This is a genomic window from Amycolatopsis sp. NPDC021455 (genome assembly GCF_040640995.1).
Classification (GTDB): domain Bacteria; phylum Actinomycetota; class Actinomycetes; order Mycobacteriales; family Pseudonocardiaceae; genus Amycolatopsis.
The window spans coordinates 1-57,671 of sequence record NZ_JBFACT010000025.1; the positions used below are offsets into that span (position 1 = coordinate 1).

The 57,671-nt window shown below is 71.6% G+C and carries 46 protein-coding genes and 1 tRNA gene (1 of these 47 running past the window's edge); 15 read left to right on the forward strand and 32 right to left on the reverse strand.

From position 1 onward, the window contains the following. Positions 1-182: 182 nt before the first annotated feature. Entirely contained in the window at positions 183-551 is a 369-nt protein-coding gene (locus AB0G28_RS25680) for a VOC family protein (RefSeq protein WP_361093840.1), read from the forward strand. Positions 552-606: 55 nt separating this feature from the next. Here AB0G28_RS25680 and AB0G28_RS25685 read toward each other — a convergent pair whose 3' ends face one another. Together AB0G28_RS25685 and AB0G28_RS25690 are read right to left on the reverse strand one after the other, a co-directional pair. Beyond that, positions 607-1,095 (reverse strand): DUF5130 family protein, encoded by a 489-nt coding sequence (locus AB0G28_RS25685; RefSeq protein WP_361093842.1) that lies wholly within the window; start codon positions 1,093-1,095, stop codon positions 607-609. Beyond that, positions 1,082-1,336 (reverse strand): hypothetical protein, encoded by a 255-nt coding sequence (locus tag AB0G28_RS25690; protein ID WP_361093845.1) that lies wholly within the window; start codon positions 1,334-1,336, stop codon positions 1,082-1,084. Before AB0G28_RS25690 ends, AB0G28_RS25685 begins: the two co-directional genes overlap by 14 nt. A gap of 278 nt (positions 1,337-1,614) precedes the next feature. Between AB0G28_RS25690 and AB0G28_RS25695 the strand changes: the two genes are divergently transcribed. Then, positions 1,615-1,986 carry a hypothetical protein gene (locus AB0G28_RS25695; protein WP_361093848.1) on the forward strand — a complete coding sequence of 124 codons (372 nt, stop codon included), beginning with the start codon at positions 1,615-1,617 and terminating at the stop codon, positions 1,984-1,986. Between the two features lie 121 nt (positions 1,987-2,107). Here AB0G28_RS25695 and AB0G28_RS25700 read toward each other — a convergent pair whose 3' ends face one another. Next, entirely contained in the window at positions 2,108-2,605 is a 498-nt protein-coding gene (locus tag AB0G28_RS25700) for an HNH endonuclease (protein WP_093951418.1), read from the reverse strand. A 358-nt stretch (positions 2,606-2,963) separates the two neighbouring features. Between AB0G28_RS25700 and AB0G28_RS25705 the strand changes: the two genes are divergently transcribed. From AB0G28_RS25705 to AB0G28_RS25715, 3 genes are all read left to right on the forward strand, one after another. Then, on the forward strand, positions 2,964-3,950 hold the full coding sequence (locus tag AB0G28_RS25705; protein ID WP_361093851.1) for a mechanosensitive ion channel family protein: 987 nt from the start codon (positions 2,964-2,966) through the stop codon (positions 3,948-3,950). Between the two features lie 91 nt (positions 3,951-4,041). After that, positions 4,042-4,443, forward strand: a complete 402-nt coding sequence (locus tag AB0G28_RS25710; RefSeq protein WP_361093854.1) for a globin — start codon at positions 4,042-4,044, stop codon at positions 4,441-4,443. Then, a complete protein-coding gene (locus AB0G28_RS25715; RefSeq protein WP_361093857.1) occupies positions 4,443-5,993 on the forward strand; it encodes a glycoside hydrolase family 13 protein in 1,551 nt (516 codons plus the stop codon). Before AB0G28_RS25710 ends, AB0G28_RS25715 begins: the two co-directional genes overlap by 1 nt. Here the strand turns inward: AB0G28_RS25715 and AB0G28_RS25720 are convergent. From AB0G28_RS25720 to AB0G28_RS25755, 8 genes are all read right to left on the reverse strand, one after another. Further along, a complete protein-coding gene (locus AB0G28_RS25720) occupies positions 5,987-6,433 on the reverse strand; it encodes a hypothetical protein (RefSeq protein ID WP_361093860.1) in 447 nt (148 codons plus the stop codon). The genes AB0G28_RS25715 and AB0G28_RS25720 overlap by 7 nt on opposite strands. 51 nt (positions 6,434-6,484) lie before the next feature. Beyond that, positions 6,485-6,733, reverse strand: a complete 249-nt coding sequence (locus AB0G28_RS25725) for a hypothetical protein (protein WP_361093863.1) — start codon at positions 6,731-6,733, stop codon at positions 6,485-6,487. A 53-nt stretch (positions 6,734-6,786) separates the two neighbouring features. Further along, a complete protein-coding gene (locus AB0G28_RS25730) occupies positions 6,787-7,422 on the reverse strand; it encodes a hypothetical protein (protein WP_361093866.1) in 636 nt (211 codons plus the stop codon). After that, positions 7,415-7,834, reverse strand: a complete 420-nt coding sequence (locus tag AB0G28_RS25735; RefSeq protein WP_361093869.1) for a thioesterase family protein — start codon at positions 7,832-7,834, stop codon at positions 7,415-7,417. Before AB0G28_RS25735 ends, AB0G28_RS25730 begins: the two co-directional genes overlap by 8 nt. Further along, positions 7,831-12,819, reverse strand: a complete 4,989-nt coding sequence (locus AB0G28_RS25740; RefSeq protein ID WP_361093872.1) for an NAD-glutamate dehydrogenase — start codon at positions 12,817-12,819, stop codon at positions 7,831-7,833. The genes AB0G28_RS25735 and AB0G28_RS25740 overlap by 4 nt, the downstream gene beginning before the upstream one ends. 528 nt (positions 12,820-13,347) lie before the next feature. After that, positions 13,348-15,702 carry a hypothetical protein gene (locus AB0G28_RS25745; protein ID WP_361094121.1) on the reverse strand — a complete coding sequence of 785 codons (2,355 nt, stop codon included), beginning with the start codon at positions 15,700-15,702 and terminating at the stop codon, positions 13,348-13,350. Positions 15,703-15,853: 151 nt separating this feature from the next. Continuing rightward, positions 15,854-17,530, reverse strand: coding sequence for an energy-dependent translational throttle protein EttA (ettA, locus tag AB0G28_RS25750; RefSeq protein WP_361093875.1), 1,677 nt, complete (start codon positions 17,528-17,530; stop codon positions 15,854-15,856). Between the two features lie 148 nt (positions 17,531-17,678). After that, complete coding sequence (locus tag AB0G28_RS25755) at positions 17,679-19,688, reverse strand: cytochrome c oxidase assembly protein (protein WP_361093878.1); 2,010 nt, start codon at positions 19,686-19,688, stop codon at positions 17,679-17,681. A gap of 56 nt (positions 19,689-19,744) precedes the next feature. Between AB0G28_RS25755 and AB0G28_RS25760 the strand changes: the two genes are divergently transcribed. Further along, complete coding sequence (locus AB0G28_RS25760) at positions 19,745-20,383, forward strand: phosphoglycerate mutase family protein (RefSeq protein WP_361093881.1); 639 nt, start codon at positions 19,745-19,747, stop codon at positions 20,381-20,383. Here the strand turns inward: AB0G28_RS25760 and AB0G28_RS25765 are convergent. Both AB0G28_RS25765 and AB0G28_RS25770 read right to left on the reverse strand, forming a co-directional pair. After that, positions 20,357-21,529: an ATP-binding protein gene (locus tag AB0G28_RS25765; protein WP_361093884.1), complete on the reverse strand. Its 1,173-nt coding sequence runs from the start codon at positions 21,527-21,529 to the stop codon at positions 20,357-20,359. The genes AB0G28_RS25760 and AB0G28_RS25765 overlap by 27 nt on opposite strands. Positions 21,530-21,681: 152 nt before the next feature. After that, positions 21,682-22,863, reverse strand: coding sequence for an MFS transporter (locus AB0G28_RS25770; RefSeq protein WP_361093887.1), 1,182 nt, complete (start codon positions 22,861-22,863; stop codon positions 21,682-21,684). A gap of 223 nt (positions 22,864-23,086) precedes the next feature. Between AB0G28_RS25770 and AB0G28_RS25775 the strand changes: the two genes are divergently transcribed. The 4 genes from AB0G28_RS25775 to AB0G28_RS25790 all read left to right on the forward strand — a co-directional run bounded on the left by AB0G28_RS25775 (position 23,087) and on the right by AB0G28_RS25790 (position 25,767). Further along, positions 23,087-23,470 carry a peptidase inhibitor family I36 protein gene (locus AB0G28_RS25775; RefSeq protein WP_361093890.1) on the forward strand — a complete coding sequence of 128 codons (384 nt, stop codon included), beginning with the start codon at positions 23,087-23,089 and terminating at the stop codon, positions 23,468-23,470. Positions 23,471-23,792: 322 nt separating this feature from the next. Continuing rightward, a tRNA-Arg gene (locus AB0G28_RS25780) sits at positions 23,793-23,869 on the forward strand. A 355-nt stretch (positions 23,870-24,224) separates the two neighbouring features. Continuing rightward, positions 24,225-24,500 (forward strand): hypothetical protein, encoded by a 276-nt coding sequence (locus AB0G28_RS25785; RefSeq protein ID WP_361093893.1) that lies wholly within the window; start codon positions 24,225-24,227, stop codon positions 24,498-24,500. Positions 24,501-24,657: 157 nt separating this feature from the next. Further along, positions 24,658-25,767: a nucleotide disphospho-sugar-binding domain-containing protein gene (locus tag AB0G28_RS25790; RefSeq protein ID WP_361093896.1), complete on the forward strand. Its 1,110-nt coding sequence runs from the start codon at positions 24,658-24,660 to the stop codon at positions 25,765-25,767. Positions 25,768-25,987: 220 nt separating this feature from the next. Here AB0G28_RS25790 and AB0G28_RS25795 read toward each other — a convergent pair whose 3' ends face one another. The 4 genes from AB0G28_RS25795 to AB0G28_RS25810 form a co-directional block, all read right to left on the reverse strand. Then, complete coding sequence (locus tag AB0G28_RS25795; RefSeq protein WP_361093899.1) at positions 25,988-26,407, reverse strand: VOC family protein; 420 nt, start codon at positions 26,405-26,407, stop codon at positions 25,988-25,990. Positions 26,408-26,434: 27 nt separating this feature from the next. Beyond that, positions 26,435-27,547, reverse strand: a complete 1,113-nt coding sequence (locus AB0G28_RS25800) for a nucleotide disphospho-sugar-binding domain-containing protein (RefSeq protein WP_361093902.1) — start codon at positions 27,545-27,547, stop codon at positions 26,435-26,437. Positions 27,548-27,609: 62 nt separating this feature from the next. Beyond that, positions 27,610-28,815 (reverse strand): cytochrome P450, encoded by a 1,206-nt coding sequence (locus tag AB0G28_RS25805; protein WP_361093905.1) that lies wholly within the window; start codon positions 28,813-28,815, stop codon positions 27,610-27,612. 114 nt (positions 28,816-28,929) lie between these two features. Next, positions 28,930-29,523, reverse strand: a complete 594-nt coding sequence (locus AB0G28_RS25810; protein ID WP_361093908.1) for a dihydrofolate reductase family protein — start codon at positions 29,521-29,523, stop codon at positions 28,930-28,932. A 339-nt stretch (positions 29,524-29,862) separates the two neighbouring features. On the opposite strand from AB0G28_RS25810, the gene AB0G28_RS25815 reads away from it, so the two are divergent. After that, a complete protein-coding gene (locus tag AB0G28_RS25815; protein WP_361093911.1) occupies positions 29,863-31,107 on the forward strand; it encodes a cytochrome P450 in 1,245 nt (414 codons plus the stop codon). Between the two features lie 67 nt (positions 31,108-31,174). On the opposite strand, the gene AB0G28_RS25820 is transcribed toward AB0G28_RS25815, so the two are convergent. Genes AB0G28_RS25820 through AB0G28_RS25830 form a run of 3 tightly spaced genes read right to left on the reverse strand, consistent with a single transcriptional unit; the run spans position 31,175 to position 35,465 of the window. Beyond that, on the reverse strand, positions 31,175-32,683 hold the full coding sequence (locus tag AB0G28_RS25820) for a long-chain fatty acid--CoA ligase (protein ID WP_361094124.1): 1,509 nt from the start codon (positions 32,681-32,683) through the stop codon (positions 31,175-31,177). Continuing rightward, entirely contained in the window at positions 32,683-33,903 is a 1,221-nt protein-coding gene (gene hemA, locus AB0G28_RS25825) for a 5-aminolevulinate synthase (protein WP_361093914.1), read from the reverse strand. The genes AB0G28_RS25820 and hemA overlap by 1 nt, the downstream gene beginning before the upstream one ends. 8 nt (positions 33,904-33,911) lie before the next feature. Then, entirely contained in the window at positions 33,912-35,465 is a 1,554-nt protein-coding gene (locus AB0G28_RS25830) for a fatty acid--CoA ligase family protein (RefSeq protein WP_361093917.1), read from the reverse strand. Positions 35,466-35,694: 229 nt separating this feature from the next. Here AB0G28_RS25830 and AB0G28_RS25835 point away from each other — a divergent pair, with 229 nt between their 5' ends. Further along, positions 35,695-36,567, forward strand: coding sequence for a class I SAM-dependent methyltransferase (locus tag AB0G28_RS25835; RefSeq protein ID WP_361093920.1), 873 nt, complete (start codon positions 35,695-35,697; stop codon positions 36,565-36,567). Between the two features lie 64 nt (positions 36,568-36,631). On the opposite strand, the gene AB0G28_RS25840 is transcribed toward AB0G28_RS25835, so the two are convergent. The 5 genes from AB0G28_RS25840 to AB0G28_RS25860 all read right to left on the reverse strand — a co-directional run bounded on the left by AB0G28_RS25840 (position 36,632) and on the right by AB0G28_RS25860 (position 44,819). Next, positions 36,632-38,935, reverse strand: coding sequence for an excinuclease ABC subunit UvrA (locus tag AB0G28_RS25840; RefSeq protein ID WP_361093923.1), 2,304 nt, complete (start codon positions 38,933-38,935; stop codon positions 36,632-36,634). Positions 38,936-39,031: 96 nt separating this feature from the next. Beyond that, a complete protein-coding gene (locus AB0G28_RS25845) occupies positions 39,032-40,492 on the reverse strand; it encodes a DHA2 family efflux MFS transporter permease subunit (RefSeq protein WP_361093926.1) in 1,461 nt (486 codons plus the stop codon). Between the two features lie 799 nt (positions 40,493-41,291). Then, positions 41,292-42,476, reverse strand: coding sequence for an acyl-CoA dehydrogenase family protein (locus AB0G28_RS25850; protein ID WP_361093929.1), 1,185 nt, complete (start codon positions 42,474-42,476; stop codon positions 41,292-41,294). A gap of 146 nt (positions 42,477-42,622) precedes the next feature. Further along, positions 42,623-44,599 (reverse strand): acyltransferase, encoded by a 1,977-nt coding sequence (locus tag AB0G28_RS25855; RefSeq protein WP_361093932.1) that lies wholly within the window; start codon positions 44,597-44,599, stop codon positions 42,623-42,625. Positions 44,600-44,639: 40 nt separating this feature from the next. Beyond that, entirely contained in the window at positions 44,640-44,819 is a 180-nt protein-coding gene (locus AB0G28_RS25860) for a hypothetical protein (RefSeq protein WP_361093935.1), read from the reverse strand. A 234-nt stretch (positions 44,820-45,053) separates the two neighbouring features. On the opposite strand from AB0G28_RS25860, the gene AB0G28_RS25865 reads away from it, so the two are divergent. Then, positions 45,054-46,292 (forward strand): class I SAM-dependent methyltransferase, encoded by a 1,239-nt coding sequence (locus tag AB0G28_RS25865; RefSeq protein WP_361093938.1) that lies wholly within the window; start codon positions 45,054-45,056, stop codon positions 46,290-46,292. Positions 46,293-46,366: 74 nt separating this feature from the next. On the opposite strand, the gene AB0G28_RS25870 is transcribed toward AB0G28_RS25865, so the two are convergent. The 4 genes from AB0G28_RS25870 to rfbD all read right to left on the reverse strand — a co-directional run bounded on the left by AB0G28_RS25870 (position 46,367) and on the right by rfbD (position 50,426). After that, positions 46,367-47,287, reverse strand: a complete 921-nt coding sequence (locus AB0G28_RS25870; RefSeq protein ID WP_361093941.1) for a putative sugar O-methyltransferase — start codon at positions 47,285-47,287, stop codon at positions 46,367-46,369. A 114-nt stretch (positions 47,288-47,401) separates the two neighbouring features. Continuing rightward, on the reverse strand, positions 47,402-48,529 hold the full coding sequence (locus tag AB0G28_RS25875; protein WP_361093944.1) for a serine hydrolase domain-containing protein: 1,128 nt from the start codon (positions 48,527-48,529) through the stop codon (positions 47,402-47,404). Positions 48,530-48,556: 27 nt separating this feature from the next. After that, positions 48,557-49,351 (reverse strand): DUF2306 domain-containing protein, encoded by a 795-nt coding sequence (locus AB0G28_RS25880; protein WP_361093947.1) that lies wholly within the window; start codon positions 49,349-49,351, stop codon positions 48,557-48,559. Between the two features lie 166 nt (positions 49,352-49,517). Further along, entirely contained in the window at positions 49,518-50,426 is a 909-nt protein-coding gene (rfbD, locus tag AB0G28_RS25885; RefSeq protein WP_361093950.1) for a dTDP-4-dehydrorhamnose reductase, read from the reverse strand. 168 nt (positions 50,427-50,594) lie between these two features. Here rfbD and AB0G28_RS25890 point away from each other — a divergent pair, with 168 nt between their 5' ends. Then, entirely contained in the window at positions 50,595-51,071 is a 477-nt protein-coding gene (locus tag AB0G28_RS25890; RefSeq protein WP_361093953.1) for a pyridoxamine 5'-phosphate oxidase family protein, read from the forward strand. Between the two features lie 51 nt (positions 51,072-51,122). On the opposite strand, the gene AB0G28_RS25895 is transcribed toward AB0G28_RS25890, so the two are convergent. Together AB0G28_RS25895 and AB0G28_RS25900 are read right to left on the reverse strand one after the other, a co-directional pair. Next, entirely contained in the window at positions 51,123-52,391 is a 1,269-nt protein-coding gene (locus AB0G28_RS25895) for a class I SAM-dependent methyltransferase (RefSeq protein WP_361093956.1), read from the reverse strand. 133 nt (positions 52,392-52,524) lie between these two features. Next, a complete protein-coding gene (locus AB0G28_RS25900; RefSeq protein ID WP_361093959.1) occupies positions 52,525-54,081 on the reverse strand; it encodes a GMC family oxidoreductase N-terminal domain-containing protein in 1,557 nt (518 codons plus the stop codon). 175 nt (positions 54,082-54,256) lie between these two features. On the opposite strand from AB0G28_RS25900, the gene AB0G28_RS25905 reads away from it, so the two are divergent. Continuing rightward, on the forward strand, positions 54,257-55,492 hold the full coding sequence (locus AB0G28_RS25905; protein WP_361093962.1) for a cytochrome P450: 1,236 nt from the start codon (positions 54,257-54,259) through the stop codon (positions 55,490-55,492). 189 nt (positions 55,493-55,681) lie between these two features. Here AB0G28_RS25905 and AB0G28_RS25910 read toward each other — a convergent pair whose 3' ends face one another. Then, a protein-coding gene (locus tag AB0G28_RS25910) for a beta-ketoacyl synthase N-terminal-like domain-containing protein (RefSeq protein WP_361093965.1) crosses the window boundary here: on the reverse strand, positions 55,682-57,671 show its 3' portion. Its footprint extends 3,326 nt past the window's final position; the window shows 1,990 of its 5,316 coding nt (coding positions 3,327-5,316); the start codon falls outside the window, past its right edge; its stop codon occupies positions 55,682-55,684.

The window sequence follows — 57,671 nt, forward strand, 5'->3', positions numbered from 1 at the left end:
ACCGCTTGCCCCCCGGGGGCGGGGGTGCGGTGCGTTGGACGCACCGAACGCCACATTGGGTGCGTCCAACGCAACCAACGCCACATTGGGGCGCTTTGGCGCGGTAGGCTCGGCCTCGAGCGGGTGCGGCGTCGGAACGCCCGCTCGGTGATCGTCCGTGGCGCACTCTTCGAGGAGTCGCCGTGATCACATTCGCCGGGATGAGCCTGCCGGTCACCAGTCTCGACCGCTCGGTCCCCTTCTACACCTCGCTCGGGTTCACCACCGAGGTCCGCACGGACCGGTTCGCACTGCTGCGCCTGGGCGAGAGCACCCTGGGTCTGCTGGAGCTGGGCGCGGTCGTGGCCCAGGAGGACGCGCGCGTGCGGCGGCTGCGCACCTTCGTGCAGGTCGAGCTGCTTGCCGACGACATCGACCAGCTGTACGCCGAGTTCGTGGCCCGTGGGGTCGCCGTGCACAGCCCGCCGCGTGACCGCGGGTTCGAGCGGCAGCTGCAGCTGCGGGACCCGGATGGGTTCACCGTCGAGTTCGCCGACCACAGCCCTCGCTGAACGACAAGAGCCCCGCACCTCACCCGAGGTGCGGGGCTCTTGCGATGCCCGAAGATCAGCGGGGCGCGGGGCCCGCCTGGTCGGACAGCATGCGCAGCGCGTTCACCAGGCCGTTGACCAGTCCGCGGACCAGGTCGCCCTCCTTGAACGACGCCACCATGCTGGCCACCGCCAGCTTGGCGCCGCGGTCGGGGAGGCGCACGTGCGCCGTCTTCCCCGTGACGATCTCGATCTTGCGCTCACCCGGGGAGACCGCGATCAGGACCGCGTTCGCCGGGGCGGCCGTCGTCGAGTGCAGCTTCTCCGCCGTCGACCGGCTGTCCTCGCCCAGCTCGCCGAGGTACAGGCTGAAGTCCAGGCCGGTCTCGCGGCTCGCGAACGTCAGCGCCTCGTCGAGGCGGGCCAGCTGCCGGGTGTTGAACGGCCCGGCCGGCGCCGCCGGCTCGTACATCTTCGCGGCCGACAGGCGGCCGCTGTTCGTGATGGCCTCGCCGTAGCCCAGCTCGGACTCGTCGACGCGCTTCGTCAGCTCACCAGTTGCCACGAGCGCCTCCCGCCGCGGTCGGGGCGCCCTCGGGCGCGTTGTTCTCAGCGCCGGCGTGCCGGTGCCCCTCGCCGACCCCTTCGGGGTTGGCGCTCCACCACATGGCCGGGTACTCCCAGGCCTGGCCGGACCGGTACCGCGGGGCGCCGCCGGACCTGCGCCGGAGCGTCAGGAGCCCGGCGAGACCGTAGATGGCCAGCGGGATCACGGCGAAGACCACGATCGTCTCGACAAGGTTCACGGCGCTGAGCGTATCGGATGACCTCCACGGCCACCGCGTGTGCCGCACTCGACCGTTCGTCGTAAGCCAAGTGCCGTCCGCCGCTTGGCTTGCGGGCACTGGAACGTTGGGGCGAAGACCGTCGGGCCGAAAGGTTGCAACTCAACGTACAGGCGGCCGCACCCGCCGCTGTCGTCTTGTCGGCGCCTTGAAATCCTCGTAGCTTTTTCACCTATACGGGCCTTGCGCCCCGCTCCTCAGCCCCAGCAGGTAACGCATCGGTCCCAGGAGGCCTTGCCATGAACAGCGTCCAGACCCCCGCACAGGCGATCACCGAGACCCTTTCGTCACCCAGCGACATCGAATTCGTGCCCGGAACGCGTGTGACGGCGGGCACAAGGGTTACCCGCGGTACACGCGTCACTCGCGGTACACGGGTCACGGCAGGCACGCGAGTCACGGCGGGCACCCGGGTGACGGCGGGGACGCGCGTCACGCGGGGTACGCGAGTCACCCGGGGAACGCGGGTCACGATGGGCACGCGGGTGACGGCCGGGACGCGGGTCACCTGCGGCACCCGCGTCACGCGAGGCACTCGTGTCACCCGCGGCACGCGAGTCACCATGGGCACCCGCGTCACCTGCCAGAGCGACTACACGCTCGCCGCCTGACCTCGCCCTCCCAGGGCCGCGCGCACTACCTGAGAACATCGCGCAAGCACCCGGCTCGCCCCGGCCGCCGCAAGGCAGCCGGGGCGCCGGCTTGTCCAGGGGGCTCCACCCCCGAAAGAAACTAGGCGGCGGAGCCGAGATACGGCCGCCAGAGCGGATCGGCCTCCTTGGAGTGCGCGAGCAGCCGCCAGTGCGGGCCGTGCGGGGCCCGCGGGACGACGCGCAGCCGCCAGCCGATCTCCGAGAGCAGCCGGTCCGCCTTGCGGTGGTTGCACTTGGCGCAGCAGGCGACGCAGTTCGTCCAGCTGTGGGGGCCGCCCCGGCTGCGCGGGACGACGTGGTCGATCGTCTCGGCCCGCCCTCCGCAGTAGGCGCAGCGGTACCGGTCGCGGTGCATGAGCCCGGCGCGCGTGAGCGGCACCTTGGCCCGGTAGGGTACCCGCACGTACGTGCTGAGGCGGATCACCGAAGGCACCGGCAGCGAAACCTTCGCCGAATGCAACTCGGTCCCGCCGGGGTCACCGTGCACCACTTCGGCCTTGCCGCACATCACGAGCACGACAGCGCGCCGCAGCGGCAGCGCGGTCAGCGGCTCGAAAGTGGCGTTGAGCAGGAGCACCCGGCGCCGGCCCCAGGCCGGGGCGGCCGGATCCCGGCCTCTACTACGCTGTCCGGGCGGGCGGGTCACTCCCCCTGGGCGGGTCCCCGGCCCGGCCGGGACGGTTCCGCCGGATGCGGAACCCCCCGGATAGGCACGCAGAACCACCTCTGGCGTCTCGTCGGCCATGGCTTGGCCGGAGACGCCGCGGGGGCTGGGTTGTCGGTCTGGCACTCGACCACCTCCAGGGGCGTAGGCATAGTCGACCACAGAACAGCCCCCCAGCGCACGTGTGTTACAAGACGTGTCACATCCGCGCGACCCAACATCCACTCGAAGTTGGGCTGGCCGACCTGATCGGAAGGATGATCGAACCCCTGTGCTCCCCCTGCTCACCACCGCCAAGACGCCGTGCACCGACGACGCCAGCACGTTCTGTTACCAGGTGTACAAGGTGACGAACAACGAGTGGCTGGCGGGCTCGGCGAACTGGCTGCTGACCAAGCCGCTGAAGATCCTGATGATCGTCGTGATCGCGTTCGCCGTGCGGTTGCTGGTGAGACGGCTGATCAACCGCGTCACGACGTTCCCGAAGACGGGTGGCAAGCTCCCCGCGCTGCTGCGCCCCCTGCGCGAGCGCGCCCCCGAGGTGCTCGGCTCGGCCGTCTTCGAACGGCGCCGCCAGCGCGCGCAGACCATCGGCTCGGTCCTGAAGTCGGTGGCGACCTTCCTCATCTACGGCCTCGCGTGCATCCTCGTCCTCGGTGAGCTGGGCATCGAGCTGGGCCCGATCATCGCGTCGGCGGGCATCATCGGCGTCGCGATCGGGTTCGGCGCGCAGAACCTCGTCAAGGACTTCCTGTCCGGCATCTTCATGATGGTCGAGGACCAGTACGGCGTGGGCGACGTCGTCGACGTCGGCTCGGCGACCGGCACCGTCGAGGCCGTCGGCCTGCGGATCACGACGCTGCGCGACCTCAAGGGCACGGTCTGGTACGTCCGCAACGGCGAGATCCTCCGGGTCGGCAACTCGAGCCAGGGCTTCGCGGTCGCGGTGGTCGACGTCCCGCTCGGCTACACGGCCGACGTCGAACGCGCGACGACGGTCCTCGGCGAGGCGGCCGCGGCTGCCACGGAAAGCGAGGCGCTGAAGGACAACGTCCTGGAGCCGCCCGAGATGCTGGGTGTGGAAAGCGTCACCCCGGAAGGCCTGGAGCTGCGCCTGACCGTGAAGGTGCGGCCGGGCAAGCAGTGGGCGGTCCAGCGGGCCCTGCGCGCCCAGCTGCTGGCGGCGCTGGAGGAGGCGGGCTTCGACCCGCCGCTCGGCAGGCTGTTCCCGAGCTCGGCCCCGGTGGTCGAGAAGTAACGCCAGGCGCCGCCGTTACGCTGGGAAGCGGGTTCGCGACGGTCCGGCAAGGACCGGACCGGGCATCGGGAACCCGCACCCCCAGGGCAAAATGGAAGGCGTGGCTGCAGTGAGCGAACCGGCGAACCTCTACGAAGCGATCGGCGGCGAACCGACGTTCCGCCGGATCGTCGGGCGGTTCTACGAAGAGGTCGCCCGCGACGAGATCCTCCGCCCGCTCTACCCGGAGGAAGACCTCGGCCCGGCCGAAGAGCGCTTCCGGCTGTTCCTCATGCAGTACTGGGGCGGCCCGCACACCTACTCCGACCGGCGCGGCCACCCGCGGCTGCGGATGCGGCACGCGCCGTTCAAGATCGGCCCGATCGAGCGGGACGCCTGGCTGCGCTGCATCCGGATCGCCGTCGACGAAGAGAACCTCGAAGAGCCGTACCGGCAGCAGCTGTGGGCGTACCTGGAGATGGCCGCGCACAGCATGATGAACAGCTTCGTCTGATGGGCGGGGCCTGGTGGCGCGATGCCGTCTTCTACCAGGTCTACGTACGCTCGTTCGCCGACTCGGACGGCGACGGCGTCGGAGACCTGGAAGGCATCCACTCCCGGCTCGGTTACCTGGAGCTGCTGGGCGTCGACGCGCTGTGGCTGACGCCGTTCTACCGCTCCCCCATGGCCGACCACGGCTACGACATCGCCGACCCGCGCGACGTCGATCCGATGTTCGGCACCCTCGGCGATTTCGACGTGCTGCTCACCGAAGCGCACAAGCGCGGCATCAAGGTCACCGTCGACGTGGTGCCGAACCACACCAGCAACCAGCACGCCTGGTTCAAGTCGGCGATGGCCGCCGCGCCGGGCAGCCCGGAACGTGACCGCTACATCTTCCGCGACGGCGTCGGGCCGAAGGGCGAGGACCCGCCGAACAACTGGGTCAGCGCGTTCGGCGGGCCGGCCTGGACGCGCGTGCCGGACGGGCAGTGGTACCTGCACCTGTTCGCGCCGCAGCAGCCGGACCTCAACTGGACCAACCCGGAGGTCGCCGCCGATCTGGAGCGGACGCTGCGGTTCTGGCTCGAGCGCGGTGTCGACGGCTTCCGCATCGACGTCGCGCACGGCATGGCGAAGCCGCCCGGCCTGCCGGACATGGATCCGCGCGCGGACCCGCTGGGGCCGAGCCTCTACTACGACCCGCGCTGGGACCACGACGGCGTCCACGAGATCCACCAGATGATCCGCAAGGTGCTCGACGAGTTCCCGGACGCGATGGCGGTCGGCGAGATCTGGGTGACCGACGAGGAACGGCTGTCGCGCTACCTGCGGCCCGACGAGCTGCACCTGGCGTTCAACTTCCGCCTGGTGCTGACCCACTTCGACGCCGACGCGATGCGCACGGCCATCGAGCGGTCCCTGACTGTGCCGGCCCGGGTGGGCGCGCCGGCGACGTGGACGCTGGGCAACCACGACGTCTGGCGGCAGGTCAGCCGGTACGGGGGCGGTGCTTCCGGGGTGCGCCGCGCGCGGGCGATGGCGCTCGTGGAGCTGGCGCTGCCGGGCGCGGTGTACCTGTACAACGGCGAGGAACTGGGCCTGGCCAACGTCGAGCTGGCACCCGCGGACATGGCCGACCCGCGCGCGAAGACGAGCGGCGCGGAGTTCGGGCGGGACGTTTCGCGGGTCCCGTTGCCGTGGGAGGGCGACCTGCCGCCGTTCGGGTTTTCGCGGAACCCGCGCACTTGGCTGCCGATGCCGCCGGAGTGGACCGGGCTGACGGTCGAGAAGCAGATCGAGGACCCGGAATCGACGCTCTCGCTGTACCGGCAGGCCATCGAGCTGCGGAAGACGCATCCGGCGTTCGACGGCGACGAACTGGAGTGGTACGGCGCGCCGGCGGGGTGTTTCGCCTTCCGGCGGCGTGGGGGCGGCCTGGTGTGCGCTCTCAACACGTCGGCTTCGCCCATCGCGCTGCCGCCGGGTGAGGTGCTCTTGTCCAGCAGCCCGCTGGTGGAGGGCAAGCTGCCGGCGGATTCGGCCGCCTGGCTGACTCAGTAGGGCACCCACCGGCCGGGTTTGACGACTTCGGACGCCTCGGGCACGGGGCGGTGCGCGAGCTGGTTGACCCGCTGGTGCGAGAGCCCGAGCAGGTCGGCGATCGCGCGCTGGGAGATCCGGGCGTTCAACGTGGCGACGAGCCGGGCACGCACCCCCTCACGCCACCCGGCCACCTCTTCGGCGATCCGGTGCGCTTCCTGGTATTCCTGCACCAGGCCGGTCACGTCGTCGCCACCGAACCGGTAACGCCACCGCACGTAGAACTGCGCGGGGTCGACGCCGGTGACACCGTGCAGGACCGCTCGCATCCCGGCATCGACTTCGGCGAAATGCTCGAACTCCCGGTTGACGACGGTCCCGGGTTCGAGGCCATCGGTGACCGTCGCGGTCCATCGGTTGGCTTCCCGGGCCACGACGACAGTGAACGTGGGGAAGTGCATCGCCCTTGTCTAGTCGACTAGACAGAGCCCTGTCAACGGCACTGGACGGGTTCAGCCGGACTGGTTGCCGGAACCGTCGTCGAAGGCGCCGCTCGCCAGCCACGCCACCAGCGCCGCGGCCTGGAGGTAGGGCGCCGCCTGGGCGGCCGCCCGGCCCGCCGCACGCGTGCGGCCCCACCTCTCAGGTCTTTCGGCGCGCTCCGGCGCCCGCTCGCCCGGCGGACGGTCTCGCCGCCACGGCGTCTCCTCGGCACGCACGGCGTCGAGGAAGTCCGCGGTCGGGTCTTCGTCCGGGGTCATCACTCCAGCGTGCCACCGCTTCCGGGAAAACGGTGGCCGCCGTAAGCACTTCGTCAGAACAGCAGCGGCAACAGCGCGTGGCGGCGCCGCACGATCGCGCCATACCGCGCGTCCAGGCGCAGCCACGAATCCGTCGCCGTCACGCGGACCACGTCGCCCTCGACGTCCGAGTCCACGAAACCCATGCCGGACATCGCGAACAGGCAGCGCATCTGGACCTTGACCTCGACCGAGCCGCCCGTCACCGTCAGCACCGCCTGGTCCATCAGCGACGCCGGTGGCGTGCCGTGCGGCCCCACGTTGTCCCTGGCCAGCGTCACGCCGCGGTCCGCCAGCTCGGACACCACCCGCGCCGGGAGCTCGTCGACCAGCGGCCAGCGGCCCGGCGGCGGCAGTTCGCCGTGCCAGAGCAGATCGCGGGCCGGCCCCGGGTCCATCCGGGGCCCGCCCGCCACGGTCAGCGCCGCCAGCAGCTCGTTGCCCGACACCGTGACGTCGCCGGGGGTGACGTCACCGGCCACCGCGCGCGTCGCGAGACACTCGAACGGCGTCGCCGTCCAGGCCTCGACCACGCCGTCGCCGCGCTGCCGCAGCCGGACGGCCGTCTGGCCGTCCAGCCGGACCGCGCGGGCGACGAACGCCCCGAGGGTCTCCCGGTCGGCCGCGTCCGGCACGAACAACTCAGGCATCCGCGAACCCCTGCTTCAGAAACTCCGACTCCGCCGGGGTGAGCCTACGCGGCCGCAACGCGGCCGTGTCGTACGGCGCCAGCACCGTCTCCGCCGTCACCGCCACCGGGTCGTCCGCGGACGGGCCGCGGTGGACCCGGTAGGCCAGCGTGAAGCTCGCGGCGCGCAGCTCCGTCAGGTCGATGCCGACGCGCAGCTGCTGCCCGGACACCACGATCGGCGCCTTGTAGGCCACTTCCAGCCGGACCACGACGATGCCTTTCGGCAGCTGGTCCAGCCCGGCCTCGACGGCCCCCTTGAACAACAGAGGGATGCGTGCCTCTTCGAGCAGCGTCACCATCTTCGCGTGGTTGATGTGGCCGTAGACGTCCATGTCCGTCCACCGTGGACGGACCAGCGAAACGTAGGTCACCGCACCGTGCTCCGGATCTGGCGGGCCGCCACCGAAAGCGTCGCCAGGTCGAGCCGGCCGGACTTGGTGATCTCGTCGAGCGCGACGCGCGCCCGCTGCAGCCGGGAGGCGTTCGTCTTCTCCCACTGGGCGATCTTGGCGTCGCCGGACGAGCCGGGATCGCTGTGCCGCAACGCGTCCAGCGTGATCGCGCGCAGCGAGCCGTAGACGTCGTCGCGCAGCGAAAGCCGGGCGAGCGCGTGCCAGCGGTTGCCGCGTTCGAGCTTGCTGATCTCGGTGAGCATCGAGTCGATGTCCAGGTGCTCCGAGAGCGCGTAGTACAGCTCCGCCGTCTCGGCCGGGCTGTGCACGGCGTCCACGCCGATCTGCTGCTCGGCGAGCTCGGCCACCTCGGTGACGTCGAGCAGGCCGTAGGTGTGCAGCAGCAGCGAGACCCGGCGCGCCAGGCTTGCCGGCACCCCGGCTTCGATCAGCTCCTCCGAGTGCGCCTGCACCGACTCGGCCTCGTGGCCGCGCAGCAGGTCGCCGATCTTCGGCACCAGGTCGTTCAGCACCTGGCCGAAGCGCTTGATCTCCGACAGCGGGGCGAGGGGCTGCGGCCGGTTGGTGAGGAACCAGCGCGCGGCCCGGTCGAGCAGCCGCCGCGTCTCCAGCACCATGGTGTCGGCGACCTCGGTGGACACGACGTTGTCCAGCGCGTCGATCTCCTTCCACAGCGCGGGGAGGTCGAACACCCGCGTCACCACGGCGTACGCGCGCACGGCGTCGGTCGCCGTCGCGTTCATCTCCTCCATCAGCCGGTAGACGAACGAGATGCCGCCGCCGTCGACCACCTCGTTGGCGATCAGCGTGGTGATGATCTGCCGCCGCAGCGGGTGTTCGCCGATCGCGGAGCCGAACCGCTCGCGCAGCGGCTTCGGGAAGTACTCGGGCAGCCGCGCGGCGAAGACCTTCGAATCGGGCAGGTCGCTGGCCAGCAGCTCGTCCTTCAGCTCCAGCTTGACGTGTGCGAGCAGCGTCGCCAGCTCCGGCGAGGTGAGGCCCTTGCCCGCCTTCTCCAGCTCGCGGAACTCCGAGTTGCTGGGCAGCGCTTCGAGCTTGCGGTCGAAGGCGCCCGCGGACACCAGCGCCTGCACCTGCCGCGCGTGCACCGAGACCATCGGCGCGGCGTGCGCCCGGCTGACGCCGAGGACGGCGTTCTGCCGGTAGTTGTCCTTGAGCACCAGCGCGCCGACCTCGTCGGTCATCTCTTCCAGCAGCTCGTTGCGCTGCTCGCGCTCCAGCTTGCCGGTCTGGACCAGGTGGTCGAGCAGGATCTTGATGTTGACCTCGTGGTCGGAGCAGTCGACGCCGGCGGAGTTGTCGAGGGCGTCGGTGTTGATCTTGCCGCCGTTGCGGGCGAACTCGATCCGGCCCAGCTGGGTCAGGCCGAGGTTGCCGCCCTCGCCGAAGACCTTGACGCGCAGCTGCTTGCCGTCGACGCGGATGGCGTCGTTGGCCTTGTCGCCCGCCGCGGCGTGGCTTTCGGTCTCCGCCTTGACGTAGGTGCCGATGCCGCCGTTCCACAGCAGCTCGACCGGGGCCAGCAGGATGGCCTGGATGAGGTCCATCGGCGCCAGCGCGGTGACGTTCTCGTCGAGGCCGAGAGCTTCGCGGACCTGCGGGCTGATCGGGACCGACTTCGCCGTGCGCGGGTAGATCCCGCCGCCTTCGCTGATCAGCGACCGGTCGTAGTCGTCCCACGACGAACGCGGCAGGTCGAACAGCCGGCGCCGCTCCGCGTACGACGTCGCCGCGTCCGGGTTCGGGTCGAGGAAGACGTGCATGTGGTTGAAGGCGGCGACCAGGCGGATGTGCTCGGACAGCAGCATGCCGTTGCCGAAGACGTCGCCCATCATGTCGCCGATGCCGACCACGGTGAAGTCCTCGGTCTGGGTGTCCTTGCCCAGCTCGCGGAAGTGCCGCTTGACGCTCTCCCAGGCACCCTTCGCCGTGATGCCCATGGCCTTGTGGTCGTAGCCGACCGAGCCGCCGGAGGCGAACGCGTCCCCGAGCCAGAAGCCGTACTGCGCCGAGACCTCGTTGGCGATGTCGGAGAACTTCGCGGTGCCCTTGTCGGCGGCGACGACCAGGTAGGAGTCGTCGCCGTCGTGCCGGACCACGCCGGGTGCGGGGACGGTCTTGCCCTCGATCCGGTTGTCGGTCAGGTCGAGCAGGCCGGAGATGAACATGCGGTAGCAGGCGATGCCCTCGTTGAGCTGGGCGTCGCGGTCGATGCTCGCGTCGCCGCTCGGGGCGGGCGGGCGCTTGACGACGAAGCCGCCCTTCGCGCCGACCGGCACGATCACCGCGTTCTTCACCGCCTGCGCCTTGACCAAGCCGAGGATTTCGGTGCGGAAGTCCTCGCGGCGGTCCGACCAGCGCAGGCCACCGCGCGCGACCTCGCCGAAGCGCAGGTGCACGCCTTCGACGCGCGGGGAGTACACGAAGATCTCGAACTTCGGCCGCGGCTCGGGCAGGTCGGGCACGCTGCCCGGGTCGAGCTTGATCGCCAGGTACGGCCGCGGCTTCCCGTCGGCGTCCGTCACGTGGTAGTTCGTGCGCAGCGTGGCCCGGATGACGGCCATCAGGCGGCGCAGGATGCGGTCCTCGTCGAGGCTGGTGACCTCGTCGATCATCGCGCTCAGCTCGCTCGTCAGCGCCTCGGTCGCGGACTCGCGGTCGGCGTCGGAGAGCTGCGGGTCGAACCGGGCTTCGAACAGCCGCAGGAGCTTGGTGGCGACCTGGGTGTGGTGCAGCAGCGTGTTCTGGATGTAGTCCTGGGAGAACGCGCTGCCGGCCTGGCGCAGGTACCGCGAGTACGCGCGCAGCACGGCGGCCTGCCGCCAGGTGAGGCCGGCCCGCAGGACGAGCCCGTTGAGGCCGTCGACCTCGGCGTCGCCCCGCCAGGCGGCTTCGAAGGCGTCCTGGAACCGGCCGCGCAGCTCGGCGACGGCGTGGTCGTCCGACTCGTCGAGCATCTTCTGGTCGACCCGCAGGCCGAAGTCGTAGATCCAGCAGGCACCGCCGTCTTCGCGGTGCAGCTCGTACGGCCGCTCGTCGACGACCTCGACGCCCATCGCCTGCAGCACGGGGAGCACCTTCGACAGGGTCACGCCCTCGCCGCGCAGGTAGAGCTTGAAGCGCCGCTCCGACGGCCCGGCGTCGGCGGGCTGGTAGAACGACAGGGCCAGGTCGCCTTCGTCGACCAGCGAGTCGAGCGAGCGGAGGTCGGCCAGCGCCTCTTCGGCGGTGAAGTCCTCCTTGTAGCCCTCGGGGAACACGCCCGCGTAGCGCTGGCCCTGCTCGGTGGCCGACTCCTCGCCGACGATCCCGACCGCGACGCCGCCGTCGGCGCGCTCCCGGCGTTCGTCGAGGACCGCCTCGACCATCCGGTCGTCCCAGGTGCGGACGGCGTCGTTCAGCCGGTCCTGGATCTTGAGGGTGTCCGGCTCCAGCCGGCGCGCCGGGTCGGTGTGGACGACGAAGTGCACCTGCGCCAGCACGGTCTCGCCGATCCGCGCGCTGTACTCGAGCTGGGTGCCTTCGAGCTCTTCCAGCAGGACTTCCTGCATGGCCAGCCGCGAACGCGTCGTGTAGCGGTCGCGCGGGAGGTAGACGAGGCAGGAGTAGAAGCGGCCGTACGGGTCGCGGCGCAGGAACAGCCGCAGCCGGCGGCGGTCGGCGAGCGTGATCGCGCCGGTCGTCGTCGAGTACAGCGAGTCGGTGTCGGCCGAGAACAGGTCGGCGCGCGGCCAGTTCTGCAGGATCTCGAGCATCCGCTGGCCGGAAAAGGACTCGATCGGGAAGCCGGCGCGGTGGATGACCTCGCGGACCCGCTTGCACACCACCGGGATGTCGAGGACGTTCTCGTGCAGCGCGGTGGTGGTGAACATGCCGAGGAAGCGGTGCTCGCCGGTGACGTTGCCGTCGGCGTCGAACGTCTTCACGCCGACGTAGTACGGGTAGACCGGCCGGTGCACGGTCGAGGGCGCGCTCGCCTGGGTCAGCACCAGCAGCGTCGGCGCCAGCGCGGTGGCGGCGGTGTCCGGGCCCGCGGTCAGGCCGCGGGCGGCGAGGCTGTCCTGGCGCAGCACGCCCAGGCCGGACGCCAGGACCGCGCGCAGGGCGGGCTCGTCGGAATCCGGGTGCGGGTTGTCGACCAGCTCGTAGCGCCGGTAGCCGAGGAACGTGAAGTGACCGTCGGCCAGCCAGCGCAGCAGCCGCGCGCCTTCGGCGACCTCGGCCTGGGGCAGCTTCGGCGGGTCCGTCTCCAGCTCGCTCGCCAGCTGGCAGGCGGTCTGGGCCATCTTGTCGGCGTCCTCGACGACCTCGCGGACGTCGCCCAGCACGCTGGAGAGCCGGTTGTCGAGCTCCCGGGCGCGGTTGCGGTCGGTGACGAAGTCGATCTCGACGTACATCCACGACTCGGCGGCCGCGCCGGTCGGCGGCTCGGCCGGGTCCGCTTCGGGGTGGACCTCGAGCAGCTCGCCGGTGAGGTCGCGGCTGACCACCACGATCGGGTGAACAATCCGCTGCACCTGCACGCCGTCGCGGGCGAACTCCGCGGCGATCGAGTCGACCAGGTACGGCATGTCGTCGGTGACCACCTGCACGACGGTGGCTTCGCGGGCCCAGCCGTCCTCGGCGACGGTGGGGTTCAGCAGCCGCACGGCCGGGCGGCCGGGCATCCGGTGCTTGGCCAGCTGCAGGTGCGAGCGGACGGCGCCGACGAGGTTGACGGGCTCGTCGCCGACGATCTCCTCCGGCGGGATGTGCCGGTAGTAGAGCCGGATGAGCTCACCGATCTCCGGCGCCAGGCCGGCGGCGGAGTCGATCAGGTCGTCCCTGATCTGCTCCGGGCTGGCCGGGGAGCGCGGGGTGCCGAATTCGGGTTCGGTATCGGCTCCGGTTCCGGGTGGGGACGAGACTCCGGTCGAGCTCATTTGAGGCAACTCTCCAGTTTGCGTGAGGTGGCACCGCGCCGGTTCGGCGTTGAACCGGACCACCCCACACTAATGCGCGGCACCGACATTCCCCACGACCCCCGGAGGTTCTCCGAGGCGCGGAAACCCTTTCGGGACAGCGGATTTCCGTGATCGGTCAAGCTACTGACGGGTTTCGTTCCGCGGGGGCGCGCGGCGCTGACCAGCCGTCCCCGGCGGGCGTTACGCGGGGGCGGGCCAACGTGATCGGTTCAGCTAACCAGGCCGGCGGAGGGCCGCGGGCCGTTCGGCGAACGCTGTCGGCCGGTCGGCGACGCCGGAGTGCGACCGATCCCACTTCCGCGGCTGTGCGGTGAGTCGGCGACGAAACGCGTTGTCTCACCGACCGGACACTGCTGGAAGTGAACCTGCCGGTGACCTCCGCGCTGGCCGAGTGCCGCGAATGACTCATTCGGGACGTGCGAGGCCGCGAATGAGTCATTCGCGGCATCGGCGGCAGTGCGCTCGTCCGGGTCGGGCGGACCCGGGTCAGTCGGCTGAGCCTCGGCGGCGGGAGTCCGGGACCTCGGCGCCGTGGCCGTTGCGACCGTGGCCGTTGCGGCGGCCGGAGTCCTGGGACCCGAGCTGCTTGACCAGCGCGGCCGCGCTGGCCGTGCCCGCCTGGTGCTCGGCGAGGGCGCGGGCGAGCAGGTCGGCGAGGCCCGCGTCCGGCGGCGGCTCGTCCTCGGAGATCGCTCGCGCGTAGCTCTCCGGGAACGGTGCCGTAGCCGGTGTCCAGTGGCCGAAGTCCTCCATCGGCTCCAGCGTCGGCGGCATGCGCAGCCGGGGCAGCCACGGCTCGGCTTCGTCGCGGTAGTCCGGCACCGACGGCGGTTCGTCCTCCGGCCGCGGCGGCGGGGCGAGCTCCGGCTCGGGCCGGGCCGGTTCCTCGGCGCGGGGCCGTTCGGCGTCCTCCGCCCGGCGCCGGCCCCCGCCCGCTCCGCCCGAGGCGGAGATGCCCAGGCGGTCCAGCACCGACCGGGCGGCCTCCGAGCCATGCTCGGCGTCGTGCCGGGTCGAGGGCTGCGGCTCGCGGCGACGTCGCTCTTCCGCGTCCCACGGCTCGCGCTCGGCGGCGGGCTCGGGCGCGAGCGGCAACGCCGGCGTGACGCGGGTGGGCGCCGACTCGCGCTCGGCGGCCGTCTCCCGCAGCCGCGCTTCGGCGAGCGCCGCCCAGGAGAACTTGGTCTTGCCGATCTCGGGGGCCGGCGCGGGCGCCGGCTCGGGGCGGCGCTCCGGCGGGCGTGCCTCGGCCGCGTCAGGACGGCGTTCGGGCGGCCGCACCACGGGCTCGGGCTCCCGGCTGCGCTTCCCCACGGGCCGCACCTCGGGTTCCGGCTTGGGGGCCGAACGCTCTTCGACGGGCTGCCGGGCCTGAGGTGGCTCCGGACGGCGCTCCGCGGCGACCGGCTCGGGACGTACGCGGGGCTCCGGGGGCCGCACCTTCGGTGGCGCGGGTTCGTCCCGCACCGCGGGCATCAGCGTCGTCTCGGCCGCGTCGGCCGTCACGCGCGGCCGTTCGAACGACCACGCGGGCGCCGGCTGCGGCCGCGACGGCGGCTCCTCGCGGCCGAACGACCAGGCCGGCGTGCGCGGCGCGGGTTCGGGTGCGGCGGCCGGCAGCGGAGCGGAGCGCGGCGGGCCGGGCGGCGTGACCGGCTCGGCCGCGACGGCCGGGTCCGGCCGGGACGGCACTTCGGGGGTCCGGGTGGCGGAGCCCCCGGACGGCACGCTGCTTTCAGGGGCCCGGGCGGCGGAGCCCCCGGCGCGGGGCGTAGCCCCGGACGGCACCGCCTTCAGCACCTCGTCGAGGTCGACCGAGGCCGGTTCCCCGGTCCCGAACTCGCCGGCCAGCACGCTGCACGCCTGCCGCCGGGCCCGCGCGTGCAGCTGTTCGGCCGCGCGCGACCGGTACAGGCACGCGATGGCTTCTTCGGCCTGCCCGAACCGCTCCTGCAGCTGCGCCAGCTCCAGCCACAGCCGGGCGGTGACCGCGCACAGCCCGTGCCGGTCGGTGCTCGCCACGGCTTCGCGGACCAGCTCGATGGCCGCTTCGCCGGCTCCGGCGGGCAGGTGGATCCGGGTCGCGACGGCCAGCCGCAGCCAGCCCATCGGCGCGACCCCGGCCGCCCGCACGGGCTCGGCCAGCATCGGCTCGGCGATCTCGTATGCCATTTCGGTGTCGCCGCGGTCGAGCAGCGTGCTGACCAGCAGCAGCACGAGCCGGATCCGGACGAGCCCGCCGTCGTCGGCCGGGTTGTCGAGCTTCTCCAGGAACCCGAGGCCGGTCCGGGCGGCGTCGGCCGCCGCGGTGAGGTCGCCGTGCCGGCGCCGGTGCGCGGCCGTGCCGACGCGCAGCAGCGCCCGCACCAGCAGCTGCGTGTCGGCGCCCAGCGAGTCGTCGCCGAGGACGAGCTTGTCCGCCTCGACGAGCACCCGGTCCAGCTCCGCCTTCCGGCCGAGCTGGGCCAGGCAGCCGACCAGGTGGCACAGCGCGGCCGCGCGGTGCACCGGCGAGACGACAGGATCGGTGAGGACCGGCCGCAGCGCGGCGAGCCCGGTCAGCGGCACGCCCAGGCTGCGGGCGCACACGGCGAGGTCGATGCGCAGCCGGGCGGCGATGTCGCCGTAGCCGGCGTGCTCGGCCGCGCGCAGCGCCGCGACCGCCCGCCCGACCGTGCCCGGCCGCTCGCCCAGCCGGACGCGCGCGGACACGACCAGGCTCTCGGCCCGGATCCACTGCTCGTCCGCGCCGGCCGCTTCCGACAACGCGGCCGCGCGCTCGCCCAGGACCAGCGCGAGCTCGGGCGCCCGCAGGTGCAGGGCGTCCGCCCGCTCGATCAGCCGTCCGACTGCGGAGAGGGTTCCCCCGGCATTGACGGAGCGCCCGCCCTCCGCCCGGCCCGCCGACGTACGTCCTCCCGCGGAGGCGGCGTTCAACGGAGCCGGGCCCGTCCGGTGCGCTTTGCTGGCTTCCACGGGGAAACCCGCCCCCTCAGTCGCGGGTCAGCTTGCGATGGGTGACACGGTGCGGCCGCGCCGCCTCGGCGCCGAGGCGCTCGACCTTGTTCTTCTCGTACCCCTCGAAGTTGCCCTCGAACCAGAACCACTTGGCCGGGTCTTCGTCCGTGCCTTCCCAGGCCAGGATGTGCGTCGCGACCCGGTCGAGGAACCACCGGTCGTGGGAGATCACGACGGCGCAGCCGGGGAACTGCTCCAGCGCGTTCTCCAGCGAGCCCAGGGTCTCGACGTCCAGGTCGTTGGTCGGCTCGTCGAGCAGGATCAGGTTCCCGCCCTGCTTGAGCGTCAGCGCCAGGTTGAGCCGGTTGCGCTCACCGCCGGACAGCACGCCCGCCGGCTTCTGCTGGTCCGGGCCCTTGAACCCGAACGCGCTGACGTACGCCCGCGACGGCATTTCGGTCTGCCCGACGTGGATGTAGTCGAGCTTGTCCGAGACGACCTCCCAGACCGTCTTGTCCGGGTCGATGCCGGCCCGCGACTGGTCCACATAGGACAGTTTGACCGTCTCGCCGATCTTGACGTCGCCGCCGTCCGGCTCCTCGAGCCCGACGATGGTCTTGAACAGCGTGGTCTTGCCGACGCCGTTCGGGCCGATCACGCCGACGATGCCGTTGCGCGGGAGGTTGAACGACAGGCCGTCGATGAGCACGCGGCCGTCGAAGCCCTTCTGCAGCTTCTCGACCTCGACCACGACGTTGCCCAGCCGCGGGCCCGGCGGGATCTGGATCTCTTCGAAGTCGAGCTTGCGGTGCTTGTCCGCCTCCGCCGCCATCTCCTCGTAGCGGTCGAGGCGCGAGCGCGACTTCGTCTGGCGCGCCTTGGCGTTGGACCGGACCCATTCGAGCTCGGACTTCAGCCGCTTGGCGAGCTTCGCGTCCTTCTTGCCCTGGACCTCGAGGCGCTCGCGCTTCTTCTCCAGGTACGTCGAGTAGTTGCCCTCGTAGCCGACGACGCGGCCGCGGTCCAGCTCCATGATCCACTGGGCCACGTTGTCGAGGAAGTACCGGTCGTGGGTGACGGCGAGGACAGCGCCGGCGTAGCGGGCCAGGAACTGCTCCAGCCACAGCACGCTTTCGGCGTCCAGGTGGTTGGTGGGCTCGTCGAGCAGCAGCAGGTCGGGCGCCGACAGCAGCAGCTTGCACAGCGCGACCCGGCGGCGCTCACCACCGGAGAGGTGGGTGACGCCTTCGTCCGGCGGCGGGCAGCGCAGCGCGTCCATGGCCTGCTCGACGGTCGAGTCGAGCTCCCAGGCGTCGGCGTGGTCCAGCTCCTCCTGGAGCTTGCCCATCTCCTCGAGCAGCTCTTCGCTGTAGTCGGTCTCCATCAGCTTGAGGACCTCGTTGTACCGGTCCAGCTTGACCTTGACCTCGCCCAGGCCCTCTTCGACGTTCTCGCGGACCGTCTTCTCCTCGTTGAGCTCCGGCTCCTGCATCAGGATGCCGACCGAGGCGCCGGGCTGGAGGAACGCTTCGCCGTTGCTGGCCTGCTCGATCCCCGCCATGATCTTGAGAACGGTGGACTTACCGGCACCGTTCGGCCCGACCACGCCGATCTTGGCGCCGGGGTAGAACGCGGTGCTGACGTCGTCGAGGATGACCTTGTCCCCGACGGTCTTGCGCACCTTCTTCATGGTGTAGATGAACTCGGCCATACCCACGATCGTAGAGCGCGCTTGATCGCGCCTCGACGCCGGTCACCGTCGGACTACCGAAAGTCAGCCCGAGATCACGGCGACAGTACCGAAACCGCCGTTTTCCCGGGATCCGGACCCGGTCTCAGCCTCAACCACAAGTCGAGACTCAGTCCGCTCGCTTGCCTTCGGCGAGGTTCTTCAGCATCGCGTTGTAGGCGTTCAGCTCTTCGTCGCCGGTCGCCGCTTCGCGCCTGTCACGCCGCTTCGCCTCGCGCTCGTCCTGTCGGGCCCACTGCACCAGCAGCGCGACCAGCACGAGCAGCACCGGGACCTCGCCGGCGGCCCAGGCGATGCCTCCGCCGAGCCGCTGGTCGGTGAGCAGGTCGGTGACCCACGGCAGGTGCAGCTGGCCGTAGAAGGCCTGCCCGATCACGGTCTGCTTGCTCATCAGGATGACGCCGAAGAACGCGTGGAACGGCATCGCGGCGAACATCATGCCGAGCCGGCCGAGGTACGGGATGCGCCGCGGCGACGGGTCGACGCCGATCACCGGCCAGTAGAAGACGTACCCGGCGAGCAGGAAGTGCGCGTTCATCACCAGGTGCGCCCAGTGGTACTGCAGCGCGTTGTCGAACAGGCCGGAGAAGTACAGCGCGTAGAACGAGCCGACGAACAGCAGCAGCGCGACCACCGGGTGGGTGAGGAACCGCGACACCGGGGAGTGCACGAAGGCGACGAGCCACTCGCGCGGCCCGGGCGGGGCGTCCTTGCCCGCGGCCGGCAGGGCGCGCAGCGCGAGCGTCACCGGTCCGCCGAGCACGAACAGCACCGGCGCCACCATCGACAGGAGCATGTGGTTGCCCATGTGGACGCTGAACATCGCGGGCGCGTAGCGGCCGATGCCCGACGACGTCGCGAGCAGCAGCACCACGCAGCCGGCGATCCAGGCGACCGTGCGGCCCACCGGCCAGGTGTCGCCGCGGCGCAGCAGCCGCTGGACCCCGGCCAGGTACAGCGCGCCCACGACGAGAGCGAGGGTCCCGTAGATCAAGTCGAAGCGGGTGTCGAAGAGCAGCCGCCACACGGTCGGCGCGCCGTCGAGGTCGTAGCCGATCAGCAGCTCGGTGGTGGACGGCTGGGTGATCGCGTCCGCCGGTGGCGGCGTCCTGGCCAGCCCGGTCGCGATGCCGATCGTGACGAACATGATCAGGATCTCGACCGCGGCCAGGCGGAGCAGCTGCCCGCCGCCCTTGCCGTCGACGAGGTCGGCGACACCCTTCTGGCGCTGCTGGTGACCGAAGACCCCGAGCAGCAGCAGCGCGACCGCCTTGGCGACGACGAGCAGGCCGTAGTCGGTGGTGAACAGGTCGTTCAGGCCGATCCGGACCAGCGCGTTGACCGCGCCGGAGAGCGCCATCACGATCCAGCACACCAGAGCCAGCTTCGAAAACCGCTGCGCGGCCAGGCTCAGGTGGTTCCCGCGGCGGTAGCCGAGCGCCAGCACCGCGACCAGCCCGCCGACCCACAGCGACGCGGCGACCAGGTGGAACAGCAGGCTGTTGGTGGCGACGTCGTGCGAGCCGCCGCTGGCAGAGTGCCCGGTGACCGCGACCGGCACGAGCCCGGCGACGGCCAGGCCGAACAGCACCGCCGTCCAGCCCCACGACAGCGCGAGCCGGCAGCCCAGCGCGATGAGGATCGCGATCAGCGCCGTCCACAGCCAGGCCTTCGGCTGTTCGATGGCGCCGACGAGGTCGAGCAGCGTCTGCGGGTCGAGGACCTCGGCGAACGGCTTCCCGGCGGTGTCGGCGGCGGTGAACGCGACCGACAGCAGGGCCGCGGCGAACCACACCCAGGCGGCGATCCCGGCCGCGCGCAGGGCGCCGTAGCCCTCGGGCGCGAGCGTGCCGGACTTCTGCGGCGGCACCAGGAACGCGGCCAGCAGCAGCGATCCGACGCAGATCACCGACGCGGCCTCGGACAGCACGCGCATGACGGTGATGCCGTACTTGGTGACCAGCCCCGGATCGGGCAGGCCGGCGATGACGTAGCCGGTCCCGCCGGTGAGCGCGATCAGGCCGATCGCGACGACGGCGGCCAGCAGGACCCCGACCGCGAGCAGGGGCAGCACACTGGCCCGGCGCTGGGCCCGGGCGTCGGATTTCGTCGCGGACACGACACTGAGGGTATGCCCCGCCCCGGTCGGGTCCGCGTGACGGGCAGGATGGGGCCGTGAAGATGATCCTGCTGCGGCACGCCGAGTCGCTCGGCAACGTCGACGAGCTCGCCTACACGCGGATCCCCGACCACGCCCTGCCGCTGACCGGCAAGGGGCAGCGGGAGGCCCGCGCGGTGGCGCCGGAGATCGCGCGGCTGCTCGACGGCGCGCGGCCCGCCGTCTACGTCAGCCCGTACCTGCGCACGCGGGAGACGTTGCGGCTGCTGGACATCGAGGCTTCGTGCGAACGGCTGGTGCCGGAGCCGCGGCTGCGCGAGCAGGACTGGGGCAACCTGCAGGACCCGGCCGACCAGGAGGTCCAGAAGGCGCGGCGCAACGAGTTCGGGCACTTCTTCTACCGGCTGCCGTTCGGCGAGTCGGGCGCGGACGTCGACGACCGCGTCGCGGCGTTCCTGTCGGACCTGCGGCTGCGCGACGAAGGTCACCCCGAAACGGTGCTGATCGTGTCGCACGGCCTCACGCTCCGGCTGCTGTGCCGCCGGCTCTTCGGCTGGAGCATCGAGCTGTTCGAGTCGCTGTCCAACCCCGCGACCTGCGAATACCGCGTCCTCGAAGAACAGGACGGCAAGTGGTCGCTGGACCGCCCGTTCGCCCAGTGGCGGGACTCACCCGACGGGGAAACGCAGCTTTAGCGGCGCGGTCAGCACCACGCGCGTGCCGTGGCCGGGTGCCGAGTCGATGCGCGCGGTGCCGTCGATCTCGGCCATCCGCGCGTGGATCGAGTTCTCGATGCCGAACCCGACGTGGCGCGCGCCAGGGTCGAAGCCCGTCCCGTGGTCGCGCACGGACACCGTGATGACACCTTCGCGCTCTTCGAGGCACATCACCGCCTTCGCGGTCTTGGCGTGCTTCAACGTGTTTCGGAGTGCTTCGCGGGCTGCGTCGTGCAGCGCGTTGACGACGCTCTCGGGCACGTCGGCGGGCTTCGCGAGGGTCACCAGGTCGACGCGCAATCCCTCGGCCGTCATCTCGACGGCCAGTGCGCCGAGCCGGTGTTCGAGGCCGCCCGGCTCGGCGGGCGCGTCGCCGTCGAGGCTCAGCCGCAGGCGCAGCGCGTGCGCGCGGGCGGTGCGGCGGACCTGGTCGAGGCTGCCCCGCGGGTCGAGCGCGTCGCCGGGGGCCGGCAGCGCGAGGGACTCCATCACCTGCAGCACGGTGTCGTGCACGTCCCGGCGGTGCCGCTCCCGCTCGGCGGCGCGGCCGCGCTGCTCGCCCAGCCCGAGCGCGAACCGCATCGAGCCGGCGACCAGCAGCACGATGGCCAGTGCCGTCGCGGCGGCCGCGACCAGGGCCAGCAGGATCCACGTCGCGGGGGCCGAGGTGCCCGACACCGCGGCCATCCCGTACCGCAGGAGCACGGCGCCGAGGACCGCGACCGCACCGGACGGCGCGCCGCGCAGCAGGGTCCAGACCATGACCGTGCCCATGATGTGGGGCCAGGTCAGCGTCAGCAGGCCGGGCGCGAGCGCCGCCGCGGCCAGGCTCGTGACGAGCGTGTATGCGGTGTCGGCGGCCAGCACCGTCCTGATGCCGGTGGCGCGGCGGAAGACCCAGGCCACCTCCAGGAGGTTGGGCACGACGAAGAACGCGACGGTGAGCCAGAGCGCCGGCGCGGCGAGCGCTCCAGTGGACCAGACCGCCTGCAGGAACAGCGCCAGCCGGAACGCGACCGGCACCAGCACGAGCCGCGGCACGGCACTCTGGACGAGCGACAGCCCGCCCCACCGCCCGCTTCCGCCGGCGAGCGCCCCCGCTCCGCCGAGCAGCACAACCCTCACGACGTCCTCCCCGGATCAAGGCGCCCCCGCCTTGATCAGCCGACCTGAAATTGAAACGTCGCCGTATTCATTTCAGTTTACCGCCCGGATCAGCTTGCCCCGAGCGGTTCGGCGCTGTCAACGGGTTGTACCGGCGAGCGGCCGGGCCGGAATCAGCCAGCCACCTTTCGGGCCTCCTCGCGACGGCGCGACCGCCGGGCGGCCAAGGCCGCGGGCAGGATCAGCGCGGCGATCAGCGTGACGAACAGGAACGCCACCCCGTAGCCCGCCGCCTGCGCGATCCCGCCGATCAGCGGCGGCCCGCCGAGGAACCCGGTGTAGGCGATGGCCGTGACGAAGGCGATTTCGCGTTCCCCGCCAGTGCCGTCGGCGCGTTTTCCGGCGTCCCCGGCGAGGCTCAACGCGAGCGGGAACGAGGCGGCGAGTCCCGCACCGGCCAGCGCGAATCCCGCGTAACCGGCGGCGGCGGCCGGGATCGTCGCCGTGGCGAGCAGCCCGGCCGCGGCCAGTGCCGCGCCCCCGACCAGGCAGCGGGTCGGCCCGAGCCGCCGTTGCACCCACGGCCCGGCCAGCCGCACGAGCGTCATGACCAGCTGGAACCCGGCGAACGCCAGGGCCGCCGCACCCGGGCCGACCCCGCGTTCGGCCGTCATCAGCAGCGCGGACCAGTCCCCCGCCGCCCCCTCGGCGATGGCCGAGCACAACGCGACCGCGGCGAGCAGCCACAACACCGGACGGCGGGCCGGCGCCCGCCGTCCGGCGGTCACGACGGGCGCGGTGGCGTGCCGGGGCCGGATGCCCGGGACCGCGCGGATCATCGACAGCAGCACGACGACCGTCACGACGGCGGCGACGGTGAGGTGCCGCGCCGGGGACCAGCCGTGCCCGGCGGCGAGGCCGGCGGCCAGCGAGCCGGCGAGCGCGCCGAAGCTGAACCCCGCGTGGAACACCGGCATGAGCGGGCGGCCGGACCGGCGTTCGACGGCCACCGCGGCGACGTTCATCGCGACGTCCAGCATCCCGATGCTCAGCCCCATCACGAACAGCGCCCCGGCCAGGAACGGAACACCGGGCGCGACCCCGATCAGCACCAGCGAGACGGCGGCCAGGCCGGTGCTCACCGCCACCGAGGCCCTGGCACCGGCCCGTTCGACGATCCGCCCGGACACCGAGGCGGCCGCCAGCAGACCGACGCTGGCCGCGAGCAAAGCGAGGCCGAAAACACCCGGTGAGGCGTGCACCTGCGCGGTCAGCGCGGGCGTCCGCGTCGCCCAGGAGCCCACCGCGAGGCCGTTGAGGGCGAACACGGTGAACACCGCGATCCGGTCCCGCATGGCTCCCCCCTTCCGCGCCATCCCAGCTTGACACGGGGCGCGTAACACCGGAACGCCTCGGCCGCAAGACCCGTTCGCGGGCCTGTGGACAACCCCGCCCGCGCCGGCGACTTGTCCACAGAAACGAAATCGCGGGCTGACAACTTCCCGGCCACCCGCCAATCTGGAATCACACGATCACCGCGGCCCGCGAGGCCGAGAATCCAGCAAAGGGGAATCCACCATGTCTTCACGTCGTCTCCGCTTCCGGTTGCCGCACCTGCTGATCCTGGCCACCGTCGGGCTCCTGACCAGCGCGGGAGTCGCCCAAGCCGCCTCCGCGCCGCCGGATCCGCCCTGCCGGAAGGGCGAGTTCTGCGTCTGGCCGGCAGACGGTTACGGCGGCGACGCGCAGCGATTCGACCTGCGCACCGCCAATCCCGAAGAATGCATTCCCCTCCCCGAGGGATTCGAAGGATCGTCGTTCGCGAATCTGCTGAGCCGGGACGTCACCGTGTACCAGAGCGAGGAATGCTCGACCGAGGGAGATTTCGTCACCTACCCGGGTGGCGGCACGTACGTGCCGGACGCGCCCTTCCTGGTCCGCGGGATCCAGATCTGGGAGTGACGCCATGAGCTGGGCCCGCACCGCCGTCCGCTCCAAGGGGGGAGCCGGCTCGCGGCGGCGGGCGGGCCCGTCCGGGGCCGCTTCCCCGACAGCGGCCCCACCCGTGGGCGCGCCTCCGCGGCAAGGCGCGCCCACGGGCCCCCGTGCCCGGGCCGCTTCGTCGCCGCTTCGTCGCCCGCCGTGACGGTGTCGCCACGGAGCTCCGGAATTACGTCGAACGAGACCTGAAACGATTCGCCGGTGTCGAACGATCGAGAGAATGGCGACGACTAAGCTGCCCGTGCCGGGCGACCGGCACGACGGGCAGCAGCCGTCGGCGCGGGCCCTCGTAGCTCAGCTGGATAGAGCAAGAGCCTTCTAATCTCTAGGTCGCAGGTTCGAGTCCTGCCGGGGGCGCCACCAGGGAAGACGTCGTGCGCGGCTGCGCACGACGTGCCCTGCGCACGTGACCCGCCCCACACCGGGACTCCTTTCTCCGCCGTCGTGCTCCCACTGTGGACGGTCGCCGTCCAGCGATCTCCCCGCCGGGCGCACAGGTCCAGACGACGCACCGTGCGAACGGCCAGGTGGCCCAACGATCCCGGGCCGAGTTCTTCCCGATACAAGCTTGTTACCCGGAGAGCGAACGCCGCCGGAGACGCTTCCCTGCAACCGCGCGATCACACCCAGCAATGACAACCGCACCCACGGCGAACCGACACGCCGACCCGATCGAGGGAGACATCCCACCCGTCAAGGAGGCGGAGACACCACCGTGAACCACAACGAAACCAGCGGACGGCACCGGCGCCGTCGCGGCAACAGCGTCGCACGCGCCGCCCTCGACGAAGCCCGGCGCGCGGGGCTCGTCCAACGGCACCTGACGAAGCTGCGCTACCTGACGGCCCGGTCGAGCACGGCTCCTTCCCTGCCCGAGACACCGAGCGGCACGGAACCCCGGGCGCCGGCACTCGGGCGAGCGCCGTCGGCCGGAACGGCCACCCCGCGGCCACCGGCCGAGCCGCGATCGTCCAATTCGGAAGCGGCCTGACAGCTCACGGGGTGTGGCACGCTCCACAGTGGATTCGACGCGCCGAGGTGTCGATTCGGAAGAAGGGCCGTTTCAGGAGAAGAGCCAATTCAAGAGAAGAGCACAGCCGGGTCGGCGATAACCTTGTTTTCACCGAATCCGCGATCCGGGAGTGGCCGTGCGCATTCTCTTCACCACCGTCGGTTTGCCGGGTCACTTCTTCCCCTTGGTGCCGCTCGCGTGGGCTTGCCGGGCGCGCGGGCACGAAGTCCTGGTGGCCACGACCGAGGATTTCCGGCCCACGGTCCTGCGGGCCGGCCTGCCGGCGTGCTCGTGGAGCCGTTCCGGCGGCATCGCGGACGTCGCCGCGACGGATCGGGTGCCGGCCGGGGAAAGGCGGTTCGCGCACGGTCGCGCCTTCGCGCGGATCGCGCGGCGGAGCCTTTCCGGCGCCGAGGAAGTCCTGCGGAGCTGGCGGCCCGACCTCGTGGTCAGCGAACGGGCGGAGCTGGCCGGCCCGATCGTGGCCGCCGCCGGCGGGGTGCCGCGCGCCGAACTGCACTGGGGTGCCGCCGAACTGCCGGAATACCGGGCCGCTTGGGAAGCCGAGTGGGAAGCCGAAGGGGGTGGCTCGCCGTTCGGGGCCGCCGACGTCGTGCTCAATCCGTGGCCGCCGAGCCTGCGTGCGGAGTACGCGGAAAGCCACCGGAGCATCCGTCACGTGGCCTACAACGGTGACGCCTCCGTTCCCGGCTGGCTGGTCGGCGGACGGCACCCGCGCCGGGTGTGCCTGACGTTCGGCACGTTGCTGCCGCACCTCGGTTCGCGGGACATCGGCGGGCTCGTGCTCCCGCTGCTCCGGCGGCTCGGTTCGCTGGACGTCGAGCTCGTCGTGGCGATCGACGACCGGGTGGCCGCGACGTGGCCGGCGTTGCCCGGCCACGTCCGCCACGCCGGCCGGCTGCCGTTGGCCGAGGTGATGAGCACGTGCACGGCGACCATCCACCACGCCGGTCAGGGCACTTCGCTGACCGCGCTCGCCGCCGCGTGCCCGCAGGTGATGATCCCGCAGTTCGACGACCAGTTCGACAACGCCGAGACCGCGGCCAAGGGCGGCACCGGAATCGTGCTGCTGCCCGAGGAAACCACCACGGAAGCGATCTACCGAGCGTGCCGCACGATCCTCGAGTCGCAAGAACACCGGACGGCCGCGGCACGGATCGCCGCGGAAATCGCCGCCCAGTCCAGCCCGGCCGACGTCGCCGCAAGCCTCGAAGACCGGTTCTGAACGCCCGGACGGGATCGGCAGCAGACCGCCGAGTGACAACGGCTGCGGCAAGCGACGGCAGCGAACAACGCGCAGGCGGCGACGAAAACCGCAACCTGGCAAAGGCACGGGCTTCGGCGGCATCGGCTTCGGCGCCGGCTGCGCGCCCGCCCGCCGGCGCCTGGATACCACCGCCGCTGTCGAGGCACCGCCAAGGGCGGCGCCGGGTCTCACACCCGGGTCAGCTTTCGGCTTCGCCGCGGAAGAACCAGTGCACGCCGAACTTGTCGGCGAGGTGGCCGTAGATTCCGAACGGGACGTCCCGGAGCTCGTCGAGCAGGTCCGGGTCCGCTCCGGCGGCCAGCTTGTCGAACACCGGCCGCAATTCCTCGTAACCACGGCCGGTGAAGTACATCGCCACCGTGTTCCCCGGCTTGGGGACCCGTGTCGGGTGGAGCCAGTCCGTGGCCGAAAAGCTCACGTTGCCGCTGCTGAGGTGGGCGTACGTCACTTTGCCGTGCTGCTCCGGCGGCAGCTGTTCCTTCATCGGTGTGTCGGCGACGCGGACGACCGTCAGCTCGCCGCCCAGGCACTGCCGGTAGAACTGCATCGCTTCGGCGCAGTTGCCGTCGAAAAGGAGGAACGGGGTCAGTTCGGCCATGCGTTCATTCCACCACGACCGCGGTCCTCACCGTGGGAAATCCAGGAGTTCCGGCACGATGTCGGCGGGCGAGGGCAGTTTCTCGAATTCGTGGCGCAGGCCGGTCGCCGCGGTCCGCAGCCCGGCATCGGACAGCAGCCTGCCGATCGATGCCGCCGTGATGTCCTCGGCCGCGCCGGAAAAGCCGCAGCCGTACCCGGTCACCGCGCGGGCGTTCACCTCGTAGCCCAGTCCTTCCGGGACCACGAACTGCGGGATTCCCGCCAGGCACGCGGTGAGCATGCTGCCGCTGCCGCCGTGGTGGATGACCGCGGTGCACTGGCGGAACAGGGTCGCGAGCGGGACCCAGCCGGCGATGCGGACGTTCGACGGCAACCGGCCGAGCGTCTGGGCCGTGGCGTCGTCCACGGTCAGGACGAACTCCGCGTCGGTTTCGCGGGCCGCCTCGACGACGCGGGCCAGCCGCGAGCCGCCGACCGTTGCCGCCGACACCTTGCCCAGTGTCACCGCGATGCGCGGGCGGGCCGGTGGGTCGAATGCCCACAATGGAGCGACTCCGGCGCCGCCATACGGGACGAACCGCATGCGCCAGGTCGGCGATCCGCTCTCCGCCAGGCTTTCCGGGACGATGTCGATCGTCGCCAGCCGGTCCGGGAGCTCGACGCCGTGGCGCTCGAACGCCGCCGGTGCGTGCTCGCGCAGGAACTCCGGGGCATACCGCATCGGCCCGAGTCCGTGGCCGACCGCCGGCACGCCGAGGACCGAGGCGGCCACCAGTCCCGCGTTGAACACCGGGTCGTAGACGATCAGGTCCGGGCGGAGCCGTTTCGCGGCCTCGACGAAGGCGTCGACCTGGTTGTCCCACAACCGCACGACCATCGTCCGCAGCTGGACGAGCTCTTCGGCACTCAGGTGCGCCGACGGCTTGAACACCTGCGGCACACTGCTGCGCAGCGGCCGGCGCTCCGCCGCCACGTCCGGGATCGGGTCGACCACCGGCACCCCCGCGTCGCGCACCACGATCGCTTCGTCGCCGGTGAGGAAGGTGACGTCGTGGCCGGCGGCCAGCAGGCCCCACGCCAGCGGAACCATGTGGAACGCGTGGCTGACCCCCGGCAACGGGATGAAGACCACCTTCACGGACCGTCTCCTCTCTGGTTCCCGGCGCGCGTGCGCGACCCGGGGCGGGCGGGGCGAGGAGCTCACCACTCGACGGGAAGCTCCTCGAGCGTCTTGATGAACATGCCCTGCTTGAACTTCAGCTCCGACTCCGGCACCGCGACGCGCACGTCGGGCATGTGCCGGAGGAGGCCGTGCAACGCCTCCTGGAGCTCCATCCGGGCGAGCGACGCGCCGATGCAGTGGTGCACACCGACCCCGAAGCTGAGGTGCTGGTTGGCGGTGCGGTCGAGGTCCAGCCGGTCGGGTTCGGGGAACTGGTGCGGGTCGCGGTTCCCCGAATTGACCGCTTGCATGACCACGGCGCCGGCGGGCAGCCGCACGCCGCCGAGCTCGACCTCCTCCGTGGTCACCCGCGGGAGGGTGCCGCCGCCGTCGCTGAGCTGGATGAACCGCAGCAGTTCCTCGACCGCCTGGGGAACGAGCTCCGGGCGCTCCCGCAGCTTCGCGAACTCGCCGGGGTGGCGCAGCAGGGTCAGCAGGAACATGTTGATGTGCCCGACCGTCGTCGCGTGCCCGACGATCAGCAGTCCCAGGCAGAGCACGACCAGTTCGCGTTCGGTGAGCCGGTCCTCTTCGTCCCGGGCGGCGATGAGCACCGTCATCAGGTCGTCCGCCGGGTTCTTCCGCTTCGCTTCGATCAGCTCGCCGAAGTAGCCGGCGACGCGGTCGATCGTCGCGTCGAGCACGCCCGGGTCGCTGGTCCAGCCGCCCATCACCGTGTCGGCCCAGTCGTGCAGGATGCGGCGCTCCTGCTCGGGCACCCCGATGAGGTCGCCGATCACCTGCAGCGGAAGCCGCAGCGACAGGTTCTCGACCAGGTCGGCCGGCCGCCGCAGCGGCTGCATCGCCGTCAGCAGGTCGTCGACGAGCTTGACCACCCGCGGGCGGAGCGCGTTCACCCGGCGGGCGGTGAACGCGCTCGCCACGAGCCGGCGCAGCCGCGTGTGCTCCGGCGGGTCCATGCCGAGCATCGATTCCTTGGCCAGGCGGGCGATGCCCGTCAGCGGGACGTCCGGGCCGGCCGCGGCGGCGCGGCTGAACCGCGGGTCCAGCAGCACCTGGCGGACGTCTTCGTACCGCGTCGCCAGCCAGGCGGTGTTGCCGTCCGGGGTCCTGATGCGCACCACGGGCCGTTCCTCCCGCAACCGCGCGAAAACCGGCGAAGGGTGGTGCACCGAGGACGCGGGTGGGAACGGGTACGCCAGCGGTTCCTCGATCTCGGTCATGCCTGAAGCACCTTCCCTGGATGTGACCGCTCGTCCTTCACTCGCTCTCGCGGTGAACGATACGGGCGCCAGGGCACCGGGGCTTCTCGCCGAATGCGCGGTGAAGCGCGGGGATCACGCCGTCTTCGGCCGCGTCCCGTTGGTGAAGGTCGCGATGACGACGCCGGTCGTGGTCGTCGTCGTGCCGGCGAGCTTGAACGCCGTGGGGACGAACCCGTCGTCGAACAGGCGCAGGCCGGTGCCGAGCACGAGGGCGTGGATCGACAGGACGTACTTGTCGATCAGGTCGTGCGCGCCGAGGGTCTGGATCAGCTTGCCGCTGCCCATGATGTGCAGGTCGTCACCCGGCTTTTCCTTCAGCTGGGCGATCTTCGCCGGGACGTCGCCGCTGACCAGTGTGGAGTTCGGCCACTCGAGAGGCTCGGAGAGGGATTCGGACACGACGTACTTCTGCGCGCTGTTGAGCGCATCTTTGAACGTGCCTCCCTTCTCGTTCCAGTAGCTCATGATGCCTTCGTAGGTGCGGCGGCCGAAGAGGAACCCGCTGCTGTCGTTCATCTCCTCGCCCCACGCCTTCAGCATGACGTCGTCGGTGTCGGGGTCGGCCCATCCGCCGTGGGTGAAACCGCCGCGGGTGTCCTCCTCCGGCCAGCCCGGTGCCTGCATGACGCCGTCCAAGGTGACGTGGTTGACGACTACGATGTCCATGACACTCCCGATGGGTTGGTGATACGCCGTGCGTGTGGTGGCACCGGCCTCGCCATCATGATGGCGTGGCCGGTCACCGGCCCAGTCAACACGCCGTCACCGCGGCCGTTCTCCCCCGGACCGGGGGAATCGACGCCGGCGACTCCCCGACTGTTCCCGGTTTTCGCCCGCGCGAAACAACCGCACGGCCGGAGGCGGGCCGGCGGGAGAGCAATGGCGAATTAGCGCCGCCGGTTCCGCGCCGGATAGGTTCGGCGGCATCGACCGTTTGTGTTCGTGTCGGCCGGCGCGCGCGAAAACCACCGCGCCGGTTTTCGCGGCGCCGGAAGGAGTTCGCCGATGAGCGTGGAACGTCCGAGTTGCCCGGCAGGCGCCGGAGGCGGGGACGCGGTCCCCGCCTTCCCGCTCGGCCGCGCGAACGGGATCGAACCACCGCGCGGCTACGAAGCGCTGCGCCGGGAAAACCCGGTCTCCCGGGTCCGGGTGGCGGACGGCCACGTCGCCTGGCTGGTGACCCGGCTCGAGGACGCCCGCCGGGTGCTCGTCGACTCGCGGGTGAGCGCCGACCGCACCCACGCAGGCTTCCCCATGCTCGAACCGGTCACGCCGCAGTCGCGCCGCAACATCGCCGCGGTCGCCAAGTCCCTCGTCGGGCTGGACCCGCCGGAGCACAACGTCCGGCGGCGCATGCTGATCACCGAGTTCACCTTCCGGCGCATCCAGCGGCTGCGGCCCTACATCCGGCAGGTGGCCGAGGACTCCGTCGACGCGCTGGTCGCCGCGGGGCCGCCGGCGGACCTGGTGGCCACCGTGTCGATGCCGGTGCCCCTCATGGTGCTGTGCACGCTGCTGGGCATCCCCTACGCCGACCGGGAGATGTTCAAGGCGCGGACCGCCGACATGGTCGGCCAGAACACCGAGCCGCAGCAGCGCCAGCGCGCCGCGGCCGAGCTGCGCGCCTACATGGACGAGCTCATCACCGCCAAGGAGAACGAGCCGAGCGACGACCTGCTCGGCAGGCTGGTCGTCAACAACCGCACCACGAAGGCCTTCGACCACGAGCTGATCGTGGGCCTCGCCATGACGCTGCTCGTCGCGGGGTTCGAGACGACCACCGGCATGATCACCCTCGGCGTGGCCGACCTGCTCACCCATCCCGATCAGCTCGCCTACCTGACCGGCCACCCGGAAGCCGTGGAACGGGTCGTGGAGGAGCTCCTGCGCCACGTCGGCGTCATCGACGCGATGCCGCGCATCGCGACCGCGGACCTCGACGTCGCCGGGACGCGGATCCGCGCCGGGGAAGGCATCATCGTCTCGTTCGCCTCGGCGAACCGCGACCACCACGCGTTCGGCGAACCCGACGTCCTGGACGTCGAAAACGGCACGCGCCGCCACATCGCCTTCGGCTACGGCGTCCACCAGTGCATCGGCCAGAACCTCGCCAGGGAAGTGCTGTGCACGACATTCCGCGTGCTTTTCGGCCGGCTGCCCGGGCTCAAGCTCGCCGCCTCCCTCGAGGACCTCGAATTCAAGAAGGACACCAACGTCTACGGCATCGAAACGCTGCCCGTCGCCTGGTGAACCACGAAAACCGCGGGTGCCGCCGAAACGGGCACCCGCGGTTTTCGCCGTCCGGGCGGAACGCGCGTCACGCCGCCGGGCGCTCGTACCGCGCCGTGAGCTCGCGCTTGAGGACCTTCCCGCTCGGGCCGACCGGGAACTCGTCGACGAACTCGACCCGGCGCGGGTACTTGTACGCGGCGACGCGTTCCTTGCTCCACGCCGAAATCGCCGCGCCGAGCGCGGGTCCGGCCTCGACCCCGTCGATGGTCCGGACCACTGCGCACACCTCTTCGCCGTAGCGGGCGTCCGGCACCCCGATCACGGCCACCTGCGCCACGGCGGGGTGCCGCGCCAGCACCTCTTCGACCTCGCGCGGGTAGACGTTGTAGCCGCCGCGCACCAGCATGTCCTTCTTGCGGTCCACCAGCCTCAGGTAGCCGTCCTCGTCCTTCACGCCGAGGTCGCCGGTGCGGAACCACCCGTCCACCACGGCGGCCGCGGTCGCCGCCGGCCGCCCGAGGTAGCCGGCCATCAGGTTGTGCCCGCGCACGACGATCTCGCCGATCTCGCCGGACGGCGCGAACTCGACGCGGTCCTCGGGCTCCGGCCGGGCGATCTCGGCTTCGACCCCCCACACCGGCAGCCCGACGGTCCCCGGGCGGCGCGGCAGCCCCGGCTGGTTGTACGCGATGACCGGCGAGGTCTCGGTCATGCCGTAGCCTTCGAAGATCGGGCAGCCGAACGCCGCTTCGAAGTCCTCGAGCACCTTGACCGGCAGCGCCGCACCGCCCGAGTACGCCCGCTCGAGCGTGCCGCCGGCGGGCGGGCCGGCTTCCAGGAGCGCGAGGAACATCGTCGGGACGCCCATGAACACCGTGCACCGGTGGGCCGCCAGCAGCCGGACCGCCTCGGCGGCGGAGAACGACGGCATCAGCACCAGGGTGGCGCCGGCCCGGAAGCAGACGCCCATGCCGCACACCTGCCCGAAGGTGTGGAACAGCGGCAGCGCCCCGAGCAGCACGTCATCGGGCCCGAACCGGAACGGCGACAGCATGGTCACGGTGATGTTCATGGTGAGCCCGGCGTGCGTGAGCATGGCGCCCTTGGGTTCCCCCGTGGTCCCCGAGGTGTAGAGCACCACCGCGACGTCGCCGGGAGCGCGGGGCACGTACCGCTCGATCGGCGTGACCCGCGCGGCCCGCTCGTCCAGCCCGGACACCGGCAGCACGGGCACCCCGGCCCGCCCGGCCCCGGCGGCGCCTTCGCCGAGCAGCTCGTCGGCGCAGACGAGCACGTCCGCGCCGCAGTCGCGCAGGACGTACTCGATCTCGCCGGCCTTCAGCAGCCCGTGCACCGGCACGACGGTCGCGCCGAGCGCCAGCGCGCCGAAGTAGGCCATCGGGAACCGCGGCGAGTTCGGCAGCAGCAGGGCCACCGTCCCGCCGGCGGTGACACCGCGGGCGGAGAGCACGGACGCGTACCGCCGCGCCCCCAGCCACAGCTGCCGGTAGGTCCAGGTTTCCCGGCCGAAGACGACGGCGGGGTGCCCCGGACGCCGGGCCGCCGCGTCGGCGAGCACCGCGGCGAGCGACATCACGCGGCACGCACCGCCGTTTCCCGCGCCATCCCGACCTCGGACCAGAGAGCGTCCAGCGCGGCCGCGAACCGTTCGACCTCCTCGGTGGTGTGCGTGGCCGACGGTGCGGCCCGCAGGATCTCCTCGCCCGTGCGCACGCTGGGTGCGTTGATCGGCTGGACGTAGATCCCGTGCCGTTCCAGCAGGAGCGCGGAAAGCCGGCGGCAGCGGGCGTCGTCGCCGACGAACACCGACACGATGTGCGAGTCGGCCGAGATGAACGGGATGCCGAGGCCGGTGAGCCGGCGCTGCAGCAGGCGGGCGTTCTGCGCCAGCCGCGTCCGCTCGAGCTCCGAGCCGCGCAGGTGCTTGACGGCGGCCAGCGCGCCCGCCGCCGTCGACGGCGGCAGGGACGTGGTGAAGATGAACGAGCGCGAGAAGCTGCGGACGGCGTCCACCAGGACCGCCGGGCCGGCGATGTACCCGCCGGCGGTGCCGAAGCCCTTGCCGGTGGTGCCCATGACGACGTCGATGTCGCCGTCGAGGCCCTCCCGCGCCGCGATGCCCGCGCCTTCCGGCCCGTACATGCCGACCGCGTGCACCTCGTCGAGGTAGACGACGGCGTCGTGGTCCTTGGCGATGCGGACCACCTCGGCCAGCGGTGCCACGTCGCCGGACATCGAGTACACCGATTCGAGCACGACCAGCTTCGGCCGGTCCGGGTAGGCGGCGATGAGCTCTTCGAGGTGCGCGGTGTCGTTGTGCCGGAAGATCTTCTTCTCCGCCTTGCTGTGGCGCAGGCCGTCGATGATCGACGCGTGGTTCAGCTCGTCGGAGAAGACGATCGTGCCCGGGGCGCGGCCGGCCAGCACCGACAGCGCGCCGTCGTTGGCGGTGTAGCCGGACGGGAAGATGGCCGCCGCCTCCTTGCCGTGGAGCTCGGCGAGCTCCTTCTCCAGCAGGACGTGGTAGTGGTTGGTGCCGCCGATGTTGCGGGAACCGCCGGCGCCGGCGCCGAAGGCGTCGACCGCCTCCTTGACCGCCGCGAGCACCACCGGGTGCTGGCCCATGCTCAGGTAGTCGTTGCTGCACCAGACGCTGATGTCGTGGTCGCGGCCGCCCGCCCTGGCCACCGCGCTCGGGAACCGGCCGGCACGCCTGCCGATCTCCAGGAATTCCCGTTTGCGGCTCCCGAACTCGGCCATCTCGGTGGTGAAGTGATCGATGAGCGCGTTCATTGCGGAGTTCACCTTCCTTCCGACGTCCCGGCCGGCGCGGTCCGTCGTAGTTGCGGTTTGTCCGGCTTGCCCGTGTGGTTGAGCGGCATCGCGTCGAGCAGCCGGACTTCTTCGGGGGCGTGCAGCGCGGACAGCGCCGTCGTGACCCGCGCCCGCACCAGGTCCGCGCCGACCCGGGCGCCTTCCCGGGCGACGATCGCGGCGTGCACGTGTTCGTTGCGGTTTTCGTCCCGCACGCCGTACACCGCGGCCTGGGCGACCCCGGGGATCGCCAGGATCACGCGCTCGACGGAGGTCGGGTAGATCTTGATGCCGTTGGCCTTGATGACGTCGGCGATCCGGTCGAGCAGCCGCAGCCGCCCGGCCGCGTCGAAGGCGCCGAGGTCGCCCGTGCGGTACCAGCCGTCGTCCAGCACCTGCGCGGTGCGCTCCGGGTCCTGCCAGTAGCCGTCCATGAGGTGCGTGGAGTGCACGCACACCTCGCCGACCTCGCCCGGCGGCAGCTCCTCGCCGGAGCCGGGGCGGCACACCCGGACCTTGACGTCCGGGAACGGGCGGCCGACCGTGCCGAGCGCGGCCGGGTCGCCGTGGTCGGCCGGGGTGAGGCAGGAGATCGGGCCGCTTTCGTTGGTCCCGTAGCCCTGGACGAGGACGGGCCCGAACGCCTCGATGGCTTCGGCGATCTTGGCGGGCGAAGCGGGCGAGCCGCCGTAGATCAGGCGCTGGAGCGAGCCGATGTCCGGTTCCTCGCGCCGGTAGGCGTCCAGCAGCTCGTACAGGTGCGGGGTGGCCACGAACATCCGGGTGACGCCGTGCTCGGCCACGGCCCGCAGGACCTCGGCCGGGCGCACTTCGTCGTGCAGCACCAGCGTGCCGCCCGCCGCGAGCACCGCGTCGGCGACCGGACCGGCGGTGTGGCTGAGCGGGGTCGCGACCAGCAGCTTCGCCCCGGCCCCCTCGGTGAGGGACGCGCCGGTCGAGGTGAACCGGCTTTCCCAGGCCCGCCCGGAAAGCCGGATGCCCTTCGGCTTTCCGGTGCTCCCGCTCGTCAGGCTGACGACGGCCGGGGCGTCCGGGTCCCACGCGGCGGCCCGCCCCGGGTCGCCCGCGGGCAGCTCGGCCGTCCGGATCACCTCGATCCGGCCGCCCGAGCGCTCGCTCAAGAGCGCGGCGCCTTCTTCGTTTTCCGCGTCGGCGACCAGTTTCGCGGAGATCCGCAACGCCATGTCCAGCCGGTCGCCGGTGGACAGCTCCGCCGCGGTCGTGGCGGCGTTGGCCGAGCGCAGGTAGCAGACCGACGCGCCCAGCAGGTGGGCCGCGTAGCGGACGGAAAGCGTGCCCGGGCCGTTCGGCGCGACGAGGACCCCCAGCATGTCCCCCGCCCCGACCCCGCGCTCCCGCAGTGCCCGTGCGGTCCGGCCGACCTCGTCGGCCAGCGCGCCGGCGGACACCGCCCGCCCGCGCCAGTGCACGGCCGTGCGTCCGGGGTCCCCGGCCAGTCTCGCCAGGATCCGCGCCGCGTACCCGGCGTGCCCCGACCACCATGCCTGGAGAACCGTCATGTGCCACCCTCGATTCTGTCGCGAAACCCGCGGCGAGCCGGCGTGCGCGGCAAGCGGGCAGCCGGCGCACACAGTGCCTGGTCCATCCTGTTTTCTCCGCTCCGGCGCGGCGTCTCCCGGAATGCGGTGCGCCCCGGCCCGCGAGCAAGGCAGAAGGCGCGGTGGCGCACCGGTTCCGGTGGAATCGACGAGAGCCTCCGGCTCCGCCGGCGAAATCCGAGGAGAAACGATGCCTGACACGCACGAAGGAGACGCGAGGGTGGACAGCACGGGAACCCTGACCGGCGGCGCCGGCGAGGCGGGCAAGCACGAAGTACGCCTCGGCGCCGTCCAGCAGACGTTGTTCATCCCGCTGGTTTCCCGTGCGCGCGAGACGAACCGGTGGGGCCCGGTGCTGCGCGACCCGAAGGCCGTCGAGCTGGTCCGGGCGATCGGTTACGACACCAAGTACGCCGAGGTGCCCGGCGGCTGGGGGCCCGTGCTGCGCACCGCGGTCTTCGACACCTACGCCCGCGAGTTCCTGGCCCGGCACCCCGCCGGAACCGTGGTGGAACTCGGGACGGGACTGAACACCCGGTTCGAGCGCCTCGACAACGGCCGGCTGCACTGGTTCGACCTCGACCTGCCCGACACGATCGAACTGCGCCGGGCGTTCTTCGAGGACACCGGCCGGCGCCGGATGATCACCGCGTCCGCTTTGGACGAAGAGTGGCTGGACGTGGTCGCCGGCTCCCCCGGCCCGTACCTGTTCGTCACCGAGGGGATGCTCGCCTACTTCTCCGAAGAGGACGTCCACGGGCTCCTGACGCGCATCGTGCGCCGCTTCCCCGGCTCGTTCGTCGTCCTGGACACGTATTCGCGGCAGATGATCGAACGCCAGCAGGCGATGGCCGCCGCCCGCAACGTTTCCGCGATGACGTGGGCCTGCGACGACCCGGGCACGCTCGAGCACCTGGGCCTGGAGCTGATCGACTCGGCGACGATCACCAAGCCGCCGCGCGCGATGCGCCGGAAACTGCCGCTGCGCTACCGGATCAAGCTGCCGCTCGCCGACCGCGAGTACGGCAAGGCCGGGCGCATCGCCTTCTTCCGCGTCCCCTGAGGTCGTCCCGGACGCGTTCGAGGCCGGCAGCGGTTCCGCTGCCGGCCTCGAAGTTCGTGCGCGCTCAGCCCTTCACGTAGGTGGCGAGGTGCTCGCCGGTGCGGGTCTTGCCGTGGGCGACCAGGTCCGCCGGGGTGCCTTCGAACACGACCTTGCCGCCGTCGTGACCGGCGCCGGGACCGAGGTCGATGATCCAGTCCGCGTGCGCCATCACGGCCTGGTGGTGCTCGATGACGATCACCGACTTGCCCGCATCGACCAGCCGGTCCAGCAGGCCGAGCAGCTGCTCGACGTCCGCCAGGTGCAGGCCGGTCGTCGGCTCGTCGAGGACGAAGATGCCGGCCTTCTCGCCCATGTGGGTCGCCAGCTTGATCCGCTGCCGCTCGCCGCCGGACAGCGTCGTCAGCGGCTGGCCGAGCCGGAGGTAGCCGAGGCCGACGTCGACGAGCCGTTCGAGGATCGCGTGCGCGGCCGGCGTCTGTGCCTTGCCGCGGCCGAAGAACCGCTCGGCCTCGGCGACCGGCATCTCCAGCACCTCGCTGATGTCCTTGCCGCCGAACGTGTATTCCAGCACTTCGGCCTGGAACCGCTTGCCCTCGCACTGTTCGCAGGTCGTGGCCACGCCGGCCATCATGGCGAGGTCGGTGTAGGTCACGCCGACGCCGTTGCAGTTCGGGCAGGCGCCCGCGGAGTTCGTGCTGAACAACGCCGGCTTGACGCCGTTGGCCTTGGCGAACGCCTTGCGGATCGGCTCCAGGAGCCCGGTGTAGGTCGCCGGGTTGCTCCGGCGCGACCCGCGGATGGCGGTCTGGTCGACGGCGATCACGTCGTCCAGCCCGGCCACCGAGCCGTGGATCAGCGAGCTCTTGCCGGAACCGGCCACCCCGGTCACCACGGTCAGCACGCCCAGCGGGATGTCGACGTCGACGTCCTGGAGGTTGTGCGAGTCGGCCCCGCGCACCTCGAGCACGCCGGAGGGCTCGCGCACCGCGTCCTTCAGCGACGCCCGGTCGTCGAAGTGGCGGCCGGTGACGGTGTCGCTGGCCCGCAGCCCGGCCACGGTGCCTTCGAAGCAGACCGTGCCGCCCTCGGTGCCGGCGCCCGGCCCGAGGTCCACGACGTGGTCGGCGATCGCGATCGTCTCCGGCTTGTGCTCCACGACGAGGACGGTGTTGTTCTTGTCCCGCAGGCGCAGCAGCAGCTCGTTCATCCGCTGGATGTCGTGCGGGTGCAGGCCCGTCGTCGGCTCGTCGAAGACGTACGTGGTGTCGGTCAGCGAAGACCCGAGCTGGCGGATCATCTTGACGCGCTGGGCCTCCCCGCCGGACAGCGTGCCCGACGGCCGGTCGAGCGAGAGGTAGCCCAGCCCGATCTCCACGAACGAGTCGAGCGTCCGCTGCAGCTGCGCGAGCAGCGGCGCGACCGACGCCTTCTTGATCTTGCGGACCCAGCCGCTGAGGTCGCTGATCTGCATCGAGCACGCGTCGGCGATGGTGATGCCGCCGACCTTCGAAGCGCGGGCCGCCTCGCCGAGGCGAGTACCGTCGCACTCCGGGCAGGTGGTCGTCGTGACCGCCCGGTCGACGAACGCCCGGATGTGGGGCTGCAGCGAGTCGCGGTCCTTCGACAGGAAGGACTTCTGGATCCGCGTCACCAGCCCTTCGTAGGTCATGTTGAAGCTGTCGACCTTCACCTTGGTCGGCTCGCCGTGCAGGAACTTCTCCAGCTCCGCCTTGGTGTACTTGCGGATCGGCTTGTTCCCGTCCAGGAACTCCGCGGCCAGGTAGGTCTTCACCTTCCAGCCGTCCACGGTGAAGCCCGGGATGGTGATCGCGCCCTCCGCGAGCGACTTCGAGGCGTCGTAGAGCTGGGTGAGGTCGAGGTCGGTGACCGTGCCCGTGCCTTCGCACTTCGGGCACGCGCCGGCGGGCGAGTTGAAGCTGTAGTGGAACGGCGGGCCCGCGCTGGGCTCGCCGAGCCTGCTGAAGACGATCCGCAGCATCGCGTTGACGTCCGTGGCGGTGCCGACGGTCGAGCGCGAGTTCGAGCCCATCCGCTCCTGGTCGACGACGATCGCCGTCGTCAGGCCTTCGAGCACGTCGACCTCGGGCCGCGCCACGCTCGGCAGGAACCCCTGGACGTAGGCGCTGTAGGTCTCGTTGATCAGCCGCTGCGACTCCGCGGCGATCGTGCCGAACACGAGCGAGCTCTTGCCCGACCCCGACACGCCGGTGAACACCGTCAGCCGGCGTTTCGGGATGTCGACGTCCACGCCCTTGAGGTTGTTCTCGCGAGCGCCCTGCACCCGGATCACGTCGTGGCTGTCGATCTCGGGCGGCTGCTTCGCTTTCGGCTTGGCTTTGGTCATCGCGTCTCCATGGTTTCGGTTTCGGGTGCGGGAAGCGCCGGAAGCCGGACCGGGGCACAAGGCCACCGAGTCCGGCTTCCGGCGGGAACCACGACGTCAGGCGGCGGCCGCCGCCGCGGGGGCGCGGGCGGCCTTGCGCTCGGCCGAGACGAGCAGGAACGTCGGCAGCGTGCAGCCGACCGCGATGGCGACCACCCACCAGAAGGCGGTCCCGAAGCCGGCGGCCTGAGCCACGGGGTCGGCCGCGCCGGCCAGCTGGCTCTGCAGCACCACGATGAACACCGCCGTGGCGAGCGAGCCACCGAACCGCTGCAGCACGTTGAGCTGGACGGTGGCGTCCCCGATCTTGGCGGGCGGGATGGCCCGGTAGATCGCCGTGGTGGCCGGGACGGTGGTGCCGCCGACGCCGAGCCCCCGGATGAACATCAGCAGGCACAGGTACCAGTACGGCGTGTGCGCCCCGATGAACGCGAACGGGATGGTCGCGACGATGCTGACCGTGCCGCCGATCAGCGCGGTGAGCCCGCTGCCCAGCTTGTCGATGAGGCGGGCGGAGCGCCAGATCGCGATGGCGACCCCGATGCCCTGCGCGATCAGGAGCAGGCCGGTGACGACCGCGCCCTCGTGCCGCACGATCTGGAAGTACAGCGGCAGGAGGATGCTGGCCCCGAAGACCGCGGCACCCAGGCAGAAGCTGGTCAGCGCGCCGGCCGCGTAGACCGGGAGCTTGAACAGGCGCAGGTCGACCAGCGGCTTGCGCGCGCGCAGCGCGTAGACCACGAACGCGGCCACCAGGACGAGACCGGCGACGGACCAGAGGAGCGGTGCCGACGAGCTGACCCGGCCCTGCCTGCCGATCTCGGCGAGACCGTAGGTCAGGGCGACGCCGCCCGCGATGATGAGCAGCAGCCCGGTGATGTCCAGCCGGCCGGTGTCCTCCCGGGTGTCGCGCGGCAGCAGCCGCAGCGAAAGCACGACGGTCAGCACGCCGATCGGGACGTTCAGGTAGAAGATCCACTCCCAGCCGGCGTGTTCCAGCAGCAGCCCGCCGATCGTCGGGCCGATGACCGGGGCGAGGATCGTCGGCACGCCGGTCACGCTCATCGCCCGGGCCATCAGCTTCGGTCCGGACGTGCGCACCAGGAGCATCTGCGCGACCGGGACCGCGATCCCGGCGGTGGCGCCCTGGACGACGCGGAAGGCGATCAGCTGACCGGCGGAGTCGGCCAGGCCGCACGCGAACGACGCGAGCGTGAACAGGCCGATGCTCAGCACGTAGAGGTTCTTGGCGCCGAACCGGCCGGCGAGCCAGCTGGTCGCGGGCAGGAACGCCGCCAGGGCGAGCAGGTAGGCGGTGACCAGCCACTGGATGGTGTCCAGCGAGGCGTGCATGCTGACCGAGAGGGGGTGCAGCGCCAGGTTGACGATGGTCGTGTCCAGGAACGCCATGAACGTTCCCAGCGTGGTCACCACCATCACCCGCTTCAGGGCGGGCGAGAAGCTCATGTCATCCGGCGCCGCCGCCGGTGGGGCGCTCTGGTTGGTCTCTGCGGACATTGCGATCACTCTCTCAGGGGGGACGTTTCACTGCTTCGTTGTGACACGACATGCACAGACCCGGACCGTTCGCCTGCGGAGGTACCACCGGCTCGCTGCGACGAACCCTCGGCGGTGGCACCGGCTTGCGACACGACCACGGCTATGGTGTCCCGCCTTTCCTCGTCTCCGGCCTGGGACGAGCGGGTCGTCGAGCGCACCGCCGGCCGGGCCGCCGGTTGCTCGAACCACGCTCTTCGGGCACGCACAGTCACGCTAACACGTCGCCCGATACTCGCTGTAGTGCCGATTCGACGTTCTGGCGGGTGCGGTTTCCAGGCCGGGGACATGCGAAACGCATGGGCCGTCCGGGTGAACCGCACGCCCCGGCCCGGAAACGCCGAAGCGCACCCCCGTGCGGCGTGCCCCGCCGGAGGTGCGCTCACCGTCCACTTCGGACGGACGGCTGGTGTCGCGCGGCCGAGGTTCGTCGACGGCCGGCCCGCATGCGCCCCAATGAGGTTTTCTCAGTAGCGTCGATGTCTGGTGTGGTGAGGCGGGTTGCCTCGCGCGGCTACTGGCGGTGTCTTGAACGAGTCGTTCAAGACACCCCAGGTCCTGAACGACTCGTTCAAGACATGAGCGGGCCGCAGCCGGCCGAGTGGCCTGCCACGCCGACCCACGCAGCCCGCCAGTGAGAAAACCCCAATGTGGCGTTGGGTGCGTCCAGCGCACCCAATGTGGCGTTCGGTGCGTTGAGCGCAACCAACGCCACATTGGGGCGCCCGGACCGGCCGTCGGACAACCCGCGCGCGCGGCGCTAGATGTAGGTGGAGTTCGGGTCGAGGCCGCACAGTATCCGGCCGTACAGCTCGTAGTTGGTGCTGGGCACCATCAGCGCGTGCAGGTTCACCGCGTTGACGTCGCGCAGGATCCGCTGGATCGGCACCGACTCGTAGATCGACGAACCGCCGCTGGCGCCGGCGAAGATGTCGACGACCTCCTTGGCCAGCTGGCACGCGGCCGCCACGTCGGCGCGGCTGCGCGCCCGCTCCTCGAGCTTCCACGGCTCGCCCGTGCGCGACCGCTCGTCGGCCAGCGCGGTGACGCGGTCGGCGTGGAAGCCGAGCTGGTCGATCTTCATCGCGGCCTGGCCGACCTGCAGGTGCGTGACGGGAGCTTCGCGCTGGCTGGTGTAGTCGCTGTAGGTGATCTTCCGGCCGCCGAGGCGCTCCATGAAGACGTCCTGCGCGGCCTTGGCCAGCCCGACCAGCGTGCCCACCGAGGACGCGGCGGCGACCCCGAGCAGCGGCGCGCGGTACATCGGCAGTTCGGCGTTGAGGCGGGAGGCGTACTGCTCCTGCAGGACGGCGACCAGCGGCAACACGCGCGCCGCGGGCACGAACACGTCCTCGGCGACGGTGGTGATGCTGCCCGAGCCGCGCAGCCCGGAGGCGTACCAGTCGTCGACGCGCCGCAGGTCCGCCATCGGCACCAGCGCCATCACCGGCCACTGCCCCTGCCCGTCCGGCGTCGGGGCCATCGCGATGATCTCCTGCCAGTGACTGTGGGGCGCACCGCTGATGAACCCCCACTGGCCGTTGACGGTGTAGCCGCCGTCCACCGGCGTCGCGACCGCGGTCGGGCTCAGCGTGCCGCAGACGCGGACGTTCTCGGTCTCGTAGACCTCGTCCTGGACCTCGTCCGGGAACATGCCGACCATCCAGCCCGGGATCGTCCACACGGACATCGTCCAGCCGGCCGCGCCGTCGCCGCGGGCGAGCTCGGCGGTCACCGCCGCCTGGGTGGCGGTGTCGCTTTCGTAGCCGCCGTAACGCGCCGGGACGCGCATCTTGAAGAACCCGGCGTCGGCCATGGCTTCGACCGTCTCGTCGAGCAGGCTGCGGTTCTGTTCGGTGCGGTGCGCGTTCTGGCGAAGCAGGGGGATCAGGTTCGACGCGCGGCGAACGAGTTCGGTCCTCGGGACTGCGGAAGTGCTGGCCACCCTGGCCTCCTCGGGAGTTCGGGCCGGTTTCACCGGTTCATCGTGACAGCCGGCGGCGGCCCGCTCGCCTTGTCGATTGCCCTCCCGCCGGCACGATGCGAGAAGACCCGTGCGCTCGCACGGGTCTTCTCGCCGGACGGGGATGCTCAGCCGGCGAGCTCCTGGTCTTCCGCGGCCCGGCCGGAGGCGCGGCCGACGGCGTCGGCGACGTCCGCGGCCAGCCGTTCGACGTCGGTCGCGTCGACGCGGGCGCCGTCCCAGTAGACGAGCGGGTCGGTGCCCACCGCGAGGTGCAGGCGGTGCACCTGCGCCTTGGCCGCGGCCAGCTCGGTCCGCAGCGTGCCGTCGGCGCCGTCACCGGCCCGGCCGAGGTCCGCGGTGAGCGCCGTCAGCCGGTCCGGCACCTCGGCGCGGACCGCTTCCAGCGCCGCGAGGAGGTCCACGACCTTCCGGAACAGCCGTTCCATCTCGGCGACCGCTTCGTCCAGGGTGTACACCGTCTCGCCGTTGTCGGTGATGTGGCGTTCCGGCAACGGTTTCGGCGCTCCCCCGAGCCGCACCGAGCGGCCGGTCAGCAGCGCGTCCGGATCACCCGGGCCGTCCAGTTCGTCCACTGTGGACGAGTACGCGGTGAAGATCTCCCACAGCCGGGCGAGGTCCGCACCGGCCGCGTCGAACCGGCGCCGGGTCCGGCCGGTGAACTCGGCACCCGCGGGCACCTGGGCCGCGAGCGCGGACTCCACCGCCACCAGGTTCGCCCGCACGGTGTCGCGCCGGGCTTGGGCGGCGGTCACCGCGGCGGCGGTTCCGTCCGCGGGCACCGGGGACAGCGCCGGCCGGGCACGGGACGGGCGTTCCTTCGCCGGGCCCTTCCAGCCGCGCAGGAACTGCTCGCCCCAGCGCAGGGCCGGCTGTTCGACGAGGTGGTAGCTCAGCGTCGCGATCAGCACGGCGCCGGACAACGTGACGAGCTCGAGCCGCCAGAACCCCACCGTGCCGTAGAACTCCCGGATCGGCCGCGAGTTCCCGCCGAGGATCGCGCCGGGCTGGAAGAAGAAGTGCATCACCGCGAAGTGCCAGAGGTAGATGCCGAACCCGACCTTGCCGAGGTGGACGACCGGACGGCTGGTCAGCAGCGCCACGATGGGCCGGGCGCCGCCGGAACCGCCCGGCGCGATCAGCGGTGTCACGGCGAAGAAGCCGAACAGCGCGACCATCACGTAGGTCACCAGCAGGCCGCTGGTGGAGTAGATGGCGTCCATCCCGATCACGCTGAACGGCCGGGCGCAGTTCACCAGGTAGACCGCCACGGCGGCGAGCCAGAACAGCGTCGGCCGCGCGGCGGCCCGGCGCAGCAGCGACGGCGTGCGCCCGGGATTCACCTGCGCCACCGCCAGCTTGATCGCCAGCGCCATGCCGATCCCGATGGTCGGGGCGAAGCCCTGCGGCCACCAGAACACCATCCGGTTGTCCCAGCCGTTCCCCTTCACGACGAACAGCCACGCGACACCGGCGGCGATCAGCACCGGCACCGGCAGCATCAGCCGCCGCGCCCGGGCCTCGACGGTCGTGCCGCGCATCGCGAACCGGCGCACCGCCATGGCGATCAGCGGGAGCGCCGCGTACCAGATGACCATGGTCGGCACGGTCCAGGTGATCTCCATGCCGTTCATCAGCTGCGGCTTGGCCGGGTCCTGCGCGAACACCTGCAGCAGCAGGATCGGCCGCAGCACGTACCAGAGGCCGTCGATGTGCTCGCGGTTCAGCGTGAGCAGCACGATCAGGTACATCACGTAGTAGCCCGGCAGCAGGCGCAGCAGCCGCCGGAGGAACCCGCGGCCCTGCGGGGGAAGCGGCGTGCCGGCGATGATCGACTTCGCCAGCGGGAGGTAGAGGTACATCGCCGGGAGCACGAACAGCACCCCGATGAACGACGGCATGCCGCTGACGAAGAAGGCGCCCACGCCGTTGCTCGGCGGCCGGGGCTCGCCGAACGCCTTGGTGCCCAGCAAGCCGGAGAACATGGCCACGTGCACGGTCAGGAGCGCGAGCGCGGCCAGGCCCCGTACCCCGTCGATCGCGGGGGCGCGGCCCCCGGTGGACGGCTTGGTGTGCAGGCTCACGGCGAGCCCCTTTCTCGGTGCGGGAGTTCTTCCGCGGCCGCTAGTCGACGATGGACTTGACGAAGCTCAGCGCCTCGCGGAAGCGGGGCCCGTCGACGACCTCGAGCACCTTTTCGACGTCGCGCACGGTGTGCCCGAGCGCCTCGCCGAACCCCTTGAGCTCGCGGGAGTTGACCGCGAACGTCCGGCTGCCGTCCTCGTTGTCGGTGATCTGGGGCATTTCGCGATTCTCCTTCTGTGTCCGGGGTGCGCACGCTCGCCGCCCATCGTCGGCCCGCGGGGCACCCGGTTTCGCCTTCCCGATTGCGCGGCACGGGCGCGGACGGCACGCTCGGAGAAGACGTCTCATCAGTCCACTTCGGACAGAGGACGGGCAGCACAGCAAGAGATGGATCCCCGACCGCCCGCGGATAACCTCGGAAGAAATCCACGTACTTTCCGAGAGGTCCGGCAGATGACTGTTTTGACGGAACGGAACGCCACGCAGCCACCGGATGCCGGGGAATCGACCGGAATCATCGCGAAGCTGCTTTCCGCCACCGCCTCGCGCGACGGCGACCTCGACGGCGTCGTCGGCGAATTCGGCGTCGCGCGCGTGGGACGGGTGCTGCTGGACGAGATCCTCTTCCGCGCGTGCCTCGACGACGTTCCCCTGTCCGACGGCGAGAACGCTTCCGTCCACGTGGTCCTCGAGCACGGTGGCGAACGGTTCTCGGCCACCGTGTCGCCCCGGCACGTGCACGTCACCGACGAGCCGGACCCCGCCGGCAACGGCGCCGGCAGCCTGCCCGCCCCGGTCGTGACGCAGGACCTGACCGAGGTCGCCACCGCGCTCTACGGACCCGCGGAGCTCGTCACCTCGGTCACCCGGAAGATCCGGTGGCCGGGCCCCGGCGTCGTGTTCCCGACCCCGCAGCGCCCGAACCTGCCGCGCGCGTACTACGACGTGGCGCGCCGGGTGGTCCAGGTGATGGAACGCTCCGAGCAGGTGGGCCTGACCGAGCTCGCCGTCCGCTACGGCACGGACAAGTGGTCGGCGATGCACCAGTACACCCGCAACTACGAGCGGCACCTCGGCCCGCTGCGGGACCGGCGGCTGAACATCCTCGAGATCGGCATCGGCGGGTTCGACGACCCCGCGCGCGGCGGCAAGTCGCTGCGCTCGTGGAAGCACTACTTCCCGCGCGCCCTGGTCTACGGGATCGACATCCTCGACAAGCACCTGGTGGACGAACCGCGGCTGACGACCTTCCGAGCCGACCAGTCCAACGCCGCGGAAGTCACCGAAGCCGCCGAGAAGTGGGGGCCGTTCGACCTCATCCTCGACGACGGCAGCCACATCAGCGAGCACGTCATCAAGACGTTCGGCACGCTGTTCGCGCGCCACCTGCGGCCGGGCGGGCTGTACATCATCGAGGACCTGTGCACGTCGTACTGGCCCGAGGTGTTCCAGGGCGACGACACCGACCTCGCCGACCCGCGGTACACGATCGGGTTCCTCAAGGCGCTGGTCGACGGGTTGCACCACGAGGAGCTGCTCCGCCCGGACGCCCGGGAGCCCCGCCCGACGGACACGACCGTCTCGGGCCTGCACCTCTACCACAACGTCGCGGTCATCGAGAAGGGCTCGAACACCGAAGGCAGCGTGGTCGCCGATGTCTTCCGCGCCAGAAGGGAGCGCGAGGGCCGGTGACCCGGAACGCGGTCCGCCCCCACGGGAACGCTCCGGGCGTTCCGGTGGGGGCGGACCGCGTTCGTGCTCGGTCGTCAGGCGCCGGGGGCGAGGTAGAGCGCCTGCCAGTAGAAGCTCCAGGGCTTCGCCCAGCCGTCCGCGACGCACACCCAGCCGTCGGCGGGCCGGTAGGCCGAAAGGAACTTCGCGCGTTCCCCGGCCACCGCGTCGCTGTCGTGGATGTCGATGATGTCCGTCAGCGGGCCCGTGCTGAGCGCCAGGGCGACGGTGCCGGCCCCCTGCACGTGGCCGTCGAGGCTGGCGTCCAGGTACTTGCCCACCGGGTTCTTCGTGTAGAAGGCCCGGCACCGGACGTCGATCAGTTCGAGGTAGTCGGCCACCGTTTCCGCCGTCATCTCGGCGAACGAGTTGATGTTGACGCAGAGGTCGTACCGTTCGGGCCAGGCGGCGTCGTCGATGTCGCCGACCGCGACGAAGCGCACCTTGGCGAACTGGTGCTCGTCCAGTACCTCGCGCAGGTACCGCCGCGACATCTCCAGCGACTTCGGCAGGTCGATGATGCAGTACTCGGCGAGGTCGTGGTTGGCCAGGAAGGCGTGGCAGGTCCGGCCGTACCCGGCGCCGATCTCCAGCACCCGGCCGCCGTCGAGCTCGACGTGCCCGCTGACGAAGTCGAGCTCCTGGACCGCCAGCAGGTAGTCCATGCAGATCGCGTCGCCGTCGTAGGTGATGGTGACGGGCGCGCCCACCTGGCGGTTGCCGATCCGGCGCAGCCGGGCGACGTTCTCCGGGGAGAGGGTGGAGGCCAGGTTGTAGATCAGCGTCTTGAGGTAGCGGACGCCGTTGATCCGCGGGTCCCACATCGTGAACTTGTAGTTGATCCCGTCGGACTTGAACCGGGCCAGGTCCGTGGCCGACTCGTCCGCGAACACGGAGTCGTTGATCTGCGCCCACTGCGGGCTCTGCTCGTACTTGCGCTTCGTACCCGAATCCATGGCTCGTCCTGTCGTCATCCGGCTCCCCGGCGGCGTCGGGCCGCCGGGGCTGAACTCGTGCGGGTTCATCGAATTCCCGGGCCGCGTCCGGCGACCCGGGAACCCGGTGGCCGATCAGTCTTCGGTGCCGCCCATCACCTCGGCGGTGAACGCCTGGCGGGCCGCGGTGATCGGGTGGGAGTGGGACCCGAGCGGCTCGTAGAGGTTGTAGGTCTCCGCGAGGGTCAGCTGGGTTTCGGCGTCCTCGGAGTTCGAGCAGTACGTCGTGTGGCCCGGCGCCAGGCCGTTGTGCCCCCACACCGGCCCGCGCTTCGAGCCGAACCAGAGAATGCCGAGGCCGTAGCCGCCGGCGCCCGGGGCCTTCGGGTTGAACGGGACCGTATCCTTCATCTCGCGCAGCAGGCCCGGCTCCAGGACTTCGCCGCGCAGCAGCGCGCGGTAGAACGTGTTGATGTCGGCCGCGGTCGAGATGAGCTCGCCCGCCGCCCAGAACGCCGACATGTCGTAGCTGGTGCAGTCGCGCACGCTGCCGTCGGCCATCGGGAGGTACGCGCGCTGGTGCGGCCCGGGGATCGCGGGGTCCGTGCCGGGCAGGGAGGTGCCGGTCAGGCCGAGCGGCCCGAACACGCGCTCGGCCAGCTCGGCCCCGTAGGGCCGGCCGGTGAGCCGCTCGATCAGCAGCCCCAGGACGATGTAGTTCGTGTTCGCGTACGACCACTTGCTCCCGGGGGCCCCGGCCGGCGGCAGGTCGAGGCCCATCCGGACCAGCTCGGCGGGCGCGAAGGTGCGCGTCCCGGCCTCGGCCAGCTTCTCCGTGGTCGCGGAGAACCGCTCCAGGTAGTCGCCGATCCCGCTGGTGTGGTTGAGCAGCATGCGCACGGTGACCTGCCGCCCGCGGTCGCCGGGCACCACCTCGGGGAGGTACCGCCCCACGGCCGCGTCGAGGTCCAGGCGCCCTTCGCCGGCCAGCTGCAGCACGACCACCGCGACGAAGCTCTTGATGACGCCGCCCGCGCGGTGGCGGAAGTCGGCCCGCGGCGGCCGGCCGGTGGTGAGGTCGGCCAGCCCGGTCACCAGTGACCGCGTCCGGTCGCCGTCGCGGACCTGGGCGAACGCGCCGATCAGGCCGGCGTCCCGCTCGGCGTCGAGCAGTTCCTGCAGCCGCTTCCCCCGCCTGTCCTCACCCGCGCCGCCGGCCGCGCCACCGCGGGGCAGCACGTCCGGCACGTCGTCGATCTTCATGGCGTCGTCTCCTCGTGGTCTCGGAGTTCAGGACCGGGACGGGCCCGGGTCCTGGCTTGCCGGAACGGCCGGCTCCGGTTCGCCCGCCCCCACCGGCACCACGACCGGGCGCCGGGCGGTGCGGTTCAGCCACCACTGCACGATCAGCAGGTTGAGTACCCACGGGAACCACCCGACGTTCTCGGCGAGCCAGCGCGGGTCCAGCCGGGGGAACGGCAGAGCCGCGACGAAGGCCGTCCGGCTCCAGATGATCGAAAGCGTGAACGCGAAGCTGTAGAGCATCCACTTGCGGTGGTCGGCGAAGCGGCGCTGCCGCGCGGCGACGTAACCGGCGATCGCGGTGCCCGTCCACAGCAGGGTCAGGGCCGCGAACCCGACGACGACCGTGGTCGGTTCCCGGCCGAGGTTCTCCGCGCGGAAGAAGATGAGCGCGGCGAGCGCGGGCGAGCCGACGACGACGGACGCCAGGTAGATCCGGCCGGAGACGCGGTGCGCGCGGGGGTGCTTGCGCCGGAACCGCGGCCAGACCTGCACGCACCCGCTCAGCATCGCCACGGTGCCCGAGGCCACGTGGACGATCAGGAGCGGGTACTGGAACGGGTTGCCCGGGGTGAGGGCGATCCGCGCGTGCGCGGGGTCGAGGGTCGCGTAGGCGGGGATCACGAAGACCAGCAGCCACGCGACGACGAGGAACGTGAGCACGCCCGGCCAGGGACTCCTTCGCGCTCGGCGCCGTCCCGGCCCCGCGGTGGCGGGGCGGCGGGCGGCGGGGTCGTCCCCGCCGGTGCGGACGTCGGACGGGTTCCGCGCGGAAAGTGTCACCAGTCGGCCCTCCCCGCCGGCGCGGCGCGCCGGCAGATCGTCTTCACCTTTCGTTCGGTGAAACGCTATCCGCGGGGCGCGGAAGTGTCTTCTTCGAATATGCGAACGCGGATTCGAGCATTCCGCGATTTCCGCGCGTATCGGAAATCGAGCCGGGTGCGCCGCGTCAACCCGCGCCTTCGCGGGACGCGATCACCGGCACGGCGGCGGACAACGCCCGGCGCCAGTGCCGTGGCGGGCTCAGCCCGGCCGCGCACCAGGACGCGCGGGACAGCACGGAGTACGCCGGACGCGGTGCGGGACGCGGGAAGTCCGCCGTGGCGCACGGCCGGACCCGGCGCGGGTCGGCGCCCAGCTCCTCGAAGACGGCGCGGGCGAGCGCGAACCGGGAAGCGCCGCCACCACCCGTGCAGTGCAGCACCGCCTGACGCGGGGCCGTCCCGCGGGCCACCCGGCCGGCCAGCTCGAGCAGCCCGGCCGCCAGGTCCGCGCTCCACGTCGGCGCGGCGCACTGATCGTCCACAACGGACGGTTCGGCGCCGCCCGCCGCGAGCCTCAGCATGGCCCGCACGAAGTTCTCGCCGTGGGCGCCGTACACCCAGGAAGTGCGGACCACCCACGCCGTCGCGGCCGACTCCAGCACGGCCCGTTCGCCGGCGAGCTTGCTCCGGCCGTACACCGAAGCCGGGCCGGTCGGGTCGTCCACTTCGTACGGCCGGGACGCGTCACCCGCGAAGACGGCGTCGGTCGAGACGTGCAGCAGCGGCACGCCGTGGGCGGCGCCGGCGGCGGCCAGCAGCCCGGGCCCGCGCGCGTTGACCGCGAAGGCGGCCTCGGCATCGGTCTCGGCGGCGTCGACCGCGGTGTAGGCGGCGGCGTTGACCACGATGGGAAACCGGCCCGCCGCGCGCGCTTCGGCGGCGAAACCGGCGACCGCCGCGGACACCGCACCCCCGTCGGTGATGTCCAGCTCCGTGCGCCCGGGCGCACGGACGTGCGTGCCCGCGGGCGCCAGCGCCACGAGTTCACGACCCAGCTGCCCGGTCCCGCCGGGCACGAGCAAAACCGGTTGCATGGCCGAACGATAACCGAACATCTTTGCCGGGCAAGGGTTCCCGGCGCGATGCAGCATACTCGGAGTAGTGCGTGCCGAGACGTGGTTCCTAGGCTGGGACCGGAACACCGATGTCGTCGAAACCCTCGGGAGCCACAGGTGAACGCGCTACCACAAGGTGATGTCCGGTTGATCGAACACGAGGTGGCACAGCGTCTGCTGGTGTCGAAGGAGCTGGCCCGCCTCGCCTACGTGGCACTGGACGGCACGCCGCGCGTGCTGCCCGTCATGTTCCACTGGAACGGCAGCGAGGTCGTGATCTCGTCGTTCCACGAGGCGCGCAAGATCCCCGCCCTGCAGAAGCGGCCGGACGTGGCCATCACCATCGACACGTCGTCGCACCCGCCGGAGATCCTGCTCATCCGCGGCAAGGCCGAGATCTCGCTCGTGGACGGGGTCGCCGAGGAGTTCAAGCTCGCGAACTACCGGTACGGCGGCCCGGAGTTCGGCGCCGGCCGGATCGCCGAGGTGGACCACCCCGGCACGAAGATGTGGCGGATCGCCGTCCGCCCGGCGTGGGTCGGGGTGCTCGACTTCCAGACCCGCTTCACCGGCGGGCGCACCGCGGACGACTTCGCCGGCCGCGGGCAGGGAAACGCCGCCTGAAAGCGGTGAAAGGCGCCTCCGGAGATGCTCCGGGGGCGCCTTTCTCCGCCGTCAGGCCGCGGCGGCCAGCCCGCCGCCGCCCAGCACGTGCACATCGGGCACGTAGAGGATCCACCGGCCGCCCTGTGCGGTGAACGCCTGCTCCTTGGCGAGGATCTCTTCGGCGTGGTTCCACGCGAAGAGCACCACGTAGTCCGGGTAGTCCTCGGCGAACCGCTCCGGCGCGACCACCGGCAGGTGCGATCCGGGGGTGAGCCGGCCCTGCTTCTCCGGCGTCGAGTCGTAGACGCACTCCACCAGGTCCGTCCCGATCCCGCAGTAGTTCAGCACGGTGGCGCTCTTCGACGTCGCGCCGTAGCCGGCGACGCGGAAGCCCTTCCCCTTCAGCTCCGTCAGCAGCGCGACGAGGTCGTGCCGGATGCGCCGGATGTTCACGCCGAACCGGGCCAGCTTGACCCGGTCGTTCAGGCCGAGGTCGCGCTCGTGCGCGAACAGCCGGGGCAGGGCCGTGCCCGGCTTGCGGGCGCCCGGGCGGGCGACCGAGTACCGGACCGCGCCGCCGTGCACCGCCAGGCGTTGCGCGTCGACGAGCTCGAAGCCGAAGCGCTCGACCATCGCCCGGACCGAGTGCAGCGAGAACAGGTAGAAGTGCTCGTCGTAGATCTGGTCGAAGTAGTTCTTCTCGACGATGTCGCCGAGGTAGCGGTCCTCGAAGACGAACAGCCCGTCGTCGGCGAGGAGCTCGTCGATGCCGCGGAAGATCGAGTCGATGTAGGAGATGTGGCTGAAGGTGTTGGCCGAGAAGATCACGTCGGCCCGGCCGTGCGCCTGGCGGATTTCGCGGGCGACGGACTCCTCGAAGAAGTCGACGCGCACGTCGATCCCCTTGGCCGCGGCCGCTTCCGCCGCACCCCGCGACGGATCCACCCCGAGGTGCCGGACGCCGTGGTCGCTGACGGTCTTCAGCATGATCCCGTCGTTGCAGCCGATCTCGACGACGAACGGGTCCGGGCCGGTGAGCTCGGTGCGCACCAGGTTCCCGGCGAACGCCTCGAAGTGCTGCCGCATCAACGCGGACTCGGACGAGCGGTACGGGTAGTCCTCGTGGAACATGGCTTCGCGCGGGAGCTCGTCGGACAGCTGCACCATGCTGCACGAGGAGCAGATGCCGACGGCGAGGTGGTGGAACGCCTCACGGCCGGTGTCCTCGGCCTTCACGAAGGCGTTCGACACGGGCTGGCGCCCGAAGTCGAAGATCTCCGACACGGATCCGCCGCAGAGGCGGCACGTCCGGGCGGCGGGTGGCGTTTCGAGCGTCACGGTGGTGTCCCTTCGGAATCGGAAGTTCCCTTGCACAAGGCCGCAGGGGTGCGGGCCGGGATCGCCCGCACCGGACGGGCTTTCCCCGCACCGGCCGCGCGGCGGGTGCGGGGAAAGCGGTTCGGCGCCGGCTTCACCCGGCCAGTGGGGGCAGCCCGCGCACCAGGTCCGCCGCCTTCTCCGCGATCGCGATCGTCGGCGCGTTCGGGTTGCCGCGCACCAGCGTCGGCATCACCGACGCGTCCACCACGCGCAGCCCCGCCACGCCGTGCACACGCAGCTCCGGGTCCACGACCGGCCCCATCGCGCAAGTGGCGGCCGGGTGGTAGATCGAGTGCGCGAAGTCGCGGATGTAGTCGCGCAGGTCGTCGTCGGAGTCCGAGGCGGGCGGCCGGTAGGGGTTCGCGGTGTACGCGCCGAGCGCGGTCTGGCGGGCGATCGCCAGGCCGAGCCGGACCCCCTCGACCGCTTCCGCCAGGTCCTCGGGTTCCGCGAGGTAGTTGTGCAGGATCTTCGGTTTGGCCGTCGGGTCGTCCGAAGCCAGCTGCACGCTGCCCCGGCTGCGCGCGGCGAGCATGGACGGCCCGTAGGACAACGCGTGCGCGGTCGGCGTGCCGAGCCCGTTGTCGGCGAACATCACCGGCGCCGCGAGGAATTCGACGTTCGGCGCCGCCAGGCCGGCGTCCGTGCGGGCGAAACCGCCCGCCTCCGGGCCGTTCGACGTCAGCGGGCCGCTGCGGGAGCCGGCGAACTGCTCCTGGTACCGCGGCTCCCCCGCCACCAGCAGGCTGATCGGCTCGTCGTGCGTGTAGATCAGCGGCACCAGCAGGTGGTCCTGCAGGTTCTGGCCGACCTCCGGCAGGTCGGCGACGACCGGGATGCCCAGCGCCTCCAGCTGCCAGGCCGGGCCGACGCCCGAGAGCATCAGCAGCTGCGGCGAGTTGTACGCGCCCCCGGCGACGATCACCTCGCGCTCGGCGCGCAGGACGATCTCCTCCTCCAGCCGGAAACCCCGCACGCCGCGCGCCACGCCGTCTTCGATGACGATCCGGTGCACCCGCAGGTTCGCCTCGACGGTGAGGTTCGGGCGGTCCAGCGCCGGGTGGAGGAAGGCGGTCGCCGCGCTGGCGCGCATGCCGTCCTTCTGCGTCAGCTGGAAGGCGCCGAACCCGTCCTGCGATGCGCCGTTGAAGTCGTCGTTGTACGGGTGTCCGGCCTGGACCGCCGCGGCGACGAAGGCCTTCGACATCGGGTTCCGGGACCGGCCGTCGGAGACCGACAGCGGCCCGCCCACGCCGTGGTACTCCGACGCCCCGCGCTCGTTGTCCTCCGAGCGCAGGAAGTAGGGCAGCAGCTCCCGGTAGCTCCAGCCCGGCTGGTTCCAGCCGTCGTAGTCGGCCCGGTTGCCGCGGATGTAGATCATGGTGTTGATCGAGCTGGTCCCGCCGACCACGTTGCCGCGCGGCAGGTAGACGCGCCGCCGGCCGAGCCGCGGCTCGTCGTGGGTGTCGTAGTCCCAGTCCATGTTGGTCCGGAACAGCTTCCCGAAGGCGGCCGGGACGTGGATGTTCGGTGAGGCGTCCGAAGGCCCCGCTTCGACGAGGCACACGGAAACGTCGGGATCTTCGCTCAGCCGCGCGGCGAGTACGCAGCCCGCCGAGCCGGCGCCGACGATCACGTAGTCGTACATGGGGTCGCTCCTCACGTCCTGTGGCCCAGCGATGGGTGTCCCCAGGATTCCCGGCCGCGGGGGCGCCGGGCGTCTTCGAGCCTGCGCACGCCACAAGCCTCAATCGAGGAGACGTGCCGCGGAATGCCCGGAAGTACGGTGGAAAACCAGCGTCGTAGGAAGCGAGGAGCTGAAGATGGCGGGCACCGATCTGTCGAGTCCGGAGTTCAAGGCGAATCCGTACCCGTCGTACGCCGCGCTGCGCAAGGAAGCACCGGCCCACCGGGTCCCCGGGCCGATGGGCTCCGAGATCTGGCTGATCACGCGGTACCGGGACGCGCGCGCCGCCCTCGGTGACCCCCGGTTCGCGAAGGATCCCCAGCACGCTCCCGAGTGGGCCAAGCTGCTCGCCGGCGGGGCGTCGGACGAGGGGCCGTTCGGCCGCAACATGCTCAACAGCGACCCGCCCGACCACACGCGGCAGCGGCGCCTGGTCAGCATGGCGTTCACCAACAAGCGGGTCGAGCGGCTCAAGCCCCGGATCGCCGAAATCACCGCCGAGCTGGCGGACGCGATGGCCGGCAAGCGCACGGCCGACCTGATGGCGGAGTTCGCGCACCCGCTGCCGATCACGGTGATCTGCGAGCTGCTGGGGATCCCGGTCGCCGACCGCCACGAGTTCGCCACCTGGACCAGGATGCTGCTCGCCTCACCGTCCACTCCGGAGGGAGTGGAGAGCAGGCGCCGGGGCAACCAGCTCATGAACGACTACCTCTCCGCGCTGGTCGAGCGGATCCGCCCCGGCGTCGACCCGGCGCTCGACTACGACGCCCAGCCCGACCTGCTGAGCGCGCTCATGGTGCCCTGGCAGGAGGACCGGCTGTCCGAGCGCGAGCTGCTCGGCATGATCAAGCTGCTGCTGGTCGCCGGGCACGAGACCACGGTCAACCACATCGGCAACGGCATGCTGGCGCTGCTGCTGCGCCCGGACCAGCTGGAGCTGCTGCGCGCCCGCCGCGAGCTGCTGCCGAAGGCGGTCGAGGAGCTGCTGCGCTTCGACGGGCCGATCGAGCGGGTGCCGTGGCGGTTCACCACCGAGGACGTCGACCTGGGAACCGTGACGATCCCCCGCGGCAGCGCGGTGAACGTGGTGCTCGGGTCCGCGGACCGCGACCTGACGCAGTTCGCGAACGCCGACGAGCTCGACATCACCCGCGCGGAGAACCAGCACCTGGCGTTCGGCTTCGGGGTGCACTACTGCCTCGGCGCGCCGCTGGCCAGGGCGGAGAGCCGCATCGCGTTCGACACGCTGCTGACCCGCTTCCCCCGGCTCGCCCTGGCGGTCCCGCCGCGCGAGCTGCGGTGGGAGATCGGCGGGCCGAACATCATGCGAGGCCTGGGCGCGCTCCCCGTGACCTTCGACGGCGAGTAGCGTCCCGCGGACCGGACCCTCCGTACCCTCGACCCCCGGGGTGCGGAGGGTCCGGTCATGTCCGGGGTCGCCGGGACAGCGGCGGGCCGGGCACGTCGAGGTTCCACCGCCCGGAAAGCCTTGCCCGGAACGGCCGATGACCCTGCTCCATCCACAAGGGACGGAGCAGGGCCATCGGCCTTCGTGCGGTCAGGCGGCTTCCGCCTGCTCCTCTTCCTCGGCCTCGCCGCGGAGGATGCCCGTGATGTGGCCGGCCAGCGCCGCGACCGTCGGCTTCGCCCACAGGATCGTCGGGGGGAAGTCGAGGCCGAAGCGGCGGCTCAGGCGGACCCGCAGGCCCACCGTCATCACCGAGTCCACGCCCAGCTCGACCAGCGGGCGCCGGAGGTCGACGTCGGCCGGGGCCAGGTTCAGCTCCGCGCCGACCTGCTCGCGGACGCCGTCGGTGACCAGCTCGCGCGCCTCCGGCTCGGCCAGGGCCGTCCAGTCCACTTCGGCCGCCGCGTCCGCCTCGCCGACCGCGCCGTCGATCGCCGCCAGGTCGCGGAACATCGGGACCCGCGCCGTGTGCGAAGGCAGTGGCAGCACCCGCAGGATCGCCTGGTACGGGGCGTTGTAGCGCTCCGCGAACGCCCAGGCGCGGAACGCCTCGGACGCCGTGATCGCCTCCAGGCCGCGCGCGTTGGCCTCGAACATCGTGCTCGCGATGTCCCCGGACATGCCGACCCCGCGCCACGACGTCCACCCGATGCTCGTGGTTTCCGTGTGGCCGCCGGCGTTCCGGTGCGCGGCCAGCGCGTCGAGGAACGAGTTCGCCGCCGCGTAGCTCGTCTGGCCGGTGAGCCGGGCGAACTGCCCGCACGAGGAGAACAGGACGAAGAAGTCCAGCGTCCCCGGCGGGAACTGCCGGTGCAGCACCAGCCCGCCGCGGGCCTTCGGGGCCAGCACCTCGCGCAGCCCGTCCTGGTCGACCTTGTCCACGAGGGCGTCGTTGACCACGCCGGCGGCGTGGATGACGCCGCGGATCGGGGGCAGGCCGTGCGTCGCCGGGTCGAGCTCGCGGGCGACGTCGGCCGCGTCGGTGATGTCGACCGCGACCGCCCGCACCGTGACCCCGGCGGCCTCCAGCGCCAGCACGCCGTCGATCTGCGCCCGCGTCTGCGGGTCGGTCACCTCGTCCCAGTCCGCGCGCGGCGGGAGGCCACGCCGTCCGGCGAGCAGGAGCCGCCGGGCGCCGCGGTCGGCGAGCCAGTGCGCGACCTCCAGGCCGAGCCCGCCGAGCCCGCCGGTGACGAGGTAGGTCCCGGTGGCGCGGCACTGCAGCCCCGGCCCGTCGGCGGGCCGCTCGATCGTAGTCAGCCGGGCCACCTCGGTGGCGTCACCGCTCAGCGAGATGACGTCCTCGGCGCCCGCGGCGTGGCGCAGGAGCTCCAGGACGCGCTCGCCGGTGCGGTCGTCGACCTCGTCGACGTCGATCGCCCCGCCCCACAGCTCGGGGTGCTCGCCGGCGGTGATCCGCGAGATGCCCCACAACGGGCCGTGCACGAGCGACTGTTCGCCGGCGGCCTTCCGCACGCCCCGCGAAAGCGACCAGATCCGCTGCGGCGCCACGCGGTCGCCCCCGATGGAGACGATCTCGCCGACGCGCTGGATGGTCCGGATGAGCGTCCAGCTCGCGCGCTCGGTCGCCGTCTCCAGCACCTCGCCCTCGCGGATGACCGACGGCGCCACCACGATCGCGCTCGGCTTGGCGAGCAGCTGCTCGCCGAGGTCGACGGTGCAGCCGCACTCGTGCGGGACGTGGGTGTGCGTGTTCGGGGTGCAGATCTTCACCACCGGCACGCCCAGTGCCTCGATCCGTTCGGCCAGCACCGGCGTCAGGGCCGGGTCGCCGACCAGGACGACCTGCTCGAACTCCGCCTGTTCCGCACCGGCTTCGAGGGGCTTCCACGCGATCTCGTGGACGAGGTCGCGCGGGCCGGCGGCGGTGGCGCCGAGGTGCTCGACCGCGGCGAACCGCAGGCCGGTGACCTCGCAGACGATCCGGCCGGTCTCGTCGGCCACCTGGACGTCGGTGGTGTCGATCGGCGAGCGCGGCGAGCGGCGGCTGTGCACCTGGATCCGGGCCGGCGGCGGGCCGTCGAAGACGACCTTCTCGATGCCGCGCGACATCCACAGC

Excerpts from the sequence above, each read along its gene's own strand:
- AB0G28_RS25695 (WP_361093848.1), top strand. The coding sequence starts at position 1,615 with ATGAACAGCGTCCAGACCCCCGCACAGGCGATCACCGAGACCCTTTCG.
- AB0G28_RS25710 (WP_361093854.1), top strand. The coding sequence starts at position 4,042 with ATGGAAGGCGTGGCTGCAGTGAGCGAACCGGCGAACCTCTACGAAGCG.
- AB0G28_RS25715 (WP_361093857.1), top strand. The coding sequence starts at position 4,443 with ATGGGCGGGGCCTGGTGGCGCGATGCCGTCTTCTACCAGGTCTACGTA.
- AB0G28_RS25720 (WP_361093860.1), bottom strand. The coding sequence starts at position 6,433 with ATGCACTTCCCCACGTTCACTGTCGTCGTGGCCCGGGAAGCCAACCGA.
- AB0G28_RS25725 (WP_361093863.1), bottom strand. The coding sequence starts at position 6,733 with ATGACCCCGGACGAAGACCCGACCGCGGACTTCCTCGACGCCGTGCGT.
- AB0G28_RS25730 (WP_361093866.1), bottom strand. The coding sequence starts at position 7,422 with ATGCCTGAGTTGTTCGTGCCGGACGCGGCCGACCGGGAGACCCTCGGG.
- AB0G28_RS25740 (WP_361093872.1), bottom strand. The coding sequence starts at position 12,819 with ATGAGCTCGACCGGAGTCTCGTCCCCACCCGGAACCGGAGCCGATACC.
- ettA (WP_361093875.1), bottom strand. The coding sequence starts at position 17,530 with ATGGCCGAGTTCATCTACACCATGAAGAAGGTGCGCAAGACCGTCGGG.
- AB0G28_RS25770 (WP_361093887.1), bottom strand. The coding sequence starts at position 22,863 with ATGCGGGACCGGATCGCGGTGTTCACCGTGTTCGCCCTCAACGGCCTC.
- AB0G28_RS25775 (WP_361093890.1), top strand. The coding sequence starts at position 23,087 with ATGTCTTCACGTCGTCTCCGCTTCCGGTTGCCGCACCTGCTGATCCTG.
- AB0G28_RS25795 (WP_361093899.1), bottom strand. The coding sequence starts at position 26,407 with ATGGCCGAACTGACCCCGTTCCTCCTTTTCGACGGCAACTGCGCCGAA.
- AB0G28_RS25805 (WP_361093905.1), bottom strand. The coding sequence starts at position 28,815 with ATGACCGAGATCGAGGAACCGCTGGCGTACCCGTTCCCACCCGCGTCC.
- AB0G28_RS25810 (WP_361093908.1), bottom strand. The coding sequence starts at position 29,523 with ATGGACATCGTAGTCGTCAACCACGTCACCTTGGACGGCGTCATGCAG.
- AB0G28_RS25815 (WP_361093911.1), top strand. The coding sequence starts at position 29,863 with ATGAGCGTGGAACGTCCGAGTTGCCCGGCAGGCGCCGGAGGCGGGGAC.
- AB0G28_RS25820 (WP_361094124.1), bottom strand. The coding sequence starts at position 32,683 with ATGTCGCTCGCCGCGGTGCTCGCCGACGCGGCGGCCCGGCGTCCGGGG.
- hemA (WP_361093914.1), bottom strand. The coding sequence starts at position 33,903 with ATGAACGCGCTCATCGATCACTTCACCACCGAGATGGCCGAGTTCGGG.
- AB0G28_RS25830 (WP_361093917.1), bottom strand. The coding sequence starts at position 35,465 with ATGACGGTTCTCCAGGCATGGTGGTCGGGGCACGCCGGGTACGCGGCG.
- AB0G28_RS25835 (WP_361093920.1), top strand. The coding sequence starts at position 35,695 with ATGCCTGACACGCACGAAGGAGACGCGAGGGTGGACAGCACGGGAACC.
- AB0G28_RS25840 (WP_361093923.1), bottom strand. The coding sequence starts at position 38,935 with ATGACCAAAGCCAAGCCGAAAGCGAAGCAGCCGCCCGAGATCGACAGC.
- AB0G28_RS25845 (WP_361093926.1), bottom strand. The coding sequence starts at position 40,492 with ATGTCCGCAGAGACCAACCAGAGCGCCCCACCGGCGGCGGCGCCGGAT.
- AB0G28_RS25860 (WP_361093935.1), bottom strand. The coding sequence starts at position 44,819 with ATGCCCCAGATCACCGACAACGAGGACGGCAGCCGGACGTTCGCGGTC.
- AB0G28_RS25865 (WP_361093938.1), top strand. The coding sequence starts at position 45,054 with ATGACTGTTTTGACGGAACGGAACGCCACGCAGCCACCGGATGCCGGG.
- AB0G28_RS25870 (WP_361093941.1), bottom strand. The coding sequence starts at position 47,287 with ATGGATTCGGGTACGAAGCGCAAGTACGAGCAGAGCCCGCAGTGGGCG.
- AB0G28_RS25875 (WP_361093944.1), bottom strand. The coding sequence starts at position 48,529 with ATGAAGATCGACGACGTGCCGGACGTGCTGCCCCGCGGTGGCGCGGCC.
- rfbD (WP_361093950.1), bottom strand. The coding sequence starts at position 50,426 with ATGCAACCGGTTTTGCTCGTGCCCGGCGGGACCGGGCAGCTGGGTCGT.
- AB0G28_RS25900 (WP_361093959.1), bottom strand. The coding sequence starts at position 54,081 with ATGTACGACTACGTGATCGTCGGCGCCGGCTCGGCGGGCTGCGTACTC.
- AB0G28_RS25905 (WP_361093962.1), top strand. The coding sequence starts at position 54,257 with ATGGCGGGCACCGATCTGTCGAGTCCGGAGTTCAAGGCGAATCCGTAC.